At 66.6% G+C, this 56,611-nt stretch carries 52 protein-coding genes, 1 tRNA gene, 1 pseudogene and 2 riboswitches (2 of these 56 running past the window's edge); of the genes and pseudogenes, 41 read left to right on the forward strand and 13 right to left on the reverse strand.

What is annotated here, in order from left to right; genetic code table 11:
- Together ACFVVC_RS15260 and ACFVVC_RS15265 are read right to left on the reverse strand one after the other, a co-directional pair.
- Positions 1-2,012 carry the 5' portion of a helicase-associated domain-containing protein gene (locus ACFVVC_RS15260; RefSeq protein WP_387454898.1) on the reverse strand. Its footprint begins 466 nt before the window's first position, so only the first 2,012 of its 2,478 coding nucleotides appear in the window; it begins with the start codon at positions 2,010-2,012; the stop codon falls past the left edge of the window.
- Between the two features lie 10 nt (positions 2,013-2,022).
- A complete protein-coding gene (locus tag ACFVVC_RS15265; RefSeq protein WP_387454901.1) occupies positions 2,023-2,256 on the reverse strand; it encodes a hypothetical protein in 234 nt (77 codons plus the stop codon).
- A 223-nt stretch (positions 2,257-2,479) separates the two neighbouring features.
- Between ACFVVC_RS15265 and ACFVVC_RS15270 the strand changes: the two genes are divergently transcribed.
- Both ACFVVC_RS15270 and ACFVVC_RS15275 read left to right on the forward strand, forming a co-directional pair.
- Positions 2,480-2,863, forward strand: a complete 384-nt coding sequence (locus ACFVVC_RS15270) for a cold-shock protein (protein WP_018762148.1) — start codon at positions 2,480-2,482, stop codon at positions 2,861-2,863.
- Positions 2,864-2,896: 33 nt separating this feature from the next.
- A complete protein-coding gene (locus ACFVVC_RS15275) occupies positions 2,897-3,370 on the forward strand; it encodes a DUF3027 domain-containing protein (RefSeq protein ID WP_387454904.1) in 474 nt (157 codons plus the stop codon).
- Between the two features lie 87 nt (positions 3,371-3,457).
- On the opposite strand, the gene serC is transcribed toward ACFVVC_RS15275, so the two are convergent.
- Positions 3,458-4,588: a phosphoserine transaminase gene (serC, locus tag ACFVVC_RS15280; protein WP_387454907.1), complete on the reverse strand. Its 1,131-nt coding sequence runs from the start codon at positions 4,586-4,588 to the stop codon at positions 3,458-3,460.
- Positions 4,589-4,858: 270 nt separating this feature from the next.
- Between serC and ACFVVC_RS15285 the strand changes: the two genes are divergently transcribed.
- The 9 genes from ACFVVC_RS15285 (at position 4,859) to ACFVVC_RS15325 (ending at position 16,071) form a co-directional block, all read left to right on the forward strand.
- Positions 4,859-5,560: a metal-dependent transcriptional regulator gene (locus tag ACFVVC_RS15285; RefSeq protein ID WP_387454910.1), complete on the forward strand. Its 702-nt coding sequence runs from the start codon at positions 4,859-4,861 to the stop codon at positions 5,558-5,560.
- 108 nt (positions 5,561-5,668) lie between these two features.
- Positions 5,669-5,911, forward strand: a riboswitch (cyclic di-AMP (ydaO/yuaA leader).
- A 10-nt stretch (positions 5,912-5,921) separates the two neighbouring features.
- Positions 5,922-6,743 (forward strand): M23 family metallopeptidase, encoded by an 822-nt coding sequence (locus ACFVVC_RS15290; protein WP_387455303.1) that lies wholly within the window; start codon positions 5,922-5,924, stop codon positions 6,741-6,743.
- 112 nt (positions 6,744-6,855) lie between these two features.
- Positions 6,856-7,053: riboswitch (cyclic di-AMP (ydaO/yuaA leader) on the forward strand.
- A 70-nt stretch (positions 7,054-7,123) separates the two neighbouring features.
- On the forward strand, positions 7,124-7,801 hold the full coding sequence (locus ACFVVC_RS15295) for a C40 family peptidase (RefSeq protein ID WP_387455305.1): 678 nt from the start codon (positions 7,124-7,126) through the stop codon (positions 7,799-7,801).
- Between the two features lie 161 nt (positions 7,802-7,962).
- Positions 7,963-8,730, forward strand: a complete 768-nt coding sequence (locus ACFVVC_RS15300; RefSeq protein ID WP_387454913.1) for an NlpC/P60 family protein — start codon at positions 7,963-7,965, stop codon at positions 8,728-8,730.
- Positions 8,731-8,993: 263 nt separating this feature from the next.
- Complete coding sequence (locus tag ACFVVC_RS15305; RefSeq protein WP_387454916.1) at positions 8,994-9,494, forward strand: HNH endonuclease; 501 nt, start codon at positions 8,994-8,996, stop codon at positions 9,492-9,494.
- Positions 9,495-9,548: 54 nt separating this feature from the next.
- Entirely contained in the window at positions 9,549-10,556 is a 1,008-nt protein-coding gene (locus ACFVVC_RS15310; RefSeq protein WP_387454919.1) for an NTP transferase domain-containing protein, read from the forward strand.
- Entirely contained in the window at positions 10,553-12,007 is a 1,455-nt protein-coding gene (locus tag ACFVVC_RS15315; protein ID WP_387454922.1) for a molybdopterin molybdotransferase MoeA, read from the forward strand. The genes ACFVVC_RS15310 and ACFVVC_RS15315 overlap by 4 nt, the downstream gene beginning before the upstream one ends.
- Before the next feature lie 50 nt (positions 12,008-12,057).
- Entirely contained in the window at positions 12,058-12,942 is an 885-nt protein-coding gene (gene fdhD / locus ACFVVC_RS15320) for a formate dehydrogenase accessory sulfurtransferase FdhD (protein WP_387454925.1), read from the forward strand.
- 99 nt (positions 12,943-13,041) lie between these two features.
- Positions 13,042-16,071: an alpha-mannosidase gene (locus tag ACFVVC_RS15325; RefSeq protein WP_387454928.1), complete on the forward strand. Its 3,030-nt coding sequence runs from the start codon at positions 13,042-13,044 to the stop codon at positions 16,069-16,071.
- Between the two features lie 210 nt (positions 16,072-16,281).
- Here ACFVVC_RS15325 and ACFVVC_RS15330 read toward each other — a convergent pair whose 3' ends face one another.
- Together ACFVVC_RS15330 and ACFVVC_RS15335 are read right to left on the reverse strand one after the other, a co-directional pair.
- Complete coding sequence (locus ACFVVC_RS15330) at positions 16,282-17,016, reverse strand: hypothetical protein (RefSeq protein ID WP_387454931.1); 735 nt, start codon at positions 17,014-17,016, stop codon at positions 16,282-16,284.
- The gene (locus tag ACFVVC_RS15335; protein WP_387454934.1) at positions 17,013-17,744 is read right to left on the reverse strand and encodes a hypothetical protein; all 732 of its coding nucleotides are present in this window, start codon (positions 17,742-17,744) and stop codon (positions 17,013-17,015) included. The genes ACFVVC_RS15330 and ACFVVC_RS15335 overlap by 4 nt, the downstream gene beginning before the upstream one ends.
- Positions 17,745-17,997: 253 nt before the next feature.
- Between ACFVVC_RS15335 and ACFVVC_RS15340 the strand changes: the two genes are divergently transcribed.
- Together ACFVVC_RS15340 and ACFVVC_RS15345 are read left to right on the forward strand one after the other, a co-directional pair.
- Positions 17,998-19,659 carry an ABC-F family ATP-binding cassette domain-containing protein gene (locus tag ACFVVC_RS15340; protein WP_387454937.1) on the forward strand — a complete coding sequence of 554 codons (1,662 nt, stop codon included), beginning with the start codon at positions 17,998-18,000 and terminating at the stop codon, positions 19,657-19,659.
- Positions 19,660-19,661: 2 nt separating this feature from the next.
- The gene (locus ACFVVC_RS15345) at positions 19,662-21,575 is read left to right on the forward strand and encodes an ABC transporter ATP-binding protein (protein WP_387454940.1); all 1,914 of its coding nucleotides are present in this window, start codon (positions 19,662-19,664) and stop codon (positions 21,573-21,575) included.
- On the opposite strand, the gene ACFVVC_RS15350 is transcribed toward ACFVVC_RS15345, so the two are convergent.
- The 3 genes from ACFVVC_RS15350 to ACFVVC_RS15360 all read right to left on the reverse strand — a co-directional run bounded on the left by ACFVVC_RS15350 (position 21,572) and on the right by ACFVVC_RS15360 (position 22,550).
- Positions 21,572-21,994: an NUDIX domain-containing protein gene (locus ACFVVC_RS15350; RefSeq protein ID WP_387454943.1), complete on the reverse strand. Its 423-nt coding sequence runs from the start codon at positions 21,992-21,994 to the stop codon at positions 21,572-21,574. The two genes, ACFVVC_RS15345 and ACFVVC_RS15350, sit on opposite strands and share 4 nt — an antisense overlap.
- Positions 21,991-22,476 (reverse strand): DUF6314 family protein, encoded by a 486-nt coding sequence (locus ACFVVC_RS15355; protein ID WP_387454946.1) that lies wholly within the window; start codon positions 22,474-22,476, stop codon positions 21,991-21,993. Before ACFVVC_RS15355 ends, ACFVVC_RS15350 begins: the two co-directional genes overlap by 4 nt.
- Position 22,477: 1 nt before the next feature.
- Positions 22,478-22,550: transfer RNA gene (locus ACFVVC_RS15360), tRNA-Arg, on the reverse strand.
- Positions 22,551-22,632: 82 nt separating this feature from the next.
- Here ACFVVC_RS15360 and ACFVVC_RS15365 point away from each other — a divergent pair.
- Entirely contained in the window at positions 22,633-23,403 is a 771-nt protein-coding gene (locus ACFVVC_RS15365; RefSeq protein WP_387454949.1) for a DUF998 domain-containing protein, read from the forward strand.
- Here the strand turns inward: ACFVVC_RS15365 and ACFVVC_RS15370 are convergent.
- On the reverse strand, positions 23,400-24,029 hold the full coding sequence (locus ACFVVC_RS15370; RefSeq protein ID WP_387454952.1) for a hypothetical protein: 630 nt from the start codon (positions 24,027-24,029) through the stop codon (positions 23,400-23,402). The genes ACFVVC_RS15365 and ACFVVC_RS15370 overlap by 4 nt on opposite strands.
- Positions 24,030-24,061: 32 nt before the next feature.
- Between ACFVVC_RS15370 and ACFVVC_RS15375 the strand changes: the two genes are divergently transcribed.
- Positions 24,062-24,892 (forward strand): inositol monophosphatase family protein, encoded by an 831-nt coding sequence (locus tag ACFVVC_RS15375; protein ID WP_387454954.1) that lies wholly within the window; start codon positions 24,062-24,064, stop codon positions 24,890-24,892.
- 84 nt (positions 24,893-24,976) lie between these two features.
- Positions 24,977-27,463, forward strand: a complete 2,487-nt coding sequence (gene pcrA, locus ACFVVC_RS15380; protein ID WP_387455308.1) for a DNA helicase PcrA — start codon at positions 24,977-24,979, stop codon at positions 27,461-27,463.
- A gap of 46 nt (positions 27,464-27,509) precedes the next feature.
- Here pcrA and ACFVVC_RS15385 read toward each other — a convergent pair whose 3' ends face one another.
- Positions 27,510-28,091: a TetR/AcrR family transcriptional regulator gene (locus ACFVVC_RS15385; protein WP_387454957.1), complete on the reverse strand. Its 582-nt coding sequence runs from the start codon at positions 28,089-28,091 to the stop codon at positions 27,510-27,512.
- 121 nt (positions 28,092-28,212) lie between these two features.
- Between ACFVVC_RS15385 and ACFVVC_RS15390 the strand changes: the two genes are divergently transcribed.
- The 15 genes and pseudogenes from ACFVVC_RS15390 to ACFVVC_RS15460 all read left to right on the forward strand — a co-directional run bounded on the left by ACFVVC_RS15390 (position 28,213) and on the right by ACFVVC_RS15460 (position 43,483).
- Complete coding sequence (locus ACFVVC_RS15390; protein WP_387454960.1) at positions 28,213-28,890, forward strand: NADPH-dependent F420 reductase; 678 nt, start codon at positions 28,213-28,215, stop codon at positions 28,888-28,890.
- A 56-nt stretch (positions 28,891-28,946) separates the two neighbouring features.
- The gene (locus ACFVVC_RS15395) at positions 28,947-29,654 is read left to right on the forward strand and encodes a hypothetical protein (RefSeq protein WP_387454963.1); all 708 of its coding nucleotides are present in this window, start codon (positions 28,947-28,949) and stop codon (positions 29,652-29,654) included.
- 224 nt (positions 29,655-29,878) lie between these two features.
- Positions 29,879-31,048 carry an ADP-forming succinate--CoA ligase subunit beta gene (gene sucC / locus ACFVVC_RS15400; protein ID WP_387454966.1) on the forward strand — a complete coding sequence of 390 codons (1,170 nt, stop codon included), beginning with the start codon at positions 29,879-29,881 and terminating at the stop codon, positions 31,046-31,048.
- 10 nt (positions 31,049-31,058) lie between these two features.
- Positions 31,059-31,961, forward strand: a complete 903-nt coding sequence (gene sucD / locus ACFVVC_RS15405) for a succinate--CoA ligase subunit alpha (RefSeq protein ID WP_387454969.1) — start codon at positions 31,059-31,061, stop codon at positions 31,959-31,961.
- 174 nt (positions 31,962-32,135) lie between these two features.
- Positions 32,136-32,867: a FadR/GntR family transcriptional regulator gene (locus tag ACFVVC_RS15410; protein WP_387454972.1), complete on the forward strand. Its 732-nt coding sequence runs from the start codon at positions 32,136-32,138 to the stop codon at positions 32,865-32,867.
- Positions 32,868-33,085: 218 nt separating this feature from the next.
- Positions 33,086-34,435: an MFS transporter gene (locus tag ACFVVC_RS15415; protein WP_387454975.1), complete on the forward strand. Its 1,350-nt coding sequence runs from the start codon at positions 33,086-33,088 to the stop codon at positions 34,433-34,435.
- 9 nt (positions 34,436-34,444) lie between these two features.
- Complete coding sequence (locus tag ACFVVC_RS15420) at positions 34,445-35,221, forward strand: SDR family NAD(P)-dependent oxidoreductase (protein ID WP_387454978.1); 777 nt, start codon at positions 34,445-34,447, stop codon at positions 35,219-35,221.
- A gap of 119 nt (positions 35,222-35,340) precedes the next feature.
- A complete protein-coding gene (locus tag ACFVVC_RS15425) occupies positions 35,341-36,030 on the forward strand; it encodes a GntR family transcriptional regulator (protein WP_387454981.1) in 690 nt (229 codons plus the stop codon).
- Positions 36,031-36,173: 143 nt separating this feature from the next.
- The gene (locus tag ACFVVC_RS15430; RefSeq protein ID WP_387454984.1) at positions 36,174-37,172 is read left to right on the forward strand and encodes a sugar phosphate isomerase/epimerase family protein; all 999 of its coding nucleotides are present in this window, start codon (positions 36,174-36,176) and stop codon (positions 37,170-37,172) included.
- Between the two features lie 36 nt (positions 37,173-37,208).
- Positions 37,209-38,930, forward strand: coding sequence for a dihydroxyacetone kinase family protein (locus ACFVVC_RS15435; RefSeq protein ID WP_387454987.1), 1,722 nt, complete (start codon positions 37,209-37,211; stop codon positions 38,928-38,930).
- 10 nt (positions 38,931-38,940) lie between these two features.
- Positions 38,941-39,435: a ribose-5-phosphate isomerase gene (locus ACFVVC_RS15440; RefSeq protein WP_387454989.1), complete on the forward strand. Its 495-nt coding sequence runs from the start codon at positions 38,941-38,943 to the stop codon at positions 39,433-39,435.
- Positions 39,432-40,385 (forward strand): 3-hydroxyacyl-CoA dehydrogenase family protein, encoded by a 954-nt coding sequence (locus ACFVVC_RS15445; RefSeq protein ID WP_387454994.1) that lies wholly within the window; start codon positions 39,432-39,434, stop codon positions 40,383-40,385. The genes ACFVVC_RS15440 and ACFVVC_RS15445 overlap by 4 nt, the downstream gene beginning before the upstream one ends.
- A 32-nt stretch (positions 40,386-40,417) precedes the next feature.
- A complete protein-coding gene (locus ACFVVC_RS15450) occupies positions 40,418-41,185 on the forward strand; it encodes an SDR family NAD(P)-dependent oxidoreductase (RefSeq protein WP_387454997.1) in 768 nt (255 codons plus the stop codon).
- Positions 41,186-41,287: 102 nt separating this feature from the next.
- Positions 41,288-42,634 (forward strand): annotated as a pseudogene (locus ACFVVC_RS15455) (MFS transporter).
- A 33-nt stretch (positions 42,635-42,667) separates the two neighbouring features.
- Entirely contained in the window at positions 42,668-43,483 is an 816-nt protein-coding gene (locus ACFVVC_RS15460; RefSeq protein WP_387455000.1) for a triose-phosphate isomerase family protein, read from the forward strand.
- On the opposite strand, the gene ACFVVC_RS15465 is transcribed toward ACFVVC_RS15460, so the two are convergent.
- Both ACFVVC_RS15465 and ACFVVC_RS15470 read right to left on the reverse strand, forming a co-directional pair.
- Complete coding sequence (locus ACFVVC_RS15465; RefSeq protein WP_387455003.1) at positions 43,435-43,923, reverse strand: SRPBCC family protein; 489 nt, start codon at positions 43,921-43,923, stop codon at positions 43,435-43,437. The two genes, ACFVVC_RS15460 and ACFVVC_RS15465, sit on opposite strands and share 49 nt — an antisense overlap.
- 2 nt (positions 43,924-43,925) lie before the next feature.
- A complete protein-coding gene (locus ACFVVC_RS15470) occupies positions 43,926-44,303 on the reverse strand; it encodes an ArsR/SmtB family transcription factor (RefSeq protein ID WP_387455005.1) in 378 nt (125 codons plus the stop codon).
- Positions 44,304-44,444: 141 nt separating this feature from the next.
- Between ACFVVC_RS15470 and ACFVVC_RS15475 the strand changes: the two genes are divergently transcribed.
- The 9 genes from ACFVVC_RS15475 (at position 44,445) to ACFVVC_RS15515 (ending at position 54,918) form a co-directional block, all read left to right on the forward strand.
- The gene (locus tag ACFVVC_RS15475; RefSeq protein WP_387455008.1) at positions 44,445-44,849 is read left to right on the forward strand and encodes a tautomerase family protein; all 405 of its coding nucleotides are present in this window, start codon (positions 44,445-44,447) and stop codon (positions 44,847-44,849) included.
- 188 nt (positions 44,850-45,037) lie between these two features.
- Positions 45,038-46,057 carry a 5-dehydro-2-deoxygluconokinase gene (gene iolC / locus ACFVVC_RS15480; RefSeq protein ID WP_387455011.1) on the forward strand — a complete coding sequence of 340 codons (1,020 nt, stop codon included), beginning with the start codon at positions 45,038-45,040 and terminating at the stop codon, positions 46,055-46,057.
- On the forward strand, positions 46,054-46,989 hold the full coding sequence (locus ACFVVC_RS15485) for a deoxyribose-phosphate aldolase (RefSeq protein WP_387455014.1): 936 nt from the start codon (positions 46,054-46,056) through the stop codon (positions 46,987-46,989). Before iolC ends, ACFVVC_RS15485 begins: the two co-directional genes overlap by 4 nt.
- A 28-nt stretch (positions 46,990-47,017) precedes the next feature.
- Positions 47,018-48,967, forward strand: coding sequence for a 3D-(3,5/4)-trihydroxycyclohexane-1,2-dione acylhydrolase (decyclizing) (iolD, locus tag ACFVVC_RS15490; protein WP_387455311.1), 1,950 nt, complete (start codon positions 47,018-47,020; stop codon positions 48,965-48,967).
- A gap of 32 nt (positions 48,968-48,999) precedes the next feature.
- The gene (locus ACFVVC_RS15495; protein ID WP_387455016.1) at positions 49,000-50,514 is read left to right on the forward strand and encodes a CoA-acylating methylmalonate-semialdehyde dehydrogenase; all 1,515 of its coding nucleotides are present in this window, start codon (positions 49,000-49,002) and stop codon (positions 50,512-50,514) included.
- A 71-nt stretch (positions 50,515-50,585) separates the two neighbouring features.
- Positions 50,586-51,497 carry a sugar phosphate isomerase/epimerase family protein gene (locus ACFVVC_RS15500; RefSeq protein ID WP_387455019.1) on the forward strand — a complete coding sequence of 304 codons (912 nt, stop codon included), beginning with the start codon at positions 50,586-50,588 and terminating at the stop codon, positions 51,495-51,497.
- Between the two features lie 33 nt (positions 51,498-51,530).
- Positions 51,531-52,544, forward strand: coding sequence for a Gfo/Idh/MocA family protein (locus ACFVVC_RS15505; protein WP_387455022.1), 1,014 nt, complete (start codon positions 51,531-51,533; stop codon positions 52,542-52,544).
- Positions 52,545-52,615: 71 nt separating this feature from the next.
- Positions 52,616-53,491 (forward strand): sugar phosphate isomerase/epimerase family protein, encoded by an 876-nt coding sequence (locus ACFVVC_RS15510; protein ID WP_387455025.1) that lies wholly within the window; start codon positions 52,616-52,618, stop codon positions 53,489-53,491.
- Positions 53,488-54,918, forward strand: coding sequence for a sugar porter family MFS transporter (locus ACFVVC_RS15515; protein WP_387455028.1), 1,431 nt, complete (start codon positions 53,488-53,490; stop codon positions 54,916-54,918). Before ACFVVC_RS15510 ends, ACFVVC_RS15515 begins: the two co-directional genes overlap by 4 nt.
- Positions 54,919-54,985: 67 nt before the next feature.
- Here the strand turns inward: ACFVVC_RS15515 and ACFVVC_RS15520 are convergent, their stop codons facing one another.
- Positions 54,986-55,435, reverse strand: a complete 450-nt coding sequence (locus tag ACFVVC_RS15520) for a MarR family winged helix-turn-helix transcriptional regulator (protein WP_387455030.1) — start codon at positions 55,433-55,435, stop codon at positions 54,986-54,988.
- Positions 55,436-55,607: 172 nt separating this feature from the next.
- Between ACFVVC_RS15520 and ACFVVC_RS15525 the strand changes: the two genes are divergently transcribed.
- A protein-coding gene (locus ACFVVC_RS15525; RefSeq protein WP_387455033.1) for an MFS transporter crosses the window boundary here: on the forward strand, positions 55,608-56,611 show its 5' portion. 199 nt of this gene lie beyond the right edge of the window; only the first 1,004 of its 1,203 coding nucleotides appear in the window; its start codon is at positions 55,608-55,610; its stop codon lies off the right edge, out of view.

Below are 56,611 nucleotides of genomic sequence, written 5' to 3' on the forward strand. Positions count from 1 at the left end.
GATGACGCGACGACGGTGGGGGCAAGCCTGACCAGCCCAAGCTGCGCCGCTTTCGGCCCGGCCAGCAGTTCGTCGAGCATCGCCTCATCGTCGCTTTCGATGAAGCTTGCGGCCTGCCCTACCCGCAGCCTGCCGTGCCGGGAGGCGGTGTCTTGCACCAGGTACTCCAACGGTTGCGGCACGGCGGTGGCCGAGTGTTCACGCAGGAAGCGCAGCAGGGCGGGTGCGTCGAAGCCGTCGTCGAGCGCCCGTTTGATGGACTCGGCGGAGAACCGGTAGATGGTGGCCGGTCCGTGCCCTTCGGCATCGGCCATGACCAGCAGTTTTTTGGTGAGCGCGGGGGCCAGGTAGCCCGGCGCGACGGCGGTAAGGTCCGCCTGCAGCAGCACATGGTTCAGGGCTGCCGGGAGGTGCTCGCCCAGGATGGCAAGGGCGGCGTCGGGATTGTCTTCGGCAAACGCGCTTCCCAGCTGGCTCAGCGCTCCGGAGCCCACGAGGCCCAGCAGATCGGCCTCGGCCAGGACGCCGCGGATCAGGGAACTGAACCGCCTGGCCATCCTCGGCTGAGACCATTCCGCCCGCTGGAGGACCGCGGCGGCATCGAGTACCGGGGCAGCGCCGTCCGGAGCGGATGCCTCGCACGTGAGTTCATGCAGGATTTCCAGGATGCGTTTACGGACTACCGGGGCATCGGGCCGCTGCGCTCCGGCGGACAGCGCTGCGATGGTGGTGCCGGATGCGGAGCGGGCGGCCGGTGTGCCGGGCGATGTACTGACTGGTTGGCCCACCATTGAGGGGACACGCTCGCTGGCAAGCCAGGCGTTGACCAGCCACAGCCATTGCTCCTGCCTCGGCAGGACGAGCCACTCGAGCTGGGGCGGCTGCACCCAGGACGACGAGTCGACGTCAAGGCGGATCAGGCCGGCCAGGCCGCACAGTTCCAGCAGCCGTCCCACGGCGCCCTGGTCGATCCGCAGTTGTTCGGAGAGGCGGCGCATTTCGCGCACCCCCACCCCGCCGCTGCGCAGGGTGGCCAGCGGCTGTTCCCGGACGGCATGCAGCAGCTCGGAGACCAATCTCAGGGTTTCCGAAATTGCGCTCAGGGCAGCATTCCTTCGCAGCGCTGCGGTGGTCCGGCCGAGCTCCGGGACCGGGGGCGCAAGGGTGAAGTCATCAATGACGGCACCGCCGCGGAGCGCCAGCCCCACGCTGTGCGGCAACTCGACGTGCGCGGCGTCGAGCGGGACCAGCAGGCCGCGGGCAAGGAGCCAGTCCACCGGGCCGACGTCGGCCGGTTCCGTCAGGACCGAGGCTTTCCGTTGCGCCTGGGGGACGGCACCCATGGCCCAGTTCCGGAACCTGGCGAGCAGCGCCGTCGTCCGTTCCGGGGCTGCGGCGAGGATGTCCCGCAGTGCCTCCGGAGATGCTGTCCAGTGCTGGAGGGCCAGGGCCGCTTCCATGGGGGTGGTGGCATCGTGGATGGCGAAGCCGCTGCGGTGCAGTTCAGCAACCAGGGGTACTGCCCGTTGGGCGAACGCCGGCTGGAGGCGCACCAATTCCGTGTAGCTGCGCCCCAGTCCGGCCGGGTAGATTCCCACCACGTCCTTGAGGGCGCCCGCCGGGAGGTAGAAGACGTGTCCTGACGCTGCGGGCGGGGAGCCGTGCGGTGGCGCGGCCGGGTGCACCAGGGCAAGTTCCTGCAGCGTGCCAAGGATCTGTTGGACAGTTGCCAGCGATGAACCCCGGATCAGTTTTTGCAGGCCTTCCGCGGACGCGCTGTGGCCGGTGTCGGTGTTGGTGCACAAATGCAGGGTTTCGAGCACCTGCATCTGGGGCCGGTTGAGCCGCTCAAGGGCCCGCTGGACGCTGACGCGCGAGCTCGCCCGCGCCGCGAGTGCCGCGAAATCCGGCACGGAGGGGGAGATCAGGTCCGGCCGCGCGGCGAACAGTGCCCGCAACGAATCGTCGCTGCGTGCCTCCAGGTCCTTGCCGAGCGCACGAATGAGGGACATCAGTCCAACGTTACCGCGGCTCCCGCCTTCCCGCCCGCCGCCGGGCGGCCACGCCATCGAGGACCAGCAGGAGCATCAGGATGAAGGCCACCGGGAGGCCGTACAGCGCTGAGTAGGTAACCCAGGTGGGAGCGACGGACCCCGCAAAGGCAAGCGCCATGACCGTTCCCACCGCTATCAGGGAAAGCAGGGCAATAACAGCTGCGAGCACCATCAGGGGCGGGCGGAAACGCAAGGGTGTCATGGAGGTAACGCTACAGCGGCGTCCGGCGTGCCGCTAAAGCCCGGGGCTTGCGCCCGGGGCGGAACAGTACCGCCGGAAGCGTGATTAGGGCATGCGGCAGGATAACCTTGAAGCATACAGACCAACACGGTTTGCAGGGGCCATACCTTGAACCCGCACAACAATGCGGACGCGGTGGCACCTGGCCGTGTCTCATGACAGCAGAACGAAGAAGGTTGATTACGTGCCTACCGGCAAGGTCAAGTGGTATGACAAGGACAAGGGCTTTGGGTTCCTCGCGGGCGAGGACGGCCAGGAGGTCTTCCTGCCCAAGTCATCGTTGCCCGAGGGTGTAACGGAACTCAAAGCCGGCACCCGCGTGGAGTTTGGCGTAGCGGACGGCCGCAAGGGCGCCCAGGCACTGGGCCTGCGGGTGCTGGACAAGACCCCGTCCATTGCCAAAGCAAAGCGTCCGAGCGCCAAAGACCTCGCGCCGCTGGTGCAGGATCTGGTGACCGTCCTGGACAACCTGTCCGGGACGCTCTCCAAGGGCAAGTACCCGGACGGCAACAAGGGCAAGGCAATTGCGGCCGCCCTGCGCAAGGTTGCCGACGAGCTGGACGTCTAGGCGCCGATGAACCCCCAAGCTGAACAACCGGGCATGCCTCCACAGGAGCAAGCTGCCAAGGCTGCGCCAAAGCGCAAGGCCGGGGTTCCGGTATGGCGGACGGGCAAGCCTGACGCGTTCCTGGCAGCCGCTGTTGATGCTGCACGGGCCGCGGTTGAGGGCATCACGCCCGCCGCCACCATCGGGCCGCACCTTGGTGCCAAGAGCGAGGGCGACCGGCTCGTCACGCACTTGTTCGAGTCCCGGCTGGCCGGCTACGGCGGCTGGCAGTGGTACGCGGTGCTGACCCGTAACTCCCGCTCCAAGGTGGTTACCGTCGATGAGCTGGGCCTGCTGCCGTCCGAAGAATCGATCCTGGCCCCGGAGTGGGTGCCGTGGGCCGAACGCGTGCGCCCCGAGGACGAGCAGCCGGAACCTGGACAAGCCCGGCAGGACGAGCCGGCCCCAGCGGAGCAGGGGTCCGGGGATGAAGAGCCGGCCGACGACGGCGCGGAGCCTGAAGACTAGGCAAGCACTTCCTCCCACACACTAAAGGCGCCGCCCGGGTTCTGAACTGCTCATTACCCCAGGCGGCGCCTTTAGTGTGTGGTGGGACTACTTGCGGAGCTCGCCCACCACGTAGTCGATGCTGGACAGCAGCGCCGAGACGTCGCTGGGCTCGATGGCCACGAAGGTGGCGATGCGCAGCTGGTTGCGGCCCAGCTTCCGGTAGGGCTCGGTGTCCACGATGCCGTTGGCGCGCAGGACCTTAGCCACCGTTGCCGCGTCCACCGACTCGTCAAAGTCGATGGTGGCGATGACGTTGGAGCGCTCCTCCGGGTTGGCCACGAACGGGGTGGCGAACTCGGAGGCCTCAGCCCAGCTGTAGATGCGTCCGGCGGAGTCGGCGGTGCGTGCGGCGGCGAAATCCAGCCCGCCGTTGGCGTTCAGCCACTGGACCTGCGCGTCAAGGGTTACCAGGGTGGACAGCGACGGGGTGTTGTACGTCTGGTTCAGCCGCGAATTTTCGATCGCCGTCTGGAGGTCCAGGAAGTCCGGGATCCAGCGGCCGCTTGCCTTGATGCCGGCAGCGCGCTCCAGTGCGGCGGGCGAGAACAGGCCGAGCCAGAGGCCGCCGTCGGAGGCGAAATTCTTCTGCGGGGCGAAGTAGTAGACGTCGCTTTCGGCAACGTCCACGTCCAGGCCGCCGGCAGCGGAGGTCGCGTCCACCAGGACCAGTGCGCCCTGGTCCGCTCCCGGCACCCGCTTGACCGGGGCCGCGACACCCGTGGAGGTCTCATTCTGCGGCCAGGCATAGACGTCCACGCCGGCTTCAGCCTGCGCTGCGGGGCGCGTGCCCGGCTCGGACTTGATGATCGAGGAAGCTTCCAGGAACGGCGCTTTGTTGGTGGCGGCGGCAAACTTGGAGCCGAACTCGCCGAAGGACAGGTGCTGGGCCTTCTTCGACACGAGACCGAAGCTGGCGATGTCCCAGAACGCCGTGGAGCCGCCAACGCCGAGGACTACTTCGTAGCCCTCGGGAGCCCGGAAGAACTGGCTGAGTCCTTCGCGGACGGAGCCCACCAGGTTCTTGACGGGGGCCTGCCGGTGGGATGTGCCGAGGATGGTCTTCGATGCGGCGGACAGGGCATCAATCTGTTCCGGCCGGACCTTTGAGGGGCCGGCCCCGAACCGCCCGTCCTGGGGCAGGAGGTTGGCGGGAATCGTGATGCTGGTGTCGCTCACAGGTGCTCCATTCGGCGGGGACGAAAGCTGTGGTCCGGGTGGGGGTGGCCGGGAGCCGGCCATGGCTGCAGTGCAAACCTCCCCCAATTCTGCCTGAAGCCCACGGGGTGGCGGGAGCGGGCTGCGCCAATGTCCAGCCAATGAGACGCCATATACGACGCCTCCTATTCGGACTAGATCAAAATAGGCTAAACTTTCCCCGGACTACGTCGCGGGAAGAGGCGATACGGTGGGACAACGCAAGGTACTGCGCTCGAGGAGCTGAGCTGGATGACGGATCTGATCGACACTACGGAGATGTACCTCAGGACCATCCTGGAGCTTGAGGAAGAGAACATCATTGCCCTCCGGGCCCGTATCGCCGAACGCCTGCGCCACTCGGGGCCCACCGTTTCCCAGACCATCGGCCGGATGGAGCGCGACGGCCTGGTCGTCGTCTCCGGTGACAGGCACCTGGAACTGACCGACACGGGCCGCAAGCGGGCCACCGAGGTTATGCGGAAGCACCGGTTGGCCGAGCGGCTGCTGGCCGACGTGATCGGACTGGACTGGGCCTACGTCCATGACGAGGCCTGCCGCTGGGAACACGTCATGAGCGAGCGGGTGGAGCGGCGCATCTACGAGATGCTGGACCACCCCACGGAGTCGCCCTACGGCAACCCCATCCCCGGCCTGGCCGCTTTGGGCGGGCAGCCCGGACTCGGCTTCGGCGACGGCGCCATCAGCCTGGTGGAGGCCATGAAAGCCTATGGGCCCGCGTCCGCAGTGACCATCAGCCGGCTGGCGGAACCGATCCAGGTGGAGCCGGAACTGCTGACCCAGCTCGACGAAGGCGGGATCCGGCCCGGCGCGGCAGTGTCACTGGAACGCGTGGGTGACTACATCTCGGTACGGGTGGCAGGAATCGACGGCGCCCTGGAGCTTCCGCCCGAGGTGGCCGCGCACGTTTTCGTCGCCGTGAACCAGGCCTGACGCCGACCTCCTATACCCCACCCGAGGGGTCCCACACAAAGATAACGGAATTGTTACCTAGGGTCTTAAGCCCCTATAGTGGAACCCAGCGTTGATACTTAAGCGTTACCTGATCCGGAGCCGAGCTCTGCCAGCGGGCCAGGTGTACGAGTCGTTACTGGCAGAGGCGGGGGAACCACAACTGGCAGCGGGGGACTGCCTTGGGGTGAAGTCCGTCAGCAGCAAGCCTCTCCAGTGAAGGATTCTTCCGGGAATACCCCTGTGCAGAAGTTTGCCCATGACGGGCCGGGTCTGTGATCTCTCTGACCCGAATCCGACAGCTAACTCCGCAGGCTATTCCAGAGAGGAACCCTTCTTGACCATGCAGACCTCCCGGGGCCGCCGCCGCGCGGCCGGCCCCCCTGAGGCACCCCGGGTTGTCGAACCCGCCGCTGCGGAGCGCCCCCGCGACCCCCAGCGGGATGCACGCCGCCGCCGAGGTCCGTTCCGGCAAATCACCGACTTTGCTGCGGCCAGCGGCATCGGCCAGAAGGCCGGTATCGCCCTGGCCGCCACCGGCCTGGTGCTGACGGTGACCATGCCCGCCACCGGCCCCGTCATGGCGACGGATGCCGCCGGCACCGCACCCCAGGCTGCCTCCGCAGTCAGCCCCCAGCCCCAGATTTCAGCCGATGTGGGCGCCCAGATCGACTTCAGCCGCTCGGCCGTCGTCACGCAGGCGGACCCCGACGGAAAGCTGAAGCAGCTTCTGAGCGCCCAGTCGGCAGGATCGGTCACCCGGGCCGCTTCTGCCGGAACCCTGGCCGCCCCGCTGGCATCCCTTGTGACCGCGTCGCCCTTCGGCTACCGGGTCAGCCCCATTACCGGGGGCACGGGAGACTTCCACCGCGGACAGGACTTCGTGGCTCAGTGCGGGACGTCCGTCCTGGCTGCCGCAACAGGAACCGTGACCTTCGCCGGCTGGCACCAGTTCGGCGGCGGAAACCGGGTGGTGATCGACCACGGCAACGGCCTGGAGACCACGTACAACCACCTCTCGTCCTTCAACGTCAAGGTGGGACAAACGGTCTCCCGCGGCGAGGTCGTGGCGCTGAGCGGAACCACCGGCGCGTCCACCGGCTGCCACCTGCACTTCGAAGTGCAGGTCAATGGCGAAGTGGTCGATCCGATGGGCTGGCTGTAACCGTATGATTGCGCACTCTCAGATCGCAGTGACTCGCCGTGACCTGAATGTGACATTGAAGCAAAACTGCTGTACCGTCTAACTCGCGTCAACTTTTCCGAAGTTGACGCTCTTGAGTGGATTGCCTAACTCTGCCACCGCTCAAGGTCCGTTCGCATTTCATCGTCTGGCAGGGGCGGGGGAACCAATTTTGGCCTTCTGCATTCCGGAAGGCCTTGGGGTTAAGTCACGAGCTTCCCAGGAAGCAAAGTGGCCGGGTGACTCCCATCCGAATCCGACAGCTCACCTCGCAGGCATTGGGAGAGGCTACCTTCGTGTCTTCACGCCATAATTCTGCGCGCCACCGTGCGCAAACGGTTCGCGCCAACCCCTTGGACGCCGTGTCCAAAGCCGTGAGCGCCAATGCCGGGACCGTGGGCCGCCAGGCTGCCGTTGTGGCAGCGGCTTCAGGCCTCATCCTGAGCATGGGCCTGCCGGCCACCGCAGCTGACACCACCGCCGGCATCTCGGCCTCCACGGAGTCCGGTTCGGCGCAGACCGCCCTTGCTGTCACCGCGGCCCCCACGGCCACCGTTTCCTTCGAGCGTCCGGCGGTCAAGACCACCGCCGCCCCGAAGGTGGAAACGGTGCGTACCCAGTCCACCGCGGCCGCGGACCGCACCGCCACTGCCGCCGGCCAGGAGGCGTCCAAAGCCGGACAGGCAGTAGAGGCCGTTTCCTCCGCAGCCACCTCGGGCATCGCCGCTATCGCCTACACCGGCATCGGCCACCCCTACGTCTGGGGCGGCACCACCCCCAACGGCTGGGACTGCTCCGGGTTCGTCCAGTGGGTCTACGCCCAGGCCGGAATCAGCATCCCCCGCACGAACGCGTGGAGCATCATGACGCCCACCTCCACCCCCCAGCCGGGTGACCTCGTGGTCCAGAACGGTGGCGCACACGTCGGCATCTACGTCGGCAACGGCATGATGATCAGCGCGCTCAACCCGTCGCAGGGCACCATGCTCCACTCGCCCGCAGCCACCGGTACTTCCACGTACTACCACCTGAACAAGTAGTTCTTGGGCTCCACGCTCCAAGGGCTATTTCTTTGCCCAAAGCTTTTTCGCTAGAAACCACATCCCCGTTCGGGACGCGCCGGCGTACCCCCAAGATGCCGGCGCATCCAACCCCCTCGGACAGGCCACCGCGGTCCAGAGGAAAACGAAAGAGAGAACCGATGACGACTCGTGCTACCGCACGGCACCGCGCCGAGGTCACCAAAACCAACTCGATCGCAATCATTGCCAAGGCTGTCAGTGACAACGCCGGCGGCATGGGCCGCCAGGCTGCAGTAATCGCTGCAGCTTCCGGCCTGGTCCTGACCAGCGGCATCGCCGCCAACGCTGCCGACACCAACGTCAAGCGCGACTCCGCTCCGGCATCCGCCATGGAAGTTGAATCCGCAGTCGACGCTCCGATCTCAGCGGCTTCCACCATTGCCATCAGCTTCGAGAAGCCCGCCGTTACCACCACCCCGGCTCCGGCGCCCGAGCCCGAGGTTGCGGTGCAGGAAGCTGCTCCGGCTCCCGTTGCCCAGGCCGTCGCCGCTCCCAAGGTCACCGCCAAGGTTGCAACTGCCGCGGCCACTGCTGCTCCCGCCGCCCAGGTTTCCGCCAGCGGAAAGGGTGCTGCCATCCTCTCCGCTGCCTACGCTCAGCTCGGCGTGCACCAGGACTGCACCATGCTGGTGACCAACGCACTGGCTGCGGTCGGCATCCACTTCCACGACTGGCCCGCCGGTTACCTGTCATTGGGTGACACCGTGCCTGCATCCCAGGCCCAGCCCGGCGACCTGATCTACTACGCCGACGGTGGTGGAGGAATGGCCCACATCGCCGTCTACGCCGGAAACGGCATGGCAGTCCACGGCGGCTTCAACGGCAACGACACCGTTGTGTTCAGCGCCAACGTCGGCTCCGGACCGGTCTTCATCCACGTCCGGTAACCACCACCGCCGCCACACCCGGCGACGCCGGAGATTTGCCCGGAAAGACCCCTGCCACTGCGGCGGGGGTCTTTCCCGCTTAAATCCCGCCATTTGCTGCATCCAGCTCCCCGGCACTGGGGCGGGGGACCGCCTCCGCGTGTGCCGATTACCTGATATTGCATTTCTCTGTTTACTCTTGTGATGTCGATCCATAGCCCGGACATGCCGAGGGCAGCCGGCCCTCGTGCCCCTGACGGGTGCGGCCGTGAAGAGGTACGTGCATGCGCACTCTCGTTCTGAATGCTGGATATGAACCGCTGGCGGTTATCACCTTCCGCCGGGCGCTGGTGCTTGTGCTCACAGGCAAGGCGAGCGTGGTGGCCGAGGGGGACGATCCCGTGGTGGGCCCCACCGACGTCCTGGGCCGCCCGTCCGTGATCCTCCTGAACCGCTACATCCGCCCCCGGTACAACCACTCAACGGCCGTCAGCCGCCGTGGTGTGCTTCGGCGCGACGGGCATAAGTGTGCATATTGCGGAAAGGCAGCGCACACAATCGACCATGTCCACCCAAAATCGCGGGGCGGGGCCGATTCCTGGGAGAACCTCGTGGCTGCCTGCCTGCGATGCAACAACGTCAAGGGTGACCATACGCCCGGCGAGATGGGATGGACCCTGCGGTTCGTGCCGCAACCGCCGCACGGAACCATCTGGCAGATCAAGGAATTGGAGAAGCCAACCCCCGCCTGGGATCCGTTCCTGCTTCCTGAGCGCGCTGCCTGACAACGCTGCCTGACAACGCGGCCTGAGGAGGTTGCTGTTCGCTAGGCTGGGTGGATGCAAGCGGACCCTTTGATCTTTGATGCCTTGGTCCTGGCGGGCGGGCGGTCCTCACGGCTGGGTGGCGTGCCCAAGCAATCGTTGGTCCTCCGGGGAAGAACCCTCCTGGCATGGACCCTCGACGCCGCTGCCGGTGCCCGCCACACCGTGGTCGTCGGTGATCTTCCCCCCAGCAGTCGCCGTCCGTCCTCCGGGACGTCCGATGATGCCGGAGCCGCCCCCGCCCTGCCGCCCGGCGTCCTGTCCTGCCGGGAGGAGCCCGCGTTTGCAGGTCCTGCCGCCGCGATTTCAGCCGGCCTTGCTGCCCTTGCCGGCCATGGGGGAGGCGCGCCCTTCACCTTGGTTCTTGCCTGCGACATGCCGCTGGCATCCCAGGCAGTGGCGGTGCTCCGGGACGCGGTGGCTGCAGCGGGCGACGGCCGGGGTGCCATGGCCCGCTCCGCCGACGGGCGGGCGCAGCCGCTGGCGGCCATATATAACACTGGTGAGTTAAAAAGATCCTGTGTCGCGTTGGCCGGCCGGAACGCCCTGGTCAACGGTTCCGTGCGGGCGCTCCTTGCTAATCTGGACGTGCAGCTTGTCGCAGTCCCCGCCGGGTCCACTGCCGATGTGGATACGTGGGGTGATGCTGCTGCGCTGGGGATCGCCGCCGGGAGCCAGCGTGAAGACTTTGACCAAAACGTGCGGAGCCAACGTGGGAGGCAAGTCGTGAAAAGCCAGGACGAAACGCTGGAGGAATGGTGCAGGGCCCTGCTCCAGGCGTACAAGCTGGAGGACGTCCAAGTAGACGTGAACGCGGTGCTGTCCCTTGCCGGCGTCGCGGCGCACGCCGTCGTCCGGCCGGCCGCTCCGCTCACCACCTTCATCGCAGGCTTCGCCGCGGGCCTGGCCGCCGCCCCCGGCAGGGAGATGGACGCTGCGTCCATGGAAGCGGCAATGGCCGTGGCACGCTCCCTGGCTGCCGATTACGAAAATGAAGCTGCCGCCGGGACCCCCGGCGAATGACGGCAGAACCCCGCGACTGGCCGGAGGTCCCACCCGCCGACCACCCGGACGCACAGGGGACGACTGAGCCTGAAACACCTGGACCGGAGGCAAAGGAGCCCGGCGCGGCAGAAACCGGCCACGGGCATCACCTGGCTCACACTTGGGAAGAAGCCCGGCAGGCTGCGTTCGATGCAGCCACCCCGATCCCGCCAGGTCCGGTGCCCCTGCGCATGGCCCTCGGCCGCAGGCTCGACCAGGACATCCTTGCACTCCAGGACATGCCGCACTATGCGTCTTCAGCCATGGACGGCTGGGCGGTCAACGGCAGCGGCCCCTGGATTCCCGTTGACCCGGGGAACCGCCTGGCACCGCACCAGGCAAGCATCATCGTCACGGGCGGCCTGATCCCTGCCGGAGGCAAAGCGGTCCTCAGGACCGAGAACGCAGTCCTGGCCACGGACGACGAGGGACTCCCGGTGCTGATGACCGGAGGAAAGGCGCGTCCGGGGGAACCGCGCGCCGGAGAGCACATCAGGAAAGCGGGCGAAGAGGCCCTGGAAGGGGACGTCCTGGTCAAAGCCGGCGTGGACCTCAACCCCGCACATCTGGCACTGGCCGCACTGGCCGGCCACGACGAACTGCAGGTTAGGGGAAAACCCGTGGTGCGCCTCGTCCTCACAGGCTCCGAGGTAGTGGACTCAGGCACCCCCGGTCCCGGCCAGGTGCGCGACACCTTCGGCCCGCAGTTGCAGGATGTCGTAGCAATGCTGGGCGGCATACCGGGCGGTCAGCAGCGGATCGGGGACCCCTACGAGGAATGGCTTTCGGCGCTTGAAGACGTTGTGCCGGAGGTACCGGACGCGCCGGACTTGCCGGCCGACGTCGTCATCACTACCGGGGGAACCGGGCGCTCCGGGACCGACCACTTCCGGCGGGCCGTGGCTGAACTTGGCGGCCGGCTGGTCATCGACGGCGTGGCCATGCGTCCGGGGCACCCCGCAGTCCTTGCCGAACTTCCGGACGGCCGCTTCGTCCTGGGACTCCCGGGCAACCCGCTCGCGGCCATGATGGCACTGTCCACAGTGGGCGCCCCGCTCCTCGCCGCGCTGGGCCACGCCGCCATGCCCGCCGTGCAGGAGGTGCCGTGCGGCACCATGATCGAGCCGGACCCCGGGCGCACCCGGCTGATGCCGTTCCGGCTGCTGTATGGCATGGCATCGCCGGCCCAGCACACTGGACCCGGAATGATGCGGGGGCTGGCTGCCGCCGACGGCGTGCTGGTGGTACCGCCGCACGGCGTGCAACTGGGGGAGCCGGTCCCGGCCTTCGCGCTGCCTTGGGGGCCGCCCATCCCGCCGCCCGCGGACGCGGCGGCCAAGGCCAAGCCCCGAACCGCCGGACGCACCGTGCAGCCCAAGGGCAAGCCTGCGCCCAGCGGCCCCGTGGACTGGAGCGCGCTGCTGGACTGATCCAGGCCCCGAAAGTGCCATGATGGAGTCATGACGAGGCAGGCTGGAACATGGGACGCGTAACCCAGCGCCGAAAGGTGCACAAGTACGTATTGGACGGATCGCCGGGTGCGCTGGAATACCCGGTCCGCCACCGCGAAGACGTCCTTGCGGTGGAGGAGCCGCTGGAAATCCGGATTGGCAGGCTTTCCTACTCGGTGACCATGCGCACCCCCGGGGACGACTTTGACCTGGTGGCCGGATTCCTGGTGTCCGAGGGCGTCATCTGGGCTTCGGAGCAACTGGTATCGCTGCGGTTCTGTGCCGGCGAGGACGAGGACGGTGTCCAGACGTTCAACGTGGTGGAGGCCCAGCTGCGGCCCGACGTTGAGGTTCCTGATACCGGGCGGAAGGTCTACACCTCCAGTTCCTGCGGCATCTGCGGAACGGACTCCATCGATGCAGTCCAAAAGTCCTCGCACTTCAGCCCGCAGTCGGATCCGCTGACAGTCGATGCGGAGGTCCTGGCGTCGTTGCCTGGGCTGCTGCGGAAATCGCAGCGCCTCTTTGACGATACCGGCGGAGTGCACGCGGCGGGCCTTTTCAGGATTGGGGACGACGGCGAGCCACGCCTGTTGTGCCTGCGCGAGGACGTGGGACGGCACAACGCCGTGGACAAGGTGGTGGGGTGGGCGTTGCGCGAAGGCCTCCTGCCGCTGACCGGCACCGTCCTGCAGGTCTCCGGCCGGGCGTCCTTCGAACTGGTGCAAAAGGCATCCCTCGCCGGAATTCCCGTCCTGGCCGCCGTCAGCGCACCGTCGAGCCTCGCCGTGGAGCTGGCGGAGGCCAATGGGCTGACCGTGGCGGGCTTCAGCCGGGGCACGAGCTTCAACGTCTACTCCGGCGATGCCCGGATCCTGAGGCCGGAAGCTGCCGTCCCGCGCGCCCAGGGGTGAACTCCCGGCTCGAGGGGGTTGGATGCCGGGAAGCCAGCGGGTAGATTTGTCCATCGAATGGACACGATGATCCAGTTCCAAGCTTAAAGAGGACCCATATTGCATGACGACCGCAGGATCACGGAAGTCCGCCTGGCAAGGTTTGTGCGCGAGCGCATCACCCCCGCCGTCTACAGCAGGACGGTCCCGCTTGCCCTGAGCAGCTGGGAGGTCCCCGGCGAACCAGTCCCCGCGCTGGAAGCGATGCGGCAACAGTTCCAGCCGCAGGAACACGGCGCGTCCTGGGGCAAGCCGTGGGGCACCACCTGGCTGCGGCTGCAGGGCGAGGTGCCGGAATCGTGGGGCGGCCCGGACACCGTACTGGAGGTGGTGGTGGACCTCGGGTTCACCACGGAGGCGCCCGGCTTCCAGTGCGAGGGAATCGCCTGGCGTTCAGACGGGTCCATCATCAAAGCGATCTCCCCCCGCAACCAGTACATTCCGCTGAAGCTCCTGGGCAGTGGTATGGCCGTGGACTTCTACGTGGAGGCCGCCGCCAACCCGGACATGGCCCAGGGCTGGACCTTCGCGGCCACTCCGCTGGGCGACAAGGCAACAGCCGGGGGAGCGCCGCAGTACCGGCTTGGGACAATCGCCATCGCTGAACTGAACCAGTGCGTGTGGGAACTCCAGCAGGACATCTGGACCCTGTCCGGCCTGATGGAACAGCTGCCCTTGGAGCTGCCGCGCCGCCACGAGATCCTCAGGGCACTGGAACGCATGCTGGACGTGATGGACCCGGACGACGTCGCCGGGACCGCGCCGGCAGGGCGTGAGGCCCTCGCCGAGGTCATGCGCCGGCCGGCGTACGCCTCTGCGCACCAGCTGGTGGCCACCGGGCATGCCCACATCGACTCGGCGTGGCTCTGGCCCGTCCGCGAAACCATCCGCAAATGCGCCAGGACGTTCTCCAACGTCGTGGCCCTGATGGACGAAAACCCGGACTTTGTCTTTTCCTGCTCCTCCGCCCAGCAGCTGGCCTGGATCAAGGAGTACTACCCGGAGTTGTTCGGACGGATCCGCGAGAAGGTGCGCGGCGGCCAGTTCGTTCCGGTCGGCGGCATGTGGGTGGAATCGGATACGAATATGCCCGGCGGCGAAGCGATGGCCCGGCAGTTCGTGGAGGGCAAGGGCTTCTTCCTTTCCGAGTTCGGTATCGAGTGCAGGGAGGCCTGGCTGCCGGACTCGTTCGGGTACAGCGCGGCGCTTCCCCAGATCGTCAAAGCGGCAGGCAGCCGCTGGTTCCTCACGCAGAAGATCTCGTGGAACCAGACCAACAGGATGCCGCACCACACCTTTAACTGGGAGGGCATCGACGGCACCCGGCTGTTCACCCATTTCCCGCCGGTGGACACCTATAACTCGGACCTCAGCGGCCGCGACCTGGCCCACGCCGAACGCAACTACCGGGACCATGGACGCGGCAGCATGTCCCTGGTGCCTTTTGGCTATGGCGACGGCGGCGGCGGTCCCACGCGGGAGATGCTGGCTGCCGCAGCCCGCACCCGGGACCTGGAAGGATCACCCAAGGTGCGGATCGGGTCTGCGGAGAGCTTCTTCCGGCAGGCCGAGGACGACTACCAAGGACTGCCCGTCTGGGTGGGCGAGATGTACCTGGAGCTTCACCGCGGGACCTACACCAGCCAGGCGCGGACCAAGAAAGGCAACCGGCGCAGCGAACACCTGCTGCGCGAGGCGGAGTTGTGGTGCGCCACGGCTTCGATTCGAACCGGCGGCGACTACGAGTACCCCGCCGCGGAACTCCGGCGGCTCTGGCACTTGGTGCTGCTGCAGCAGTTCCACGACATCCTGCCGGGCAGTTCCATTGCCTGGGTGCACCAGGATGCCGAGCGGAACTACCGGGCCATCGAAACGGCCCTCGAGGCAATCATTGGCCAGGCAGCATCAGCCATGCTGGGTCCGGGCGAACAGGAGTTCCTGCTTAATGCGGCCCCGCATGCGCGGCAGGGTGTTCCGGCGCTCGCCGCAGGCCGGCCCGTGGCCGCGCCGGAAGCCGTACAAGCCACCAGCGACGGCGACTGCCTGATCCTGGACAACGGCATCATCCGGGCCGTGGTGGACTCCGACGGACTCCTGGTTTCCCTCCGCGACCATGCCACCGGCCGCGAGGCCATCGCCCCCGGCCAGCGTGGCAACCTGCTGGAGCTGCACCGCGACACGCCCAATGAATGGGACGCCTGGGACATCGACGAGTTCTACCGGCGCAACGTCACGCCGCTGCGGCACGCCGAATCGGTCCGGCTGGCCACTGAGGGGGCGTGCGCCGTCGTGGTCGTGGACCGGCTGGCAGGTGCGTCGCCGCTCACGCAGCGCCTCACCCTTGCGCCAGGCAGCCCGTCCCTGGAAATCACCACCACGGTCGACTGGCAGGAGCGCGAGAAGCTGCTCAAGCTGGGCTTCGCCCTGGATGTGCGGGCCGACCGGTCGGCGGCGGAAACCCAGTTCGGCCATGTCTTCCGGCCCACGCACACCAACACCTCCTGGGAGGCCGCGAAGTTCGAAATCTGCGCCCACCGGTGGATCCACGTTGGCGAACCCGGCTACGGCGTGGCTGTTTCCAACTCGTCCACATACGGCCACGATGTGGGCAGGAGCGTCAGGGAAGCCGACGGCGGTACGACCACGACAGTGCGTTTGTCCCTGCTGCGTGCACCCAAGTTCCCCGATCCCGACGCCGACCGCGGCCGCCACGAGTTGACGGTGGCCATCCGCCCCGGGGCCGGCATCGCCGAAGCCATCGAGGAAGGGTACCGGACCAACCTGGCACCCCGGCTGGTACGCGGCGCGGCGCCGGTGGAGCCACTGTTCACGGTCAGCAATCCTGCACTGGTGGTCGAAGCGGTCAAGTGTGCGCAAGACGGTTCCGGCGACGTGGTGGTGCGGCTCTACGAGTCCTTGGGACAGCGCTCAGCCGGGCGCATCACCGCCAATTTCCCGGTCCGTGGAGTGGTGGCTACGGACCTGCTGGAGCGGGCAGATGAAGCGCCGGGAGTTGTTCCGGACGGGAGCGGGGCCGGGCTCAGCCTGCGGCCGTTCCAGCTGGTCACCCTGCGCTTCACCCGGCAATAGCGAGTGCGCGGGCGGGCAAAAGGCCCTTAAACAGGCTGAGTGGGGGCGGTCCCCAACGATCCGCCACCACTCATCCCCCCAATGTGTGCAAAGGCATCCGGGACGGCCCGGCGATTCAGAATTTATCCCCGTTCAAAAGCGCCTGGCCTGCCCGCCTTCACACATTCATGATTGTGTCACACACTAATGATTTTGTGAAAGCTGGAAAGGTTACATTTCGGTAGATGTCTTTCGGGACCTCGCCTGGCGGTTCACTACCCGGGCCGTCCAGATCAGGGCCAGCCCGACGACGTAGCAGAGGACAGCCGAGTAATTGATGATGAATTCCACGGCATTCATGGCCGGCGGGATCAAAGGAAAGAGCAGGGTCAGGGCAACGGCTGCCCCGCCCAAGGCCAGCAACGCCGCGGCAATCCGCACCAGGAGGGGCAGGCGTTCCTGCACTGCGCGCACCATGGGCGGTACCAGGGCAAGGGCAACGAAGGCCGGGTACGCCCGGCCCGCGGCGCCGTAGTACTCGACCAGCGCGTGATTGCGTGCATCCTTGGCAGAGATGGCCATCAACCCTGCGGAGGAGCCTGACGTGTCCATCAGCAGGAACAGCCCAACCATCACGGCCGAGATGGTGACCAGGACCATGATCCCCGTTCTTCCCGTGATCAGCCGGTAGGCGCCGTCAGCGCCGAAGCCCCGGGAGACCCGGACGCCCAGGAAGAAGATGGCGCCGAAGACGACGAAGCGAAGGACCAGGTTGGCGAGGTTGATCCCACCCAGGGCCTGGTCGATGACCAGGTAGGGGGCCTGGATGCTCAGCAGGATGGCAAGCGTCATCAAGCCGAAGATGCCGAACAAGGAACGGTTTTCGCCGCGGAGGGCGCTGGGAATGCGCGCTGCCGCCACGAGCCCGCAAAGGGCCAGTGTGCTCCACTGGAGGGTCTCGATCATCCCAGGTTCTCCCATATTTTTTCCGTTTGCGCCTGGTCCTGTTCATGCCGGCGCAGCACTTTCCCCAGTGCCTGCAGCCTGTCTCCTGCGAGTACGGTGAGTTCGCCGTCGGAGAGACTGTCCAGTGCCGCCTGCCGGGCCCCGGCGGGCCAGCCGGCTTCCTCTTCGGTGACAAGTCCCGTTGCCACCAGGCCGCCCACCGGGCCCACCCCGGCGGCCACGGCGGTGGCCATGGCGAGTTCGGGGGAGAGCCGGTTGGCAGTCAGCTGGGCTGAATAGTTTTGCGGAGCCACGCCCGTGCTGGCCGACACCCGTTGCCGGACCTCGCCGTCGTCGATCGCATCAACCCAGTTCTTCACCGAAGTGGCGTGCGGGGCCGGGCCCAGGGCGGGCGCCGAAGCTCCCTGGACAGGGTCCATTGCGGACCGGGACAAGAGGGCCCGCAGGAGGTCGGGCGTGGAAATCTGGCTCACCAGCTCGCATTTGGTGGGCGGGTGGGGCGGACCGGCCAGGACGCGGTAGTCCTCGAAGCCGGCCAGCGAAGCGACCGGGTTGGCGTGGTAGGCGCGGCTGATGCTGACCACCGTGTTGACTGCCACCTTTCCCCGGACCAGCTGCTGGGCGAGCGTGGTGCGCTTGATCCCGGAAACCCGGCAGACGTCCGCAGTGCTGGCATCGGGGGCGATGCTTTGCAGCCAGCGTTGAAACGCCTTGGCGGGAATGGTCATGAAAAGCCCTCTGCAGAACGGGTGATGGTGTGGATAACTTTACCGTGCCGGCCGGTCCGCAGCCGTGCCGCGGATTTTGCCCGCGCCCCACATTCGTCTATAGTTGATGGTCGAGCCCGTTGGTCCGTACACCCCCCAAGTCCGGACCAGCGGGTTCTTCTATGTCCTGCAGCCCCAGCGGCGCTGCGGCCCCGTAACCGCTGCTGCGCCGGCCGCATATTGGCTGCCCGGGCAGCGGCGAAAGGACGAATCAATGACTGCAACCCTCGTTGCCAAGGACGTCTCCGGCGGCCACGGCCACCGTGTGCTCTTCTCCGGGCTTTCGCTGACGGTCGCCCCCGGCGACGTCGTCGGGGTGGTGGGAGCGAACGGCGCCGGGAAGTCCACCCTGTTGCGCCTCCTCGCCGGCGTGGACCAACCCCAGGGCGGTTCCATCAGCCTTGCCCCGGCGGACGCCTTCGTTGGGTGGCTGCCGCAGGAGCACGAGCGACTCCCGGGTGAAACCGTGGCCGGGTACATTGCCCGCCGGACCGGCTGTGCGGAAGCGACCCTGCAGATGGAAACCAGTGCGGAAGGCCTGGGCTCCGGCGCGCCCGGGGCAGATGATGCCTACTCCCGGGCGTTCGACCGCTGGATGGCCTCCGGCGCTGCGGACCTCGATGACCGCATCCCCGCTGTCCTGGCCGACCTCGGGCTGGACGCGGGCCCGGATGCGCTGATGACCGGGTTGTCCGGCGGCCAGGCCGCCCGGGTTGCCTTGGCTGCCCTGCTGCTGAGCCGCTTCGACGTGGTGCTCCTCGATGAGCCCACGAACGATCTGGACCTCGCCGGATTGGCCACCCTGGAGAACTTTGTCCAGGGGCTCCGCGGCGGTGTGGTGCTGGTCAGCCACGACCGTGAGTTCCTGGCCCGCTGCGTGACGCGGGTGGTTGAGCTGGACCTCGCCCAGAACAGCGTGGCCGTTTACGACGGCGGCTACGATGCCTTCCTCGAGGAACGCGCGGTGGCGCGCCGGCACGCCCGCGAGAAGTACGAGGACTTTGCGGCCACCAAGGCAGACCTGGTGTCCCGCGCACGGACCCAGCGGGAGTGGAGCTCCCAGGGCGTCCGGAACGCCATGAAGAAGAACCCGGACAATGACAAGATCCGGCGCGCCGCCAGCACGGAGTCGTCTGAGAAGCAGGCCCAGAAGGTCCGGCAAATGGAGTCCCGCATCGCCCGGCTGGATGTGGTGGAGGAGCCCCGCAAGGAATGGCAGCTCCAGTTCAGCATCGGCCAGGCACCCCGCTCCAGCGCCGTCGTCGCCACGCTGCGAGACGTGGTGGCCCGCCAGGGGGACTTCACCCTGGGGCCGGTGAACCTCCAGCTCAACGGCGGGGAACGCATCGGGATTACCGGGCCCAACGGCGCCGGCAAGTCGACCTTGCTGCGGCTGCTGCTGGGCACCCAGGAGCCGGACGACGGCGAAGCCTCCATGGGTGCCTCCGTCGCCGTCGGCGAAATCGACCAGGCCCGCGGGCTGCTTGACGGTGCACGGCCCCTGGGCGACGCCGTAGAGGCCGTGCTGGCCGATTGGAACAGCGCCGACGTCCGCACCCTCTTGGCCAAGTTCGGCCTGAAGGCGGACCACACGTCCCGGACCGTGGATTCCCTGTCCCCGGGGGAGCGGACCCGGGCTGCCCTGGCGCTGCTTCAGGCGCGCGGGGTGAACCTGCTGGTGCTGGACGAACCCACCAACCACCTCGACCTGCCCGCCATTGAGCAACTGGAAGAGGCCTTGGAAAGCTACGACGGCGCCCTGTTGCTGGTCACCCACGACCGCAGGCTGCTCGAAAATGTTCGGCTCGACTCACGGTGGCACCTGGAAGACGGCATGGTCCAGGAACTCCACCACACTGCAAGCCAGGAGAAATAACCATGAGCATGGACCGCGTGGCCTGGAGCTCGCTCTATAACATCAGCACCGCCAAGAGCGGCTCGAAGCCGTTTTCCAAGGAAACCCTGAAACGGGTGCTGGCCTTCGCCGCCCCGCACAAGGGCAAGCTCATCGCCTTTGTGCTGTCCTCCATCGCCGCGGCTTTCCTGGCCGTCGCCACCCCGGTGCTCGCCGGCCAGGTGGTTGACGCCATCATCGCCAAGGCCACCGCCGGCACGGTGATCTGGCTGGCAGTCCTGATTGCCATCGTCGCTGTCGCGGAGGCCGGGGTGGGACTGTTGACCCGCTGGCTGTCCTCGACCATCGGTGAAGGGGTCATCGTTGACCTGCGCACCCGGGTGTTCGACCACGTGCAGCGGATGCCCATTGCCTTCTTCACCCGCACCAGGACGGGAGCCCTGGTCAGCCGCCTCAACAACGACGTCATCGGGGCGCAGTCGGCTTTCGCCGGGACCTTGTCCGGCGTCGTGAGCAACTCGGTGGCGCTGATCCTGACGCTGGCCGTGATGCTCAACAGGTCCTGGTTGGTGACTGTCCTCGCAATGGTGCTGCTGCCGATCTTCCTGATCCCGGCCCGGCGCATGGGCTCCAAACTGGCAGACCTGCGCCGCGAGGCCGCAGCGCACAATGCCGCCATGGGCACCCAGATGACGGAGCGGTTCTCCGCGCCGGGCGCCACCCTGGTGAAGCTGTTCGGCCGCCCGGATGAAGAGTCCCGGGAATTTGCCGCCCGCGCGGGCCGGGTACGTGACATCGGCGTCCGGATGGCCATGCTGCAGTTCACGTTCGTCACGGCCCTGACCCTGGTGTCCGCGCTGGCGCTGGCCCTGGTGTACGGCCTGGGCGGCTGGCTTGCCCTTGTCGGACAGCTCGCGCCCGGTGACGTGGTGGTCCTGGCGCTCCTCCTGACCCGGCTCTACGCCCCGCTTACGGCGCTGTCCAACGCCCGGGTGGAAGTCATGAGCGCGCTGGTCAGCTTTGAACGCGTCTTTGAAATCCTTGACCTGAAGCCGCTCATCCAACAGAAGCCGGACGCCGTGCCCGTGCCTGCCGGTCCTGTGTCGGTCGAATTCGACGACGTCAGCTTCGCCTACCCCTCGGCGGACAAGGTCTCATTGGCATCGCTCGAAGACGTCTCGACGCTGGACACCCGCGGCGGCGACGAAGTGCTGCACGGCATCAGCTTCCGCGTGGAGCCTGGCCAGACGGTGGCGCTGGTGGGCTCCTCCGGGGCGGGCAAGTCCACGATCGCCCAGCTGCTGTCGCGGCTGTACGACGTCGATTCGGGCGCCGTGCGGCTGGGCGGTAACAGGCCGGGGACCGGCCTGGACGTGCGGGACACCACCTTCGATTCGCTGCGCGACACCCTGGGCATGGTGACCCAGGACGGGCACCTGTTCCATGAATCCATCGCCTCCAACCTGCGCCTCGCCCGCCCGGACGCCACCCAGGAGGACATGTGGGACGTGCTCCGGCAGGCACGGCTGGAGAGCATGATCCGGTCCCTGCCGGACGGGCTGGACACCGTGGTGGGGGAGCGGGGCTACCGGCTCTCCGGCGGCGAACGCCAGCGGTTGACCATCGCGCGGCTCCTCATCGCGCAGCCCCGCGTCGTCATCCTTGACGAGGCCACGGCGGCACTGGACTCGACGAACGAAGCCGCCGTCCAGGCGGCCCTGGGCGCCGCGCTCGAGGGCCGGACCGCCGTCGTGATTGCCCACCGGCTCTCCACCGTCCGTGCCGCCGACGCCATCCTGGTGGTGGAAGACGGCCGGATTGTCGAACGCGGAACCCATACCGAACTCCTGGCCGCAGGCGGCCGCTACTCCGAGCTCTACCGGACCCAGTTCGCCGAAGCCACCGCCGTTGCGGAGGAAGCCGTCCCTGAGTTCTAGCGGCGCGGCGGCCGCATGGCCAGCACTGGCAGGATATGGTCCGTGAGCAGCGGTGCGAGGTCGCCCGGGAGGGATGCGCCGTCCCTCCCGGCATAGTCCAGCCAACGGATCTCGGCGATCTCCGCGGCCGGGTTGGCCTGCCAGGTTCCCGGCGCGATGAAGACGGTGGCCTCGATGTCGGTGGCGGCCTCGTTGGCAGCATCGGCCACCCAGACCCCCATCAGTTCCAGCTCCTGGGGGCGGACAACGATGCCCACTTCTTCGGCCAGCTCGCGGGCCGCGGCCTGGACGGCAGTTTCGCCCGGCTCCGGCTTGCCGCCGGGGTGCATGAACATGGCCGTGCCGCGTTTCCGGACGGTCAGGAGCCGCCCGGCGTCATCGAACACACAGACGGCGGAGACCACGATGAGATCCTTCACGGTTCCTGCCGGACCAGGCGTGAGACCAGCAGCAGGTCCTTGCGGGGGCCGGTCACGTCCCAGCTGTAGCTGAAGGAGTTAGGGCCCAGGCAGGTGTACGACACGCGGTAGGTATCGGGGTCGCACCAGTGGGCGGCCAGACTGGCGTCCGGGGTAAAGCTCATCCGGTGGAACGGGCGGCCGTCCGGGAAGAACACGTCCAAAGCGTCCGGCCGCGGGGATGCCTTCAGCACGTACTCCCGCGAGGCGGGACCGGTGAAAGCAGGCCAGCGCATGGTGCCTTCCTCACGAAGGGCAAGGCCGTCGTCGTCCGTTGGGGTGAAGAGCACGACGCCGGCAAAGGTTCCGCGGGTGCCGTCCGCCCTGTCCAGGAGGTCCCGCTCCACCCGCCAGCGTCCCGGCTGCGCCGGGGCGGCGGGACCGTCCGCCGGGCTGCCCAGGAGGTAGGCGCGTAGGCGGGACTGCGGGGAACGGAGGTTCAAGTGCCCTCGATTGGAATCGAACCAACGACACCGGCTTTAGGAGAGCCGTGCTCTATCCACTGAGCTACGAGGGCGGGCATCCGGCAACCGGCGGGGCCGGTCCGTCCGGACACGGTTACAAGCATACAAGGTGCCGGGCCGTACTACGCTCAAAGCATGAGTCCAGCCCCGACTGCCGCTCCCGCTGCCGCCTACCTGCCGGACACCGCGTCCACCCGGCACTACATCGGCGCCTGGTCCGTGCTGAGCGTACTGCAGTACTTCCTCGCTGAGGCGGTGGTGGCCATCGGCTGGGCCGGCCCGCGTCCGTATGACCTCCGGACCGGGTACATCAGCGACCTTGGTGCCCTGCACTGCGGCGTCCATGCCGGGCGGCAGGTGTGCTCGCCGCTGAACTGGCTGATGAACGCCTCGTTCGTCATCCAAGGCCTTGGACTGCTGCTGGGTGCCGTGCTGCTGACCTCGGGGCTGCTGTGCGTAGCAGCTCGGCATGGGGCCCGGGTTGACCGCGCGCACCGGAAACCGTTGCTGGCCGCCGTGTGGGTACGGGTGCTGACCGGGGCCGCGGGGGCCGGGACCGTGGTGGTGGGGCTGGTCCCGGAAGACGCCGGCTCACCCTGGCATTATGTGGGGGCCATAACCTACTTCCTGTCCGGTGGGGCCGCCCTGCTCGTCCTGGGCATCCTCTGGCTGCGGCAGACCGGGATGGCCTGGTTCATCCTGGTGTGCGGCGGCGTCTCGCTGGCGGCCCTGGCCACGGGATTGCTGACCCGCATGAGCGTGCCCGAGCCTGGCACGCTGGAACGGCTGATGGGCTATCCGGTGACGGTGGGGATGGCCGCCGCGGGTTTGGTCATTGCACAGCGGGTACACCGGCACCGGAAGGAACGGCGGGCAGCGGCGCGCGCTGCCGCGGCAATCTCCTAGCGGTTCCTGCGGGTCTTGCCCGTCCCCACGAAGATTGCTGCCGCGCCCGCAACCAGGCTCAGAACCAGAAGCACCCACCCCGCAACGGTGAGGCCGGACGCCAAGGCAACCTGGCCGGCGTCGGGACCTGCCGTGCCCATCATGGCGTCAATGGCCACGTTCCCGCTGAGGCGGACCACCACGAAGAGCATCGGCAACGCCCAGAGCGCCCAGCGCAGCGCCCTCCGGGCCACGCTGGTGCCGATGAGAAGCAGCCACGTGAATCCGAAGATCAGCGGGAAAAGCGTCCCGGCGGTCTTGTGGACGTAGCTGAGCTGGCCCAAGGCGTCGCTGTTCATGACCCCCTGCAGCCGTCCGATATAGCCGGCATCGAAACCGCCCACCAGCGAATCCGGCATGGCCATTTCCTGGGAGAGTTGCGTGAGTTGGGTCAGGGTCAGAAGGTGCAAGTACCAGAACAGGAACAGGCTGGCCACCACGCCGGCAATCACAATCAGGTTGCTGTTGCCTTGCGCCTTTTCCGGCGTGCGCTCCGTGGTGGGGTTGACCACCGGCGGCAGGTGATGCTGCGGCACGGCAGCGTTCGCGCCGTGCTTCTTGATGCGTTGGGCAGGGGTTTTGGCCATGGCACCATTATCCCGCCCCATAAACTGGACCCATGACCACTGGCCGACACAGCGCAGCTGTTCTTGACCCCTCATTGGACGACTACGAACTGGCGGCGGCGCTGGTCCGCGAGGCCGGACAGCTGGCGCTCCTTATGCGCATGGCCGGCCTGGAATCCGAACAGAAGACCTCCGTATCCGACGTGGTGACCGCCGCCGACCACGCCGCCGAGGCCTACGTGCTGGAACAGCTGCGTCGCTGCCGGCCGGAAGACGGCATCCTGGGCGAAGAGGGCGCGTCCGTCCAGGGGACCAGCGGCCGGACCTGGGTGATCGACCCCGTGGACGGCACGTACAACTTCCTGCATGGCTCCACCTACTGGTGTTCAGCCATAGCGCTCAAGGATTCCGCCGACGTGCTGCTCGGCGCCGTATTCCAGCCGGAGGAGGACAAACTCTGGCTCGGCGGCCGGGACCGGCCCGCCACCCGCAACAGCGAACCGCTCACGGTCTTCGCCGACGCCGGCGGCAAACGGAACACCACCCCGGTGGCCGAACTTGGCGCCGCCACCTACATCCACCCCACGTGGCTGATGGACCCCTTGTGCGCCATGCCGTGGCACGCAGCGGCGACGTCCGCCGCGTCCCTCCGCATGCTGGGCTCGGGTTCCTGCGACCTGGGCCGGGTCGCGGACGGCCAGCTGGGGTGCTGGTTCCAGCACAGCTGCCCCGAGTGGGACTGGCTGCCGGGCAAGGCAATTGTCCGTGCAGCCGGGGGTGCCGTTGATACCGTCCAGGTCAACGGCTTGGAGTGGTTCCTGGCCGGAGGAACGACGGCGGTCCGGGAGTTGCGTGCGGCCCTCCTGTCAGGCTCGGTGGCCTAGGCACCACCGCGGGCACACAACCCGTAATCCACAGCCTGGAAGGCGTTGTCGGTCCCACCGCCTAGACTTGTAGGCACCATGGATATGTTGTTTGACCCATACTCTGACGGGCCGTTCAAGGCCGCTCCTTCCACCACCGCCCGCACCAAGTCGCCCTCCGAAGGCGCCATTGCGGTCCCCGGGGGCGGGGGAGGCGTGCGCGCAGGACAGGCACCGGAAGGGCATTCCCGGGGCCACCGCCCGGATGCTGCCGCGTTGCTGGAAGGGTTGAACCCGCAGCAGGAAGAGGCGGTCAAACATGCAGGCCCGGCGCTGCTGATCGTCGCCGGTGCAGGATCCGGCAAGACCCGCGTGCTCAGTAACCGGATTGCCTACCTGATCGCCACCGGCCGTGCACACCATGGCGAAATCCTGGCTATCACCTTCACCAACAAAGCGGCCGCCGAAATGCGGGAGCGCATCGAAGCGCTGGTGGGCGGACGCGCGAAGATCATGTGGATCTCCACGTTCCACTCGTCCTGCGTGCGCATCCTGCGGCAGGAGGCAGCCAACGTCGGGCTGAAATCAAACTTCTCCATCTACGACTCCGCCGACTCCCTGCGGCTGGTCACCCAGGTCTCCAAGGCCCTGGACCTGGACCCCAAGAAGTTCGCGCCCAAGGCTATCCAGCACAAGATCTCCGCGTTGAAGAACGAACTGATCGACGCCGACTCCTTTGCCTCCGAGGCGAACTACAACGATCCGTTCGAACACGCCGTCGCGGACGTCTACAAGGGATACACCCAGCGCCTCCGGCAGGCCAACGCGATGGACTTTGACGACCTCATCGCCGAGACCGTCTACATGTTCCGGGCCTTCCCGGCTCTTGCCGAGTCCTACCGCCGCCGGTTCCGCCACGTCCTGGTGGACGAATACCAGGACACCAACCACGCCCAGTACGCGCTGGTGCGCGAAATTGTGGGCGAAGGGCCGGGCGCCTCGGAACTGACCGTGGTGGGCGACTCCGACCAGTCCATCTACGCCTTCCGCGGTGCTGACATCCGCAACATCGTGGAATTCGAAAAGGACTACCCCGAAGCCCGGACCATCAAGCTGGAGCAAAATTACCGCTCCACGCAAAATATTTTGAGCGCCGCCAACTCGGTCATCTCGCGCAACCCCAACCGGCCCGAAAAGCGGCTCTGGACGGCCGAAGGCGAAGGCCACAAAATTATCGGTTACGTGGGCGAGAACGAGCACGACGAAGCGCAGTTCATCGCCAAGGAGATCGACCGCCTCCAGGACGAAGACAACCTGCGACCTGGCGATGTCGCCATCTTCTACCGGACCAATGCCCAGTCCCGCTCCATTGAGGACGTCCTGGTGCGCGTAGGCCTGCCCTACAAGGTGGTGGGCGGCACGCGCTTCTACGAACGCAAGGAGATCAAGGACGCCCTGGCGTACCTGCGGGTCCTGGTGAACCCGGACGACGACGTCAACCTCCGCCGGGTGCTGAACGAGCCCAAGCGCGGCATCGGCGACCGCGCCGAAGGTGCGGTGGCGGCCCTCGCCGAGCGGGAACGGACCTCCTTCATGGCGGCCGCCCGGCGAGCCGACCAAGCACCCGGCATGGCCACCCGGTCAGTCAACGCCGTCCTGGGCTTCGTGAAGATGCTGGACGACCTCGCCGAAGTGGCGGCCGGATCCGGCGCCGCGGCAGCACTCGAAGCTGTCCTGGAACAGACCGGATACCTCGCTGCGCTGCGCTCCAGCACCGATCCACAGGACGAGTCCCGGGTGGAAAACCTGGCAGAACTTGTTGCCGTGGTCCGTGAATACGAACAGGAGAACCCCGAGGGCAGCCTGGCCGCATTCCTGGAGCAGGTGTCCCTGGTGGCCGATGCCGATCAAATCCCGGACGCCCCCGGCGCGGACATCGATGCCGCGGTGGCCGAAGCCAAGCGGCTCGGCGTGGTCACACTGATGACCCTGCACACGGCCAAGGGCCTGGAATTCCCGGTGGTGTTCCTCACGGGTATGGAGCACGGACTGTTCCCGCACCAGCGATCCGCTACCGATCCCAAAGAGCTGGCAGAGGAACGCCGGCTGGCCTACGTGGGACTCACCCGCGCCCGCAAGCGGCTGTACGTGACCCGCTCGGAGGTCCGCAGCATGTGGGGGCAGAGCCAGTACAACCCCGCCAGCCAGTTCCTGGAGGAGATTCCCGCCGAGCTCCTGGAGTGGAAACGCGAGGGCACCAGCCGGCAGTCGTGGGCAGGCGGCGGTTCCATCGGGTCCGGCCGTTACAGCGGGTCCTTCTGGGGTGCCGGCACGTCCCGCGGCGCGGCGGCAGATTCTTCCGCCGGGTTCAATGCCGACGTTCCGGCGTTCCTGGCCAAGACCCGGGTGCAACCACAGAAGGAAATCGTCGCCGTCAGCGTGGGGGACAAGGTCAACCACACCAGCTTCGGAAACGGTACGGTCCTGGCCCTCGAAGGGGCGGGGGACAAGACCGTTGCCAAGGTCAAGTTCGACGTCGGAGAGAAGCGCCTGCTCCTGCGCTACGCGCCGTTGACAAAGCTCGACGCCTAAGGGGCGGACGCGCGGCCCGCCGCCACGAATTTATGCGGTTGCGGCTTTAACTGCGTGCCGGACAGGATGCGGCCACCAGGTGGCGGGCCATGTCCACCGCACGCGAGCCATACACGGCACCGTCCAAAACCGCGGCGGTGGCGTAGGCGCCGTTGAGGACAATGAGGAGTTCTTCGGCGAGCCGGTCCGGGTCCCCGGCCCCTGCCTCGGCCGCCAGGGTGTGGAACCAGTCGCGGACCTGTTGCTTGTGCGCGACGGCGGCACGGTGGGCGGGGTGCAATCCTTCGGGGAACTCCGTGTTGGTGTTCAGCATGGGGCACCCCCGGTAGCTGCTCCCGGCGCAGTCGGTGGCCAGTACCTCGAAGACGGCCATTAGCTTGTCCTGCGGAGTTTCTTCCCCGCCGGCGGCGTCACGCATACGCTCGAACCAGGCGTCTGCCCGGCCCTGGACATAGGCGGTGGCCAATGCGTCCTTGGTGGGAAACTGGCGGTACACGGTCGCGTTGCCCACCCCGCACTCTTTGACCACGGTGTCCATGCCCACGGCCCGTATGCCGTGCGCGTAAAACAAGCGCGTGGCCACCTCAAGAACGTTGCGCCGGTTTTCCTCAGCCGTCCTGCGCGCCACAACTCTCCTCCAGTGTGCTCCGATATCGACTGACCCAGTTTGACAGACGGAACGATCCGTCACAAACTTGTGAACGATCCGTCACATCAGGTTTCGGACCCGCCGCCACCAGGAGAACACCATGAAGACAGCAGTACTTGGAACCGGAACGGTGGGCCGGACCATCGCGGCACGCCTCGCGGAGCTCGGCCATTCCGTCACCATCGGCACCCGTGACCCCGGGACCGCCATGTCCCGGACCGAAGCTGACGCCATGGGCAACCAGGCCTTTGGAACCTGGGCAGCGGAGAACCCGGCCATCACGGTGGCACGCTTCTCCGACGCGGCGGAAGGTGCCGGGCTGGTCGTCAACGCAACCAACGGCGGTGCATCGCTCGAGGTGCTGGAACAGGTCGGGGCGGCGAACCTCGATGGCTCGGTGGTCCTGGACATCGCCAACCCGCTCGATTTCAGCAACGGCATGCCCCCCACCCTCTTCGTGAAGGACACCGACTCCCTCGCGGAGCAGATCCAACGGGCCTTCCCCGCCGCCCGCGTCGTCAAGGCACTCAACACCATGAACGCGGACCTGATGGCCCACCCGGGGCAGCTGTCCGACCCCGGATCCGTCTTCGTCTCCGGCAACGATGCCGAAGCCAAGGCCATCGTCACCGCACTCCTGAAGGACTTCGGCCACCAGGACATCATCGACCTTGGCGACATCACCACGGCACGCGGTACCGAAATGCTGCTGCCTGTCTGGCTCCGCCTGTGGGGAGCACTCGGAACGCCTGCCTTCAACTTCAAGATCGTCCGCTGAGCTGACTGGCCAAGCCGCCGGAAGGTCAGGCGGCCCCAACCTTCCGGCGGGGCATAATGGAGCCCATGCGACGGACTGTATGGGGGATGCTCGCCGCCCTTTTCCTGGTGGGTGGCACCGGATGCTCGGTGACAACCAGTGACCCTTCCTATGTTCCGCCGCCTCCCCGACCGCCCATGGAGCAGCTGGAGAAAGCGCCGCTGGCCGACTCGAAGCAGTTTTCCAGCGGCGGGGACGTCCTTTCCTTCATTACCGCGGACCGGACCATCGTTTGCTCGCTCACGTCCGCCCGGGGAGAACACCTGAACCTGCCCTACGAGCAGAACAGTTACAGCAACGCGGCCAACAACAAGCTGCCCATCGTCCCCGTGGCCCACTGCGAGCTCGCCACCTACCCGGCGCCCAAGGCCGCCGAGATCAAGGACGACTGCGCAGGGACCCACCTGGGCTACCTCGGTGGCACAGCCTTGCTGGCGCCGGACAGTGCACGCTACGGCGGGTGCCGTTCCGGCGTCACAACCATGGAGGCAACCTACGGACCCAAGGGAAACAAGGCAGGACCGCTGACCCTTCTGCCCGTGCTTGCCGACGGGCAGAACCTGGAACGCAACGGACTGCGGTGTTCGGCCTACAACCGTGGTGTGGCATGCGGAAACGTCTCTGCCGGCGTCGGATTCTTCGTCTCCACCGAACGTTACGAGCTGATTCCCGGACCGGACAAAAGTGCCGCCGCGCCGCAGGCAGACGCCTCAAAAACCCCGTAAATCCGCGGTTTTTCTACGCCCCATAGAATAGTGTGCTTACTCACATAAGCGGTAGTCTGGGACGGCCCGGCCGCTCCAAAGGACTAGAGTTCCCCATGGAGCATTACGCCGCGTGGCTCGTTTCCAGACAGGCCGCCGGTGCGTGCAATCCGCAGCCCGGTCATCGTCCCTTCGATGGTGTCCGACTGTACAGAAACTACTTCGACGTAGAAGGACACTAAACCGTGGACCTGTTTGAATACCAGGCGCGCGATATGTTCGAGGCGCACGGTGTACCCGTGCTTGCCGGCATCGTGGCGTACACCCCAGAAGAAGCAAAGGCAGCTGCCGAGAAGATCGGCGGCGTGACTGTTGTCAAGGCACAGGTCAAGGTTGGCGGCCGCGGCAAGGCCGGCGGCGTCAAGGTCGCAAAGTCTGCCGACGAAGCGTTTGAGCACGCCACCAACATCCTGGGCATGGACATCAAGGGCCACACCGTTAACAAGGTGATGATCGCCCAGGGTGCAGACATCGCCGAGGAATTCTACTTCTCCGTCCTGCTGGACCGGGCCAACCGCAACTACCTGGCCATGTGCTCGGTTGAGGGCGGCATGGAAATCGAGCAGCTCGCCGTCGAACGCCCCGAAGCGCTGGCCAAGATCGCCATCGACCCCGCCGTGGGCATCGACCAGGCCAAGGCCGACGAAATCGTCGCAGCCGCAGGCTTCGCCGAGGAACTGCGCGGCAAGGTCGCCGCCGTGATCCTCAAGCTCTGGGACGTCTTCAAGAAGGAAGACGCCACCCTGGTGGAGGTCAACCCCCTCGTCAAGACCGGTGCCGGCGACATCGTCGCACTGGATGGCAAGGTCTCCCTCGACGAGAACGCCGACTTCCGGCACGCCAAGCATGCGCAGCTCGAGGACAAGGACGCCGCGGACCCGCTGGAGGCCAAGGCCAAGGCGCAGGACCTGAACTACGTCAAGCTCGACGGCGAAGTTGGCATCATCGGCAACGGTGCAGGCCTGGTCATGTCCACCCTCGACGTCGTGGCCTACGCCGGCGAAAACCACGGCAACGTCAAGCCCGCCAACTTCCTGGACATCGGCGGCGGAGCCTCCGCCGAGGTCATGGCCGCCGGCCTGGACGTCATCCTGGGCGACGAACAGGTCAAGTCCGTGTTCGTCAACGTCTTCGGCGGCATCACCGCCTGCGACGCCGTCGCCAAGGGCATCGTTGGCGCGCTGGCCGAGCTGGGCCACTCCGCGAACAAGCCGCTGGTCGTCCGCCTTGACGGCAACAACGTCGAGGAAGGCCGCCGCATCCTCACCGAGGCCAACCACCCGCTGGTAACCCTGGCCGCCACCATGGACGAGGGCGCCGACAAGGCCGCCGAGCTCGCCAACGCAGCTAAGTAAGGGACGCACCATGTCTATCTACCTCAACAAGGATTCCAAGGTCATCGTCCAGGGCATCACCGGCGGCGAAGGCACCAAGCACACCGCCCTGATGCTCAAGGCCGGCACCAACATCGTTGGCGGCGTCAACGCCCGCAAGGCCGGCACCACGGTCCTGCACGGTGACAAGGAAATCAACGTCTACGGCACCGTCAAGGAAGCCATTGCTGAAACCGGCGCGGACGTCTCCATCGTCTTCGTGCCGCCGGCATTCACCAAGAACGCGGTCGTCGAAGCCATCGAGGCCGGCATCGGCCTGGTCGTGGTCATCACCGAAGGTGTCCCCGTGCAGGACTCCGCCGAATTCTGGGCCCTCGCCCAGTCGACCGTGGACGCCAACGGCAACCAGGTCACCCGCATCATCGGCCCGAACTGCCCCGGCATCATCACCCCCGGCGAAGCGCTGGTGGGCATCACCCCCGCCAACATCACCGGCAAGGGCCCGATTGGCCTGGTTTCCAAGTCCGGCACCCTGACCTACCAGATGATGTACGAACTGCGCGACCTGGGCTTCTCCACCGCCATCGGCATCGGCGGCGACCCCATCATCGGCACCACCCACATTGATGCCCTGGCCGCCTTCGAAGCCGACCCCGAGACCAAGGCCATCGTGATGATCGGCGAAATCGGCGGCGACGCCGAAGAGCGTGCAGCCGACTTCATCAAGGCCAACGTCACCAAGCCGGTTGTTGGCTACGTTGCCGGATTCACGGCTCCCGAAGGCAAGACCATGGGCCACGCAGGCGCCATCGTCTCCGGTTCCGCCGGTACAGCCCAGGCCAAGAAGGAAGCCCTTGAAGCCGCCGGCGTGAAGGTTGGGAAGACGCCTTCCGAGACCGCCAAGCTGCTCCGCGAGGTCTTCGCAGCCCTCTAGGGAACCCTGCGCTCAGCGCGGGGCCACTTCCGGTTCCGCCTCATCGATGGGGCGGCCCGGGGGTGGCCCCGCGTTCGGCGTTTAAGCGGGGCGTGTAACCGACGTCGCCGGCCGCCGTACGTCGAGTAGGGTTGAAAGGCAAGAGGGGCCACGGTGCCCAGGCAGGGGAGCAGGATGGCAGAGGCGCGGCGAACGCTGGTTGACGTCGTCGTGGACCAGGTCCTTGAGCACATTCTCAGCGGAGAGATCAAGGCCGACGACGCCCTGCCGCCGGAGGCGGACATCGCCAAGGAATCCGGGGTCAGCAGGCTGACGGCCCGGGAGGCCATGAAAGTGCTGAAGGCCCAGAACGTGGTGTACGTAAAACGTGGCCTCGGCACGTTCGTCAATCCGCCGGAACGCTGGACCGGCATGGACGCCATCATGCAGGCTGCCTCCAGGGGGGTGGCGTCCGACCAGGTGGCCCTTCGCCTGCTTGAGGTCCGCCGGATGGTGGAGACCGGGGCGGCCGAGCTCGCTGCCTCGCGCCATCGCCCGGCTGACCTTACTGCCCTGCAGGACAGCGTGGAGCAGATGGAAGCGGCCCACCAGGCCGGGGACGTCGATGCCCTGACCGTGGCCGACATTGCCTTCCATGACACCGTGCTGCGTGCGTCCGGCAACCCGTTCGTCCCCGCACTGCTGGGCCAGCTTTCCACCTTGCTGTATGCCATGCGCCGCGAGACTTCCGCGTTCCCGGACGTGCAGCGCCACGCCATCCACCATCACAAAATGGTCCTCGCAGCCATCGCTGCGGGCGATCCCGCCACGGCGCGCTCCACCATGGACGCCCACATCACCCAGACCTTCGAGGACTACGAGAACTACCTCGCCGTCTCGAGCCGCAACGGCGCCTCGGCCGGCTAGGCGCTGCCGGGTGCGCCCGGTCACGTCCGGACGCCATTCTTCCTGCCGCACCCGGCAGCCTCCAGCATGTGTTGACGACCACATTCGCCTGTGACTAGAATCTCAGTCAGACATCAGACATCTGATATCAATTCCCCCGAAATGCCGCCAGCCAAAGGAGTCGTTATGTGCGCGCATTCCCTTCTCGAGGGTCCCCACCCCACCGCGGGAGGCCGGCGATGAGCTCCCGTACTGCCGCCCCCGCGCTCAGCGAGCTGGGCGAGGCCACCCTTCGCAAGGTCCGCCGGAGGCTCATGCCCCTGATTGTCCTGCTGTACTTCATCGCCTACCTGGACCGGAACAACGTGGGCTTCGCCAAGCTCGGCATGCAGGGGGATATCGGGCTCACTGAGGCCGCCTACGGCCTGGGCGCCGGCATCTTCTTCCTCGGTTACGCGCTGCTCGAAATCCCATCCAATGGCGGCATGTACCGGTACGGTGCCCGGAAGTGGATCGCCCGCATCCTGATCAGCTGGGGCATCTTCGCCACCGCCATGTTCCTGGTTAACGGCGAAGCAACGTTCTACATCATCCGCTTCCTCCTCGGCGCGGCGGAAGCCGGCTTCTTCCCTGCCATCCTCTTCTACCTGACCCTTTGGTTCCCGGCCGCGCAGCGGGTGACGGTGCTGGGCATCTTCATCCTGGCCCAGCCCATCTCCAACGCGCTCGGCGCACCCGTGTCCGGCATGCTCCTGAACCTGGAAGGCGTGGCAGGGCTGCACGGCTGGCAGTGGCTCTACATCCTTGAAGGCATCCCCGCAATCGTGCTGGGCATCATCACCCCCTTTGTCATGACGGACCGGCCCGAACACGCCAAGTGGCTTACGCCGGAAGAACGCGGGTGGCTGACCACCACCATGGATGCCGAACTGGCCGCCAAGCAGAAGGGCGGCAACCACAACTTCCTGGCCGGCCTGAAAGACCCGCGGACCATCGCCTATTCGGCGCTGTACTTCGGCCTGGTCTGCGGGATTTACGGCCTGGGGCTCTGGCTGCCCACCATCGTCAAGGCGCTCGGAACGTTCGACTCCACCCAGGTGGGATTCATCGTCTTCGTCCCCTACGCCATTGCGGCCGTGTTCGTCTACTTCTGGAGCAGGCGGTCCGACCATACCGGCAACCGGGTGTGGCACGCCAGCATGAGCATGGTCCTCGCCGCCGTCGGACTTCTGGGCGCCGGCTACCTGCTACCGGTCAATGCCGTGCTGGCCATGGTCTTCCTGACGCTCGCGGCCATGGGGATCTACTCGGCGATCGCACCCTTCCTGGCCATGCCGTCTGCCGCCCTCACCGGCGCCGCAGCCGCGGCGGGCCTTGCCATGGTCAACTCCCTCGGCAACCTGGGCGGCTTCGTGGCTCCGTACATCGTGGGTGTCCTCAAGGACGCCACCGGAAACAGCCAGGCAGGCCTGGTGTTCCTGGCCGCCTGCCTCGCGGTCACCGCCGCCGCCACCTACCTCTACGCACGCAAGCGGCCCGAAGGGGTCTCCGCCCCCGGAGCCACCGTCCCTGCCGCCGAAAACCACTAGGAGAGACCCATGACCACACAGCACGCCTTCCCGGCGGAACGCACCGCCGTCCTGACCGGCGCAGCATCGGCGCGCGGCATCGGCCGCGCCACGGCAGACCGGCTGGCCAGCGAGGGTTGGTCCATCGCGATCCTGGACATCAACGCCGAAGACGCCCAGGCAGCGGCCGCCGAAATCGGCTCCAGCCGGGCGGTCAAAGCGATCGGCGTGGGCGCCGATGTGTCGGACGAGGCATCGGTGGACCGGGCCATCGCCGCGATCGAGCAGGCGCTTCCGCCGATCGTGGGACTGGTGAACCTGGCCGGAATCAGCTCTCCGACGCCCTTCATGGAGACCACCGTGGCGGAATGGGACAAGGTTTTCGCCATCAACATGCGCGGCACCTTTGTGGTGTCCCAGCGCGTCCTCAAGGGCATGATCGAGCGTGAACTCGGGAGGATCGTCAGCATCTCCTCCATCTCGGCCCAGCGCGGCGGCGGCACTTACTCCAAGGTGGCCTACAGCGCCTCGAAGGCAGGAATCCTTGGCTTTACCCGTGCCCTGGCCCGGGAGGTGGGCCAGCACAACATCACCGTGAACGCCATCGCTCCCGGTCCGATCGACACTGACATCATGGGCGGAACGCTGACCGACGAACGGAAGGCACAAATGTCCGAGGGGATCATGATGGGCCGGGTGGGAACCAGGGAGGAGGTGGGTGCCCTGATCGCTTTCCTCCTCGGCGAGGATGCCGGTTACATCACCGCGGCCACCTATGACATCAATGGCGGCCTGCAGGTGTCCTGACCGCGCAGCCGGGACCGGTGCCGTGCGGGGTGGCGCCCGTACGGCACCCAAGGCGGGTGTGCCCGGGGACATTCGGCTTGGCAGCGGTCCGGCCCGTTCGCCGGCTATAGGATTTCTACATGGCAACCAAGAACCAGGCCTCGGGCGGCGTCAGCAGGCAGGTCCTCGCCGACCATGTCTACGAGGCGCTCCTGGTTGCCCTGATGGACGGCCGGCTGGAAGCCGGTACCCCCGTCAGCATTGATGGCATGGCGCGGGAACTGGACGTTTCCCCGACGCCGGTCCGAGAGGCGCTCGCGCGGCTGGAAGCCACCGGGATGGTACGGCGGATGGCCCTGCGCGGTTACCGGGTGGCGCCCCTGTTCTCTCCGGAAGAACTGGCAGACCTGATGGACGCGCGGCTGGTCATCGAACCGGCCAATGCGTTCATGGCCTGCAAGCACGCGGACCAGGAACTCACGGGGCGGCTCCAGCAGGCCATCGAGGACCTCAAAGCGGCGCCCCGCGGCCCGTCGTTCGCCGAGTTCCGCGCCTATTGGGAAGCGGACGAACGGTTCCACCGCATGATCGCCGAGTCGGCGGACAACCAGTTCCTGCTGTCCGCCTACAACGCCCTCGGCGGCCAGGTGCAGCGTTTCCGTTTCTTTGGCGGCCTGGGCGTCACGGATGCCGACTTCGCCATCGCCGAGCATACAGAGATCCTCAAAGCCTTCCAGGCCGGCGACGCCGAGCTCGCCCGGCAGAAGATGATCGACCACATAGAAGGCGTCAAGCAGCGCTCGCAGCACGACAGCGAAGTGCGCAGCTAGCAGTACCAACCCGCCCTGTTCCGGCGGTGCCAGGCACGGTGGCTGTCCCCCGTTTGCCACCTTTTCGTCCCGCAAGACCCCTTGACAGAGCCATTGAATAACGTAGATCCTATAGGAAATGCGATTCTAAATCTGGAGTGACAATGCCGTACACCGCCGAAAGCTGGCCCATCGCCGCTGCCCTGCTGCAGTTCCCCGGAACCAGGCCGGACGGATCCGCTGCCCAGGACGCTCCTGCGAACGACTGGCAGAAGGTCTTCGAGGAAGTGGCTGACGCCGGTTTCACCAACGCCGACCTCACCGACAGCTGGGTACGCCCAGGCGATCTCTCCAGCTCCCGGCTGGACGAGCTGAAGGCCGCCGCCGGCGCTGCGGGCCTTGGGCTTCCCTCCATTTCCGCCATCCGCCGCAGCGTCATCGAAGAAGGCAACTGGGAAGAAAACCTCGCCTACACCCACCGCACCCTCGAGTCCGCGGCGCAGCTCGGCTGCGAGGTGGTCTCGATCGGCCTGCACCAGGCCATCACCCCGGAGCAGCAGAAGCAGCTGTGGTTCTGGACCGTCGAGGGCCACAAGGACCCAGTGGGAGACAAGGAAACCTGGCACAACGCCGTCACCCGCATCCGGGAAGTGGGCAAGCACGCCGCCGAGCTCGGTCTCCTGGTTTCGCTGGAGATGTACGAGGACACCTACCTGGGCACCGCGGATTCCTCCGTCCGCCTGGTCCAGGACATCGACCTGGCCAACGTGGGGCTGAACCCGGACCTGGGAAACCTGATCCGCCTGCACCGGCCCATCGAGGACTGGCGCGAACTGGTCCACAAAACGCTGCCCTACTCCAACTACTGGCACGTCAAGAACTACATCCGTGACGAAGACCAGTCCCGGGACCACTATGTCGCCATGCCCGCACCCATGGAATATGGCCTCATCAGCTACCGCGAAGCCTTCGAGTTCGCCCTCTCCGCCGGGTTCCAAGGCATCATCTGCACCGAGCACTACGGCGGGGACGGCCTGAGCGTTACCGCGGCCAACCAGGACTACCTGCGTCGACAGGTCCTGCCCAAGCGCGACGGCTACGCCCTGGGAACCAGCCTGGTGGCGCAAGGCCGGCAAACCCCGGCCGCTGTTCCGGCGCGCTAAGCCCCGCACACACCCCACACGGTTCAACGAGGAATCATGACAAAGATATTTGACGATCCAGCGCAGTTCGCCGACGACGCCCTCGACGGCTTCGTCGCCGCCAACCGCCAGTACGTGGCCCGCGTTGACGGCGGCGTGGTCCGCTCCACCGAATCACCGGCGGCACAGGTTGCCCTGGTCATCGGCGGCGGCTCCGGCCACTACCCGGCCTTCGCCGGCCTGGTGGGGGCAGGACTTGCGGCAGGAAGCGCCTGCGGCAACATGTTTGCCTCGCCTTCGGCAGGGCAGGTCTACCGCGTTGCAAAGGCTGCCCAGGCCGGCGGCGGCGTCCTGCTGAGTTATGGCAACTATGCCGGGGACGTCCTCCACTTCGGCCAGGCGCAGGAAAAGCTGAACGCCGAAGGCATCCGGACCCGGACCGTGCTGGTCACCGACGACATCGCCAGCGCACCGGTCGAGGAGATGGACAAACGGCGCGGCATCGCCGGCGACCTCACGGTCTTCAAAGTAGCGGGCGCGGCAGCTGAAGCCGGCCTGGACCTGGACGAGGTGGAGCGCCTCGCCCTCAAGGCCAACCACCACACCCGCTCACTGGGCGTGGCCTTCGCCGGCTGCACCCTCCCCGGAGCAGCCGAGCCGCTGTTCACCGTTCCTGACGGCATGATGTCGGTGGGCTTGGGCATCCACGGCGAACCTGGCATCTCCGAGCAGCCCCTCCCCACCGCCGGCGAGCTCGCAAGGCTGCTGGTGGACGGACTCCTCAAGGACAAGCCGGAAGGCGCCGGCCGCAGGGTTGTGCCCATCCTCAACGGATTGGGGACCGTCAAGTACGACGAACTGTTCCTGCTGTTCGGCAGGATCGAGGGGCTGCTCACGTCGGCCGGACTCGAGATCGTCGAGCCCGAGTGCGGTGAGCTGGTCACCAGCCTGGACATGTCCGGCCTGTCCCTGACGCTGTTCTGGCTGGACGCCGAGCTGGAGAAGTTCTGGGCCGCCCCCGCTGACACGCCGGCCTTCCGCAAGGGCAACCTGGCACCCCGCCGGGCACGGGCCTTCAAGTCCCTGGCCGAGGCAGGGACGACGCCGGCGCTGGCCGCCACCCCGGCGTCGACGGCCCTGGCTGCCACGGCGGTGGGCGCGCTGAAGGAGGCGCGCGCCGTCGTCGTCGAACACGAAGACGCGCTGGGAAAGCTGGACGCCATCGCCGGGGACGGCGATCACGGCATCGGCATGCGGCGCGGCGTGGACGCTGCCGTCGCCGCTGCGGAACAATCCCACGCCGGCGGCGCCGGCCTGGAGGAAGTCCTCGCGGCGGCGGGGGAGCAATGGGCCGAACGGGCCGGCGGGACCTCCGGGGCACTCTGGGGCGCGGCCGTCACCGCCGTCGGCAGGACCCTGGGCAGCAAGGACGCCTACACAACCGCCGACGCGACGGCGGCCGTCAACGCCCTCCGCGACGCCATCGTCACGCTGGGCAAGGCCGAAGCCGGCGACAAGACCATGGTGGACGCGCTCCTTCCGTTCGCCGACACCTTCGCCAAGGCACTTGACGACGGCGGCAGCCTGGCCGGCAGCCTCCGCGCGGCAGCGGAGTCGGCCGCCGCGGCCGCCGACGCGACCGCAGGCCTCAGCCCAAAGAAGGGCCGGGCCCGGCCGTTGGCCGAAAAGAGCCTCGGCCACCCGGACCCCGGCGCCGTCTCCTTCGGCCTCATCGCCCGCAGGGTGGCCGACTACGCCGCCACCATTGAAAGCCACTAAGGAGCACCGGATGACCGAAAACACCAAACCCGGCTGGCGCATCGTCGTCGGCAATGACGAGGCCGGCGTGGAATACAAGAATGCCTTGCGCGAACTGTTGGAGGCGGACCCGCGCGTCGCCTCGGTGGAGGACGTGGGCGTCGACGCCGACGACACCACCGCCTACCCGCACCTGGCCGTCGCTGCTGCCCGCAAAGTGGCGGCCGGTGAGGCGGACCGCGCCCTCCTGATCTGCGGGACGGGCCTGGGCGTGGCCATCTCAGCCAACAAAGTACCGGGCATCCGGGCCGTGACCGCCCACGACAGCTACTCGGTGGAACGCTCAGTGCTGTCCAACAACGCCCAGGTACTGACCATGGGCCAGCGTGTCATCGGCCTGGAGCTGGCCAAGAAACTCGTGGGCGAGTGGCTGGACCACCGCTTCGACGAAAACTCCGCATCCGCGGCAAAAGTAGACGCCATCTCCTCCTACGAGGACGCGTCGGAAGGACATGAAGACAAATGAGCACTCGCAACATCGCCGTCGTCGGCTCAGGCTACATGGGCGGCGGGATCGCCCAGGTCCTGGCACTTGCCGGGGCCCGGGTTGCCTTGGCCGATGTCTCCGCCGACATCGCGCAAAGCAACTACGAACGGCTGCTGAAGGAATCCGACGAATTCGTGGCAGCCGGGCTGTTCCCCGCCGGCGCCACCGAAAAGCTCAAGGAAAACCTCTGGGCCGCCAAGGACATCGAAGAGGCCGTGGCTGGCGCCGAATACATCGAGGAAGCCGTGCCGGAGGTCCTGGAGATCAAGCACGCCACCCTGGGCCGGATCAGCGCCGCCGCCCGCCCGGACGCCATCATCGGCTCCAACACCTCCACCATTTCCATCGCCAAGCTCGCCGAAGTGGTGGACAACCCGGAGCGCTTCCTGGGCGTCCACTTCTCCAATCCCGCCCCGTTCATCCCCGGCGTGGAAGTCATCCCTCACGAGGGCACCTCCGAGGCCACCGTCCAGGCCGCCCGCGAAATCGTCGCAGAAACCGGCAAGGAGACGGCCACCGTCAAGGACGTCACCGGGTTCGTGCTGAACCGGCTGCAGTACGCCCTCTTCCACGAAGCCGCGCAGGTGGTGGAGGAAGGCATCGCCACCGCCGAGGACGTGGACACCCTGGTCCGCACCACCTTCGGCTTCCGGTTGCCGTTCTTCGGCCCGTTCGCCATCGCTGACATGGCCGGGCTGGACGTCTACGCCTTCTGCTACAAGTCACTGCAGACAGGGTTTCCGGAACGGTTCGCCACCCCGCAGATCCTGCAGGACAAGGTCGACGCCGGCCAGCTGGGTACCAAGACCGGCTCCGGCTTCCTTGACGTCCCCGCCGACCGTACGGCAGCCCTGGTCGCCTATCGGAACAAGGCATACGTCGCCATGCAGAAGCTCATGGAGGACCTGGGCCCGGCACCCCTGTCCTAGGCCGTCCGTCCACCCCACCCGAAGGAACAACCATGACGTCATTTCCCACAGAACGCACGGTGATCGTCACCGGTGCCGTGTCTGAGCGCGGCATCGGCCGTGCCACCGCGGAGTACCTGGCTGAACGCGGCTGGAACATCGGCGTGATCGACCTTGACGATGCCGCCAGCAAGGCCCTCGCCAAGGAGTTGGCCGAGAAGCACGGCGTCCAGGCCCACGGCGTCGGCGCCAACATTGGCGACGAAGCCTCAGTGCGCGCCGCCATCGACGAGATCGAGGCCGAACTTCCCCAACTCGTGGCCCTGGCGAACATCGCCGGGGTCAGCTCCCCGGTTCCCTACCTCGAACTCGACGGCGCGGAATGGGACCGGGTGCTCAACATCAACATGAACGGTGTCCACTACGCCACCCGCCGGGCGGCCGAATCGATGGCCAGGAACCGGCTGGGACGGATCGTCAACATCTCCTCCGTCTCCGCCCAGCGCGGCGGCGGCACCTTCAGCAAGACCCCCTATTCGGTGGCCAAGGCCGGCGTCATCGGATTGACCCGCGCCACCGCCCGGGAACTGGGGGAGTACGACATCACCGTCAACGCCATCTCACCGGGCCCGATCGATACCGACATCATGGGCGGCACCCTCAGCGAAGAACGCAAGGACGAACTCGTCAAGGACCTGGTGGTGAACCGGGTGGGCACCACCCGGGATGTTGCGGCAGCCATCTCCTTCCTGATCGGTGAGGACGCCGGGTATATCTCCGGCCAGACGCTGAACGTGGACGGCGGCCTGTACATGCACTGACGGCACGCCGCCGCCACCGCACAGCGGCGTGCCGCCTCCACCAAGCCCTGCAGGCCGCCGGCCCGCAGGCCCATCACCGTCACCCACTCGAAGGAGAGTGCTGTGTCTGAAACCACCGCAACATCCAAGGAACTCCTGGCCCGGCCGGTCCTGAAATCGGCAATCTTCAAGGCGGCCCGGCGGCTCATGCCGATGCTGGTCATCCTCTACGTCGTCTCCTTCCTGGACAGGACCAACGTCGGCTTCGCCGAGGCCGCCCTGGGCACGGACAAGGGGGTGTCCGCGGCGGCCTTCGCCTTGGGCGCCGGCATCTTCTTCATCGGCTACGCGATCTTCGAGATTCCCAGCAACCTGCTGCTCAAGAAGGTCGGTGCCAAGATCTGACTGGCACGCATCGCCATCACCTGGGGCATCGTCTCGGCGTGCTTCGCCTTCGTCCAGGGCGAAACCTCATTCGTGATCCTGCGCTTCCTCCTCGGCGTCACCGAGGCGGGCCTGTTTCCCGGCGTGATCATGTACCTGGCCGAATGGTTTCCGAACAAGGTCCGCGTGCAGATGTTTGCCATCTTCTACCTGGCCCAGCCGTTCTCCCAGATGATCGGCAACCCGCTCTCAGGCTGGCTCATCAACATCGGCGACCAGGTGCCGGGACTTCGCGGCTGGCAGGTCATGTTCTTCGTCGAAGGCATGCTGGCCGTCCTGGCAGGCATCGCGGCGTTCTTCTTCCTGATCAATGGCCCGGAGAAAGCCCAGTTCCTCAGCAGCGAAGAAAAGTACGCACTGAAGGAAGTCATGGCCCTGGAGGACACCATCAAGGACGAGCACGGCCCGCGCGGCATCCTCGCCGCCATGCGCAATGGCCGCGTCTGGTACTTCACCGTGATCTATTTCTGCCTGCAGGTCGCGGTCTACGGCGTCACGTTCTTCCTGCCGCAGCAGGTGTCTTCGCTGACGGGGCAGAAGGTAGGGCTCGCCGTCGGCCTGCTGATCGCCGTGCCCTGGTTCTTCGGCATCTTCGCCTGCTACTTCATCGGCAAGGCCGCAGACACGGTGGCGAAGCGGCGGAAGTTCGGCACCATCTTGTTCATCTCCACCGGCCTGTGCATCTTTGGCTCAGCCTGGTCGGGGACCAACCACCAGCCAGTCCTGGGCATGGTCTTCATTACCCTGGCAGTCTGCAGCTTCCTTGCCGTAGGTCCGGTGGTCTGGTCCTACCCCACCGCGTTCCTGGCCGGGTCCGCGGCCGCGGCAGGCATTGGACTGATCAACTCCCTGGGCAACCTGGGCGGCTTCGTGGCGCCGATCCTGCGGACCGCAGTCAACGAGGCAACCCAGTCACCCACCGGATCCATGGGGGTCTACGCCCTCGGGGTGCTGCCGTTCGTGGCGGCCGCGATGATGTACGCCACCAAGCGGTTCCAGAACAAGGCCGACGACCTGCTCGACTGAGCACGTCCGCAGCCACCACGACGCAAGGAAACCATGAGTACCTCCGGCAGCAGCACAGGCAACGGCGCCCTCCACATCGGCGTCAGCACCAAAATGTACCTGGGCTACCAGGCAAGCCTGCGCTGGCTGTCGGAGGTGCGCGCCGTCGTCGATGACAGGCCCGGACTCGCCGCCAAGGATTCTCCGGTGCGGGTCTTTGCCATCCCTTCTTTTCCGGTACTGGAACAGGCCGCGCGGATCCTGGCCGGTTCGCCGGTGTTGCTCGGAGCGCAGAACTGCGCGTGGGGGGACGGGCCCCTCACCGGGGAAGTCAGCCCCGGCATGCTGGCCGAACTTGGCGTCCGCCTGGTGGAAATCGGACATGCCGAGCGCCGCCGGCTGTTCGCCGAGGACGACGCCGTGGTGGCCCGCAAGGTGCGTGCCGTCGTCGGCCATTCCCTCACGCCGTTGCTGTGCATCGGCGAGCCGGACAGGCTCGAGGCCGGTGCTGCCGCCGAATTCTGCGTGCGGCAGGTCCGCGCCGCGACGGGCGGCGACGAGGCGCTGCTGCCTCTCCTGGTCCTTGCTTACGAACCTGTATGGGCCATCGGCGCCGACGAGCCCGCCGGCCCGGACCACGTCAACGCCGTCCTCGGGCTGATCCGGGCAGCCCTGGGCCCGGGCTGCCCCCTGATGTACGGCGGCAGCGCCGGTCCCGGACTGTTGCCGCAGCTGGCAGCCGCGGACGGACTCTTCCTTGGCAGGTTCGCCCACGACCCCGCGAACCTGGGCCGCGTCCTGGATGAAGCGATGCTTTTGCGTCAGGCGGGGGCCGCTGCCCCGGCCAGCAGTTCGTCCAGCCGCTCGTAACCTTCGGACATGCCCCCCTCCATGCCCGACTGCGCCATGCCGTCGCGCGCTTCCTGGCTGGGGTAGACGGAATGTCCCCGGAGCCGGGTCCTTCCGTTGCCGAGGTCCTCGAACGTCATGAACTCCAGGCTGACCACATCCGGGTATCCGCCGAACTCGAAAGTCTGGATGGCGAATTCGTTCTCCCGGACGGTGTGGAAGATGCCCTTGAACTCGTAGGCGACGCCATCGCGTCCGGTGTGCAGGTAGCTGTAGCTGCCGCCGGTGCGGAAGTCATAGTAGTCAATGTCCATCTTCATGCCCCGCGGGCCCAGCCACTGGACAATGAGGTCCGGTTCTTTGTGGGCGCGGAACACGTCCGCGACCGGGAAATCGAACTCGCGCTCGTAATCGATGAAGGGGGTGCCCTCGGGAACGCTGAGTTTCAGGGAATTGCTCATCTTCACTCCTTGGTGGATTGTTCGCCACTGACGTGGTCGCCGCTGTGCGCAGCGTTGGATCGTAGAACGGCGTCGAGGCTCCGGAACTGGCCTTCGCGGATCAAACGGTATTGGTCAATCCATGCGGTCAGCGCCTCAAGCCGCGCCGGGTTCAGGTGCACGGGCCGGCGCTGTGCGTCCCTGGTCCGGGTCACCAGTTCCGCCTGCTCGAGTACCTGGATGTGCTTCGAGACTGCCTGCTTGGAGATCTCGAAAGGTTCAGCCAATTCGTTCACTGTTGCCGGGCCCCTGCTGAGCCGGGCGATGATCCTTCGACGCACGGGATCGGCCAGGGCCATGAAGGCCACGTCCAGGGCCGCGTCATCGGAGATCAATGTCATTCCTCATTAGTCAACTTCAATGTTTATCAACCTTGTGGTTGATTAATGGTAGCCACCGCGGCGGGATTCGCGCAAGGGGTTTGTTCCATCGTCTTACTATTTGTTAGGATGTCAGGACAAACTAACCGAAGGAGAATGATCATGCCCCTGGTCCGCATCGACGTCAACGAAGGCCGCACCTCCGAGGAATTGCAGAAACTGAGCCGCGGGATCCATGAAGCAATCCTGGCCGAGTATGGAATTCCGGAGCAGGATTACTTCCACATCCTGACGGAGCATCCGCAGGGCCGGATTATTGCCCAGGATGCGGGTTTGGGATTTGAGCGCACCGGAGGAGTGGTGATGATCCAGATCTTCACCCAAGCTGGCAGGTCGCAGGAGGCCAAGCAGCGGCTTTTCGCCGCCGTGGCCGACAAGCTCGCCGGGCTGGGGGTTGCCGGGGAGGATGTCTTCATCGGCTATGTGGAAAACGGTGCCGGTGACTGGTCGTTCGGATTCGGCCGTGCGCAGTACATTACCGGCGAGTTGGCGGTCCCCAAGCAGTAACTGCGGGCCTCCGAAGCGTTGCGGGAAACGGGTATAACGCTTGTTGTAAGTATGTCAGTACAAACCTTTGACAGGACATTCGATCTAGGGCAGAGTAGTGCCTGTGGCCCACACCACGGCCTGCCAGTTCCGGAACTCCCGTCCCTTCGAAGGATTCGAGTTCCACACCAGAAAGGTCCACGATTCCCGTGACCCATGAGCTTCTTACGATCGGGCGCATCAGCGTTGATATCTACCCGAACGACATCGGGGTTGGCCTGGAGGACGTGACGTCCTTCGGCAAGTACCTGGGTGGTTCGCCGTCCAACGTCGCCGTTGCCGCCGCCCGCCATGGCCGCCGGACGGGCGTGATCACCCGGACCGGGGACGACCCGTTCGGGGCGTACCTGCACCGCGAGCTCCACAAGTTCAATGTGGATGACGCCTTCGTCACGCCGGTCAAGGACTGGCCCACTGCGGTGACCTTTTGCGCGATCAAGCCCGCCACCGATGAGTTCCCGCTCTACTTCTACGGCCGGTTCCCCACGGCGCCGGACCTCCAGATCCACGCCGGCGAGCTGGACCTGGACGCCATCCGGGAGGCCGGGATCTTCTGGTCCACGGTGACCGGCCTGTGCCAGGAACCCTCCCGCAGTGCCCACCTCGCAGCCCACGAGTCCCGCCCCCGTACCGGCCTGAAAGACGGCCAGTTCACCATCCTGGACCTGGATTACCGGCCCATGTTCTGGGCATCCGAGGAGGACGCCCGGGCCCAAGTGGCCAGGATCCTGCCGCACGTCACGGTTGCGATCGGCAATGACAAGGAATGCGCCGTCGCCGTGGGGGAGGGGACCCCGGACGAGCAGGCGGACCGCCTGCTGGCCGCCGGCGTGGAAATCGCCGTCGTCAAGCTTGGCCCGGAAGGCGTGATGGCCAAGACCCGCACCGAGCGGGTGGTGTCTGCGCCCGTGCCGGTGGAGACGCTGAACGGCCTGGGTGCCGGCGATTCGTTTGGCGGCGCCTTCTGCCACGGCCTCCTCTCCGGCTGGCCGCTGGCCCAGGTCCTGGACTACGCCAACGCCGCCGGCGCGATCGTCGCCTCCCGGCTGTCCTGCGCAGATGCCATGCCGACGCCGGAGGAGGTCACCTCGCTGTTGGCGGACCGGGGCCGGCCGGTCCCCGGCGGCGGTTCCGCCACGCAGCTTGCCACCGAAGGAGCAGCACTGTGACCCTCACCCCGATTGCCTCCAACCGCACCGTGGATGATGATCCGCGCCGTTACGAGCACCTGAGCACCATCCGCCTTGAGGACCCGGAGGCTGTGGCCCGCGCCGCGAAGTCCCGCCGCCGCCACCCGGGCCTGAAGTCCGGACGGCAGAACTTCATCGTCGCCGCCGACCACCCGGCCCGGGGCGCCCTGGCAGTCGGCAGCAACCCGGTGGCCATGGCTGACCGCCGCCAGCTCCTGGACCGGCTCCAGATCGCCCTGGCCAACCCCGCCGTGGACGGCGTCCTGGCCTCCCCGGACATCATGGACGACCTCCTGCTGCTGGGCGCACTGGACGGGAAGCTCGTCTTCGGTTCGATGAACCGCGGCGGCCTGGCCGGGCTGGTCAACGAGATAGATGACCGTTTCACCGGCCACACGGCCGCCGCGCTGGAGGCGCTCGGTGCCGACGGCGGGAAGATGCTGACCCGGATCTGCCTTGGCGACCCGGACACCGTTGCCACCCTGGAGGCGACCGCCCACGCGATCGATTCGCTGGCCGGACGGAAGCTGATCGCCATGGTGGAGCCCTTCCTCTCGGTCCGGGAAAACGGCCGCGTCCGCAACGACCTCTCCACCAACGCGGTGATCAAGTCCATCGCGATCGCCGAGGGCCTGGGCTCCACCAGCGCCTACACCTGGATGAAGCTGCCGGTCGTGGCGGAGATGGAACGCGTCATGGCGGCCACCACCATGCCCACGGTCCTGCTGGGCGGTGACCCCGACGGTACCCAGGACGAGGTCTTCGCCACCTGGGAAGCTGCGCTGGCTCTCCCGGGCGTCCAGGGCCTCACGGTTGGCCGGACCCTTCTCTATCCCGCAGACGGGGACGTCGCCGGCGCCGTCGCCACCGCCGCCTCGCTGCTGCACCACACCACGGAAGCATCGGAGTAGTCCCATGGGCACAACAGGAACGCGCAGGATGACGGTGGCCCAGGCCGTCGTCGAATACCTGTCCAAGCAGTACACCGTCGACAAGGTGGGCAGTGTGGAGTACCGGGAACGGCTCATTCCGGGCACCTTCGGTATTTTCGGGCACGGCAACGTGGCCGGCGTGGGCCAGGCGCTGAAGCAGTACCAGCAGCTGGACCCCACCCTGATGCCGTACTATCAGGGCCGGAATGAACAGGCCCAGGTCCACCAGGCCGTCGGGTACGCCCGGCATACCCGCCGCCGCCAGACCTACGCGATCAGCACCTCGATCGGCCCGGGCTCGTCCAACCTGCTGACCGGCGCCGCCCTGGCGACCACCAACCGGCTGCCCGTGCTGCTGCTGCCGTCTGATACGTTCGCCACCCGCGCGGCGGATCCGGTGCTGCAGCAGCTGGAACAGCCCTACGCCTATGACCTGACGGTCAATGACGCGTTCCGGCCGCTGTCCAAGTTCTTTGACCGGGTGAACAGGCCGGAGCAGCTGTTCTCCGCGTTCCACCACGGGCTGCGGGTCCTGACTGACCCGGCCGAGACCGGGGCCGTCACCATCTCGCTGCCGCAGGACGTCCAGGCCGAGGCTTTCGATGTCCCTGAGGAATTCCTGGCCGAGCGGGAGTGGCGGATCCGCCGCCCCGAGGCCGACGACGACGACATCGCACGTGCTGCTGCGGCTATCCGTGCCGCGAAGCGTCCGCTGATCATTGCCGGCGGCGGCGTCCTCTACGCGTACGCCAACGAAGAACTGGCAAAGTTTGCGGAACTGACGGGCATCCCGGTGGGCAATACGCAGGCCGGCGTGGGCGTCCTGCCGTGGGACCACGCCCAGTCCCTCGGAGCGATCGGCTCCACCGGCACCACCGCGGCGAACGCCATCGCTGCCGAAGCGGACCTGATCATCGGCATCGGAACCCGCTACGAGGACTTCACCACCGCATCCCGGACCGCGTTCCAAAACCCCACCGTGAAGTTCATCAACATCAACGTCGCCCCGCTCGACGCCTACAAGCACGGCACCAGCCTCCCGATCGTCGCGGACGCCCGCAAGGCACTGGTGAAGCTGAACTCAGCGCTGGGCGGGTACCGCATCGGCGCGGACCTGGCGGAGCTGGTCGCGGCAGAGAAGAAGCGTTGGGACGCCACCGTGGATGAGGCGTTCGACACCCGGTACACCCCCTTGCCGGCCCAGAACGAGATCATCGGTGCCACCAACCGGGCCATGGATGCCCGGGATGTGGTCATCTGCGCGGCAGGGTCCCTGCCCGGGGACCTGCACAAGATGTGGCGCGTCCGGGACCCGTTCGGCTACCACGTCGAATACGCCTACTCCTGCATGGGCTACGAGATCCCCGGCGGCCTGGGCGTCAAGCGGGCAGTGCTCGCCGAAGCGGCCCGTACGACGGCGGCGGGCGAGGACCGCGCGGAGGTGCGGGACGTCGTCGTGATGGTGGGGGACGGCTCCTACCTGATGATGCACACCGAACTGGTCACCGCCGTCGCTGAACGCATCAAGCTGATCGTGGTCCTGATCCAGAACCACGGCTACGCCTCCATCGGCTCCCTGTCCGAATCCTTGGGCTCGCAGCGGTTCGGCACCCAGTACCGGGCGCTGGACGAGGAGCAGCACAGCTTCGACAACGGCGATACCCTGCCTGTGGACCTGGCACTGAACGCCGAATCCCTGGGCGTAAAGGTCATCCGGATCGAACCGGGGGAGAAGGTGATCGCCGAACTCGAACAGGCCCTCCGCGACGCCAAGGCCGCCCCGGAGGGCAGCGGCCCCATCCTGATCCACGTCGAGTCCGATCCGCTCCTGGACGCACCATCCTCCGAGTCCTGGTGGGACGTTCCCGTCTCCCAGGTCGCCGAACTGGACTCCACCAAGCAGGCCTTCCAGACCTACGCCGACCACAAGTCACGCCAGCGCAAACTGCTCGGCTGAACCTCACTTTCCACTACTCAAGGAAGAGTTCCATGACTGCCACCACCACCGAAGCAACCGTCATCAACCACTTCATCAACGGCGCCGAAACTGCAGGCGAGGGCGACCGCACCACGAACGTGTACAACCCCGCCACGGGTGCGGTGACCGGCGAGCTGCGCCTGGCCAACCGGACCGACCTGGACACCGCCGTCGCCGCCGCCCGCAAGGCCGCCGATTCCTGGGGCGAGACCTCCCTGGCCAAGCGCACCGCCGTGCTGTTCAAATTCCGCGAGCTCGTCGCCGCCCATGTGGATGACCTCGCGGCCCTCGTCACCGCCGAGCACGGCAAGGTCCTCTCCGACGCCAAGGGCGAGATCGGCCGGGGCCTGGAAGTAGTGGAGTACGCCTGCGGAATCCCCACCCTGCTCAAGGGCGACTACTCGGACCAGGTCTCCACCGGCATCGATGTTTTCTCCTTCCGCGAACCGCTCGGCGTCGTCGCCGGCATCACCCCGTTCAACTTCCCGGTCATGGTGCCGCTGTGGATGGCCCCGATGGCGATCGCCACCGGCAACGCCTTCATCCTCAAGCCCTCCGAACGCGACCCCTCCGCCTCCCTCCTGCTCGCCAAGCTCTGGAAGGACGCCGGCCTGCCGGACGGGGTGTTCCAGGTCCTGCACGGCGACAAGGAAACCGTGGACGGGCTCCTGACCCACCCGGACGTGGACGGCATCTCGTTCGTCGGGTCCACCCCGATCGCCCAGTACGTCCACGAGACCGCCACCAAGCACGGCAAGCGCGTCCAGGCGCTGGGCGGGGCGAAGAACCACGCCATCGTCCTGCCCGACGCCGACCTGGACAACGCCGCCGACCACCTGGCGGCCGCCGCATTCGGATCCGCCGGTGAACGCTGCATGGCCATCTCCGTCGCGGTCGCCGTCGGAGACGCCGCCGATGCGCTGGTGGCAAAGGTCCAGGAACGCGCCGAAGCCGTGAAGGTCAACAACGGTACCGCGCCCGGCGCTGAAATGGGCCCGGTCATCACCCCCGCCTCGAAGGAACGCATCGTCCGGATCGTCACCGACGCCGAAACAGCGGGGGCTGCCATGGTGGTGGACGGCCGCGACCTGGTTGTCCCGGGCCACGAAAACGGCTTCTGGGTGGGACCCACCGTCCTTGACCATGTCAAGACCGAAATGACCGCCTACACGGAGGAAATCTTCGGGCCCGTCCTGGTGGTGGTCCGCGTCGACACCCTGGAAGACGGCATCAAGCTCATCAACGCCAACCCCTATGGCAACGGCACCGCCATCTTCACCTCCTCCGGCGCGGCCGCCCGGACGTTCCAGCGGTCGGTTACTGTCGGCATGATCGGCATCAACGTTCCCCTGCCGGTCCCGGTGGCCTACCACTCCTTCGGCGGCTGGAAGGCCTCCCTCTTCGGCGACAAGCACATGTACGGCCCCGAGGGTGTCTCCTTCTACACCCGCGGCAAAGTGGTCACCTCCCGCTGGCCCGAAACCCACCACGCCTCCGGCGCCTCCTACAACTTCCCCTCCAACTAGTCCCCACCCGGTTTCGGCAGGCTCAACCACTGGTGGTTGAGCCTGTCAAAACCCTCCAAAGGAACAGACACATGACTGAGAACAAGCTGATCATCGGCACGGCGCCGGACTCCTGGGGCGTCTGGTTCGCGGACGATCCCAAGCAGACCCCCTGGGAACGCTTCCTCGACGAGGTGGCCGAATCCGGCTACAAGTGGATCGAGCTGGGCCCCTATGGCTACTTGCCCAACGATCCCATCCGGCTTGCCGAAGAACTGAAGCAGCGCGACCTCAAGGTCACCGCAGGCACTGTGTTCACCGCATTCCACCGCGGCCTGGACCAGTGGGAGGCTGCGTGGGAACCCGCACGGAAGGTCGCCGAACTCACCGCCGCCATGGGCGGTGAGCACATTGTGGTCATCCCGGCAATGTGGCGTGACGACGTCACCGGCGAGGCCGTGGAGAGCGGCACCCTGAGCGAAAAGGCTTGGAGCGACCTGTTCGCCGGCCACAACCGCCTGGGCAAGACACTCCTGGAAGACTTCGGCCTGCAGCAGCAATTCCACTCCCACGCAGACTCGCACGTGGGAGCCCAAGAGGACATTGAGACCCTCCTTGCCGCCACGGACCCGAAATACCTGAACCTGTGCCTGGACACCGGCCACGCCGAATACTGCGGCGCCTCCAGCCTGGAACTGATCAAGAACTACCCGGACCGGATCGGCTACCTGCACCTGAAGCAGATCAACCCGGAGATCCTGAAGAAGGTCAACGACGAGAACATGACCTGGGCTGCAGCCAACCTCGCCGGCGTCATGACCGAACCGCCCAACGGGCTGCCGGACCTCCGCGCCGTCATCGAAGCCGTGGAAGCCCTGGACCGGCCCATCTTCGGCATCGTGGAGCAGGACATGTACCCCGTGGCCTTCGACGTGCCCATGCCGATCGCCAAGCGCACCCGAAACTATCTGCTGTCCTGCGGCTCCCGCACCGCCGTCAGCTGACCTCTTCCCTCCCAGAACCTTAAGGACAGAACAATGACTGAACCCCTCCGCGTCGCCGTCATCGGTGCAGGCCGCATGGGCGCCGACCACATCCAGCGGCTCCACAAGCGGATCCATGGCGCCGAAGTTGCCGCCGTCGTCGACGTCGATCTCGCCCGCGCCCAGGCCGCCATTGAGGGCATCCCCGGCGCCGTGGCCCTGGCCGACGCGGACGAAGCCCTGAACAACGGCGACGTCAACGCGGTGCTGATCGCCACCCCGGGCTTCCTCCACCAGGACATCCTGCTCAAGGCGCTCGCCAAGGACATCCCGATCCTCTGCGAAAAGCCGCTCACCCCGGACGCCGAATCGTCCTGGAAAATCGTCGAAGCTGAGGTTGCTCTGGCCCACCAGCGCATCCAGGTGGGCTTCATGCGCCGCTTCGATGCCGAATACGCGGCACTTGGCTCGATCATCCGGAACCAGGAACTGGGTGAACTGCTGATGCTCCACCACCAGCACCGCAACCCCACCACCCCCGAAGGCTTCACCAACGAGATGCTCATTAACGACTCCGTCGTCCACGAATTCGACGCCATCCGCTACTTCACGGGCGAGGAAATTACCAGCGTCCAGGTCCGCCTGGGCAAGGCAACCAGGAATGCGCCCAACGGCCAGCACGATCCCCAGCACGTCCTGCTCGAGACAGAATCCGGGGTCCTGGCCGACGTCGAAATTTACGTCAACGCCAAATTCGGCTACGAGGTGGCCACCCAGGCCTCCTTCGAGGACGGGATCGTCAGCATCGGCGGGGATACGGGCCCCTACACCCGCACCGCCGGGCGCTGGGGCGGCAACGTCACGCCCGGGTTCGAGGAGCGTTTCGGCGCAGCCTACGACGTGGAAATCCAGTCCTGGGTGGACGCGGCCCTCAAGGGCGAAATCGGCGGCCCCTCCGCCTGGGACGGCTACGCCACCGCCGCCTGCTGTGAAGCCGGCGTTGAGGCCCAGAAGAACGGCGAAAAGGTTGCCGTAAAGCTGGCGGCCAAGCCCGACCTCTACAAGTAGGACAGGAGGAAGGGGGCGGAGCCATCCGTCCCCTTTTCTGTTCCCTGACTGATCCACAATGGAGTGTTTTCGTGAAAATCGCACTTGACCCCACCCCGTTCCACCACTCGCACAGCCTGCTCGAGTTCCCCAAGGTGGTGGCGGACCTCGGCTACAAGTACATGCAAATGACCCCGCACGCGGACTTCATCCCGTTCTTCAACCACCCCAAGGCGGATGACGAACTGGTGGGCCAGCTCAAGAAGGCCTGCCGTGACGCCGGAATCGAGATCGCCTCCGTGCTGCCCGTGCTGCGCTGGTCCGGCCCGGACGAGGACGCCCGCGAAGCCGCCGTCCGCTACTGGAAGCGGGCCATCCAGATCACCGTGGACCTTGGCGTCGGCACCATGAACACCGAGTTCAGCGGCCGGCCCGAGAAGGCAGAGGAATCCGAGCGGGCGTTCTACCGCTCCATGGAGGAACTGCTCCCGATCATTGAGCGTGAGGGGATCGACCTGCTCATCGATCCACACCCTGACGACTTCGTGGAGGAAGGCCTCGCCGCGATCCGCATGATCCGCGGCGTCAACTCCAGGAACGTGGGCATGGTCTACGTGGCATCGCACAGCTTTCACATGCAGAACCCGGCGCTGGACATCATGCGGGCAGCGGGGGACAAGCTCCGGCTGGTCCACGTGGCCGACACCATGGACCACCACGCCTCCCATGGCCTCCGCTACATCACCAACCCGCCCGGCAACCCGGTCCGGGTCCACCAGCACCTGAAGATTGGCGACGGCGACGTCAACTGGGACGAGTTCTTTGGTGGCCTGAAGGAGATCGGCTTCCTGGACCGGGAGAATACTGTCATGGTCTCCAGCGTCTTTGCCGAAAACGAAAAAGCGGAAGAGGTTTCCCGCTACCAGCTGGAGACCATGAAGCAATATGTCCAAAAGGTCAGCCTGTGAGTTCGCCTGCGCATACCGCAGCGGGTCCGGTCAACCACCAGCGGGCTTTGCGGACCGTCACCATCATCTCCACTTTCGGCGGCCTCCTGTTTGGTTATGACACCGGCGTCATCAACGGTGCCCTGCCCTACATGCAGGAGGACCTGGGACTCTCCCCGCTGACTGAGGGGCTGGTGACCTCGTCGTTGCTGTTCGGTGCCGCCTTCGGCGCCCTCTTTGGCGGCCGGCTGGCGGACCGCAACGGGCGGCGCAGGATGATCATGCTGCTGGCGGTTGTGTTCCTGCTGGGCACCCTGGGGTGCACGTTCGCACCCAGTACCGGGGTGATGATCGCCGCGCGCTTCATTCTGGGGCTGGCCGTGGGCGGGGCGTCGGTGACGGTTCCCGTGTACCTGGCCGAGGTATCGCCGACCAACCGGCGCGGCCGGATCGTCACCCAAAACGAACTCATGATCGTCACGGGGCAGTTGCTGGCCTTCATCTTCAACGCCTACCTCGGCAACTCCTTCGGCGAGTCCCACGGCATCTGGCGCTGGATGCTGGTGATCGCCACGCTTCCGGCCATCGCCTTGTGGATCGGGATGAACTTCATGCCAGAGAGCCCCCGGTGGCTTGCCTCCATTGGCAGCTTCGGCGAGACGCTCAGCGTGCTGCAGCGGATCCGTTCGCAGGAGGACGCACGCAGGGAGTTCGAAGAAGTCAAAGCCATGGCCGTGGAGGACTACAAGTCCAAGATGGGCTCGTGGAAGGATCTGGGCATCCCCTGGCTCCGGCGTATCTTCTTCGTAGGCCTGGGCCTTGCGGTGATCCAGCAGATCACCGGCGTGAACTCGATCATGTACTACGGCACCCAGATCCTGTCCCAGTCCGGCTTTGGCCGCGAGGCCGCGCTGACGGCCAATATCGCCAACGGCGTCATCTCAGTGCTTGCCACGTTCGTAGGGATCTGGCTGCTGGGTAAGGTGGGCCGGCGCCGGATGCTGATCACCGGACAGGTGGGCACCACGACGGCGCTGCTGCTGATCGGCCTCTTTTCATTGATCCTGCCCGAAGGCCCCGGCCGGGGCTTCGTGATCCTTGCCCTGACCGTCACCTTCCTGGCATTCCAGCAGGGTGCCATCTCGCCGGTGACATGGCTGATGCTCTCGGAGATCTTCCCGCTGAAGATCCGCGGCCTGGGGATGGGTGCTTCGGCCTTCCTGCTGTGGATCGTCAACTTCCTGATCGGGTTTGGATTCCCGCAGTTGCTGGCGGCCATCGGGATTTCGAGTACCTTCTTTGTGTTCGCCGCATTGGGCGTCGGCGCCATCGCGTTTGCCGCCAAGTATGTGCCCGAGACCAAGGACAAGAGCCTCGAGGACCTGGAGCACTATTTCAAGAACGTCGCCGGCAGCCACGCCACGGACGCCGCAGCCAAGGTCCCCTGACCGTCACCGTCCGTTTCCCGCGCATCAAACAGCAGCCCCCGTGATATTCCTTCCGGGGGTTGCTGTTCTATGCCGGCGCGTGCAGGCGGGGAAGGGCGTCTACCAGCGGCGACAGCTCCGGGACGGCCTGGGCGTGGTTCAACGCACGCTCCAGGGTGGCATCGTGGACCGGCCGGGCCTCCGTAAGCAGGCTGCTGCCGCTGGCGGTCAGCTCGGTGTAGATGCCGCGGCGGTCGTCGTCGCACAGGATCCGGGTCAGGAGGCCACGGTCCTCCAGCCGGTTTACCAGCCGCGTGGTCGCGCTGGGGCTGAGCGCCGTGGCGCGGGACAGTTGCTGCATCCGCATGTGCCAGCCGTCCTGCCGGCTCAGGGCATCCAGCACGGTGTACTCCACCACCGAAAGCTTTGACTCGGCCTGCAGGGAGCGTTCCAGCTCACCTTCGATCAAGCCGTGCAGGGCCGCCAGGGTGCGCCATCCCTGGGCGCGTACCTCGACGGCGTCGTCCTTGATGCCCATGGTTGCTCCTTCACCATAATGGCGCCAAGCAGGCGGCCATCAATCCTTGAACACAGGTAGTTGCTTGCGCGGTATATTTGCATGTGCAACAATAAATACCGCGTCTGCAACTATCTTAGGCGCCTTCCCTTCCACGGGACAACCAGCCCCTACAGCTCGAAGGAGCATTCCCATGCCTGTTGGCCTGATAGCCCTCGCCCTCGGCGGCTTCGGAATAGGACTTACCGAATTTGTCATCGCCGGACTGCTTCCGCAGGTGGCCGCGGATTTCGGCGTCAGCGAGGCCTCCGCCGGATGGTTCATCTCTGGCTACGCGCTCGCCGTCGTGGTGGGCGCGCTCGGCCTCACGGCAGCGGTGACGAGGTTCGAACGCAAGCCGGTGCTGGCTGCACTGCTCGTGCTGTTCATCGCAGGAAACCTGCTTTCCGCCACCGCGGGCGGCTATTGGCCCATGATGCTGGGCCGGATCATCGCCGCCCTGTCGCATGGTGCATTCTTCGGAATCGGCGCCGTGGTGGCTGCGGGCATGGTTCCACCCAGCAAAAAGGCCGGTGCCATTGCGCTGATGTTCACCGGACTCACTGCCGCCAATGTCCTGGGCGTCCCGTTCGGCACGCTGCTGGGCCAGGCCGCCGGATGGCGGGCCACGTTCTGGGCCATCACGGTCATCGGCGTGGCCGCGCTCGCCGGCATCCTTGCCCTGGTGCCCCGGCAGGCCGGTGAAGCCGACAAGGGGGGCAGCCTCCGCTCCGAACTGCGTGCCTTCCGCTCCGGGCAGGTATGGCTCTCCATCGTGGTGACCATCCTCGGCTTTGGCGGCATGTTCGGCGCCTTCACCTACATCGCCTACACACTGACCGAGGTGTCCGGCTTCGCGGCCTCCACCGTGCCATGGCTGCTCATTGTCTTCGGCGTGGGACTCTTCGCCGGCAACACGCTGGGCGGAAAAGCTGCGGACCGCAACGTCGACCGGACGCTGCTGGTGGTGCTCGCCATCCTGTCCGTGGTCCTGGTGGCGTTCGCCGCCACCGCAGCCAGCCCTGTGCTCACCGTCATTTCCCTGGTCCTGATGGGCGGCTTCGGCTTCGCCACCGTTCCAGGACTGCAGATGCGGGTCATGAAGTACGCCCCCGGAGCTCCCACGCTTGCCTCCGGGGCGAATATTGGTGCGTTCAA

It is taken from the genome of Pseudarthrobacter sp. NPDC058196, from assembly GCF_042882685.1.
In the GTDB taxonomy this organism is placed as follows: domain Bacteria; phylum Actinomycetota; class Actinomycetes; order Actinomycetales; family Micrococcaceae; genus Arthrobacter.

Bases quoted from the DNA above. Each gene is read 5' to 3' on its own strand.
- ACFVVC_RS15420 (WP_387454978.1), top strand. From the start codon at position 34,445: ATGACCACACAGCACGCCTTCCCGGCGGAACGCACCGCCGTCCTGACC.
- ACFVVC_RS15285 (WP_387454910.1), top strand. From the start codon at position 4,859: ATGACGGATCTGATCGACACTACGGAGATGTACCTCAGGACCATCCTG.
- ACFVVC_RS15365 (WP_387454949.1), top strand. From the start codon at position 22,633: ATGAGTCCAGCCCCGACTGCCGCTCCCGCTGCCGCCTACCTGCCGGAC.
- ACFVVC_RS15505 (WP_387455022.1), top strand. From the start codon at position 51,531: ATGACTGAACCCCTCCGCGTCGCCGTCATCGGTGCAGGCCGCATGGGC.
- ACFVVC_RS15275 (WP_387454904.1), top strand. From the start codon at position 2,897: ATGCCTCCACAGGAGCAAGCTGCCAAGGCTGCGCCAAAGCGCAAGGCC.
- pcrA (WP_387455308.1), top strand. From the start codon at position 24,977: ATGTTGTTTGACCCATACTCTGACGGGCCGTTCAAGGCCGCTCCTTCC.
- ACFVVC_RS15495 (WP_387455016.1), top strand. From the start codon at position 49,000: ATGACTGCCACCACCACCGAAGCAACCGTCATCAACCACTTCATCAAC.
- ACFVVC_RS15440 (WP_387454989.1), top strand. From the start codon at position 38,941: ATGACCGAAAACACCAAACCCGGCTGGCGCATCGTCGTCGGCAATGAC.
- iolD (WP_387455311.1), top strand. From the start codon at position 47,018: ATGACGGTGGCCCAGGCCGTCGTCGAATACCTGTCCAAGCAGTACACC.
- ACFVVC_RS15265 (WP_387454901.1), bottom strand. From the start codon at position 2,256: ATGACACCCTTGCGTTTCCGCCCGCCCCTGATGGTGCTCGCAGCTGTT.
- ACFVVC_RS15500 (WP_387455019.1), top strand. From the start codon at position 50,586: ATGACTGAGAACAAGCTGATCATCGGCACGGCGCCGGACTCCTGGGGC.
- ACFVVC_RS15290 (WP_387455303.1), top strand. From the start codon at position 5,922: ATGCAGACCTCCCGGGGCCGCCGCCGCGCGGCCGGCCCCCCTGAGGCA.
- ACFVVC_RS15335 (WP_387454934.1), bottom strand. From the start codon at position 17,744: ATGACCATTCCCGCCAAGGCGTTTCAACGCTGGCTGCAAAGCATCGCC.
- ACFVVC_RS15475 (WP_387455008.1), top strand. From the start codon at position 44,445: ATGCCCCTGGTCCGCATCGACGTCAACGAAGGCCGCACCTCCGAGGAA.
- ACFVVC_RS15370 (WP_387454952.1), bottom strand. From the start codon at position 24,029: ATGGCCAAAACCCCTGCCCAACGCATCAAGAAGCACGGCGCGAACGCT.
- ACFVVC_RS15345 (WP_387454940.1), top strand. From the start codon at position 19,662: ATGAGCATGGACCGCGTGGCCTGGAGCTCGCTCTATAACATCAGCACC.
- ACFVVC_RS15330 (WP_387454931.1), bottom strand. From the start codon at position 17,016: ATGATCGAGACCCTCCAGTGGAGCACACTGGCCCTTTGCGGGCTCGTG.
- ACFVVC_RS15410 (WP_387454972.1), top strand. From the start codon at position 32,136: ATGGCAGAGGCGCGGCGAACGCTGGTTGACGTCGTCGTGGACCAGGTC.
- ACFVVC_RS15315 (WP_387454922.1), top strand. From the start codon at position 10,553: ATGACGGCAGAACCCCGCGACTGGCCGGAGGTCCCACCCGCCGACCAC.
- ACFVVC_RS15465 (WP_387455003.1), bottom strand. From the start codon at position 43,923: ATGAGCAATTCCCTGAAACTCAGCGTTCCCGAGGGCACCCCCTTCATC.
- ACFVVC_RS15375 (WP_387454954.1), top strand. From the start codon at position 24,062: ATGACCACTGGCCGACACAGCGCAGCTGTTCTTGACCCCTCATTGGAC.
- ACFVVC_RS15430 (WP_387454984.1), top strand. From the start codon at position 36,174: ATGCCGTACACCGCCGAAAGCTGGCCCATCGCCGCTGCCCTGCTGCAG.
- ACFVVC_RS15415 (WP_387454975.1), top strand. From the start codon at position 33,086: ATGAGCTCCCGTACTGCCGCCCCCGCGCTCAGCGAGCTGGGCGAGGCC.
- ACFVVC_RS15425 (WP_387454981.1), top strand. From the start codon at position 35,341: ATGGCAACCAAGAACCAGGCCTCGGGCGGCGTCAGCAGGCAGGTCCTC.
- ACFVVC_RS15390 (WP_387454960.1), top strand. From the start codon at position 28,213: ATGAAGACAGCAGTACTTGGAACCGGAACGGTGGGCCGGACCATCGCG.
- ACFVVC_RS15460 (WP_387455000.1), top strand. From the start codon at position 42,668: ATGAGTACCTCCGGCAGCAGCACAGGCAACGGCGCCCTCCACATCGGC.
- ACFVVC_RS15435 (WP_387454987.1), top strand. From the start codon at position 37,209: ATGACAAAGATATTTGACGATCCAGCGCAGTTCGCCGACGACGCCCTC.
- ACFVVC_RS15445 (WP_387454994.1), top strand. From the start codon at position 39,432: ATGAGCACTCGCAACATCGCCGTCGTCGGCTCAGGCTACATGGGCGGC.
- ACFVVC_RS15520 (WP_387455030.1), bottom strand. From the start codon at position 55,435: ATGGGCATCAAGGACGACGCCGTCGAGGTACGCGCCCAGGGATGGCGC.
- sucD (WP_387454969.1), top strand. From the start codon at position 31,059: ATGTCTATCTACCTCAACAAGGATTCCAAGGTCATCGTCCAGGGCATC.
- ACFVVC_RS15340 (WP_387454937.1), top strand. From the start codon at position 17,998: ATGACTGCAACCCTCGTTGCCAAGGACGTCTCCGGCGGCCACGGCCAC.
- ACFVVC_RS15395 (WP_387454963.1), top strand. From the start codon at position 28,947: ATGGAGCCCATGCGACGGACTGTATGGGGGATGCTCGCCGCCCTTTTC.
- ACFVVC_RS15450 (WP_387454997.1), top strand. From the start codon at position 40,418: ATGACGTCATTTCCCACAGAACGCACGGTGATCGTCACCGGTGCCGTG.
- ACFVVC_RS15300 (WP_387454913.1), top strand. From the start codon at position 7,963: ATGACGACTCGTGCTACCGCACGGCACCGCGCCGAGGTCACCAAAACC.
- ACFVVC_RS15305 (WP_387454916.1), top strand. From the start codon at position 8,994: ATGCGCACTCTCGTTCTGAATGCTGGATATGAACCGCTGGCGGTTATC.
- fdhD (WP_387454925.1), top strand. From the start codon at position 12,058: ATGGGACGCGTAACCCAGCGCCGAAAGGTGCACAAGTACGTATTGGAC.
- ACFVVC_RS15310 (WP_387454919.1), top strand. From the start codon at position 9,549: ATGCAAGCGGACCCTTTGATCTTTGATGCCTTGGTCCTGGCGGGCGGG.
- ACFVVC_RS15470 (WP_387455005.1), bottom strand. From the start codon at position 44,303: ATGACATTGATCTCCGATGACGCGGCCCTGGACGTGGCCTTCATGGCC.